Genomic DNA, 57,671 nt, shown 5'->3' on the forward strand with positions numbered 1-57,671 from the left:
GACAAACGTCTTGCCGCATCTACACCCGCTGATGTAGGAATTCTCACTGCCCGTAAGGTGTCCCAAGTAATCCATGCCGCTTGAGGGCTCAAGAGATGGCGGAACTGATGCGTTTGTTTCGCATCAGATAAGTGATGCACCCAATCGGACCGATCATCTTTTGTATTCCTGCTATTGTCTTTACCGGAGTCAGCCTCAGATAAACTAAATTTAAGCTCAGGGACTTTACCTTGATTAGCCAGGCTGGCGTATAAACGCACCAAATGCTCCAGCTGAATGCCTGCCCCCCCTAAAATCATAGCAGGGTTCCCTTCTCCACCAGGCACACTCAGATCAATACCACTACTCAATAGTCGATTCATAAAGTTTTGTGCACCATATGCCTCTATGAGCTGCACAAACGGCAGGTTTAGTGATAACTGCAACGCTTGGCTGGCACTGACAGGGCCTGAAAAGTGACGATTGAAGTTCTCAGGTTGATAATGCTGACTGACAAATGGCACATCAGCTAGCAGAGACTGGCTGTGAATCAAGGATTTATCCAAGGCCAAGCCATATAAAAATGGCTTCAGTGAAGAACCTGGCGACCGAACTGCCTGCACCATATCAACTTGTCCCTGCCGCTCTTTTGCCAGGAAGTCTGCAGATCCCGCATAAGCCAATACATTATGATTACGGTTATCGATCACCAAAGCTGCCGCCGAGACTTCCCTACCCATTACAGAAGCACCATACGCCAAACGGCTCTCTACCTGCAGCTGTAACTGCTGATCCAGTGTTGAGTAATGCACACTGGTTTCAGGCGTTGCTTTATAAAGGCGATAAGCCAAGTGAGGGGCAACCAAAGGATTATCCATTGGCCGAATATCTACAGGCTCCTGCTTTGCTCGCAGTACTTTCGGTTTATCCCACACACCCTGTTCTGATAATCGGTCCAGCACTTTATTCCTGGCTTCTTCCGCGCGTTGAGGATAACGATCAGGACGATAGCGTGATGGTGCTTGGGGTAAAACAGCCATTAAAGCTGCCTCTGCAGGACGTAAGCGGTGAGCTGGTTTACTTAGGTAATGGAAACTGGCTGCCTGAATCCCCTCCAACACGCCACCAAATGGGGCATAATTCAGGTACAGTTCAAGAATTTGCACTTTGCTTAACTGCTGTTCTAGCTGTAAAGCCCGGAACATCTGCCAGAGTTTGCCTGCAACACTGCGTGAGTGAGGGTCAAGAATACGCGCGACCTGCATAGTCAACGTAGAACCGCCGGAGATTACCCGACCATGACGCACAAACTGTCCCAATGCTCTCAGTAAGCTGAGTGGATTAATACCGGGATGCTGATAGAAAAATCGATCCTCATAGGCAAGTAATGCCTGTAAATAATCATCAGATACTTGATCAACGGATACCCGATGACGCCAGATACCCTCTTGGTCAGCAAAATAGCGTAATGGCTGCCCGTGACGATCAAGCACCACTGAAGCAGGTTGTCGGTCACTACCAGGCAGAGTCAATGGCCAAAGCTTGTCGGCAGCGGAAAATAATAACGCTGGCAGAAGCGTTATTACCACCATAACTGCCAGCGTTTTCTTCAGTGTGTTCAAGATGTTCCGTACTTAACCTAACCAGGCGTCAAAGTGCCTGGGTTCTGGATTAACCGTATCAAGGGATAATATTAATCATTGGCAATCCGACACCCTGGCCACGAATATCAGGCTGATACATGGATTCAGCAAGAACCGGGGGGACCCGATACTGCCCAGGCGTTACCACTCGGGACAGATAATACAGATCAGCCTCTTCTCCTTTATAAAGCTGTAACACAGCGGCATAACGATCATCCAGATAAGCCTCATAGTCCAGTTGCGCTCGAGTCTGTACTGTCTGACCTTCCAAGGTAATACCTTCCAGCTTAATCGCGTGCTTGAGCTGTTGGTTCTCCAGCTCAAGTCCCGCTGGCAACAACGCCGAGACAAGTAGATCGGTCAGGTCTTTATGGCTGCGCAGATTGACATGTGTCAGAACCAAATCACCAGATTGAAGTTGATCCTGCTCCGCCAAAGGTAAGGCTTGATTATTTTCCACTTTAAAGTAGTTGGCACGTACCGCAATCCCCTGATCGAAAGACTGCGGTTCTCCCTCAGGCAAAGCCGTCCAGTTATAGGACGCGTACAGCACATCGGTGTGTTGGTTATTCTCATGCTGACTGTCATTAGTTCTGTAGATGAAGCGGGTATCCTTTAGCTGTGCCCTGTCCAAAGCAACTATTCGTTCTTTCCTGGCTTGCAATAAAGTTAACTGATCCGATTGTGCCAAAGTACCTTGCCAGGCTTTAGCCGAGCGCTTTTCCAACTGAATCGCCAGGCGTAATAATGCACTATGCTCCTGAGTGCTCAAATAGCGGGCCTGCTGAACCTGAATCACCAAATTTCGTAGTTTTTTCTCCAGTAAAGCTCTGCTGTCCTTATCGAGATATTTAACGGCTCCCTCTTCAAAGATCAGGGCCGAGGTCAGCGCTTCATCTCTAATTTTGGAACCATAGTCACCGGAATAGTGCTCTCGCTCCTGTGACAGAGCCTGAACAATCAGATCACTCCCCTCCGCTTGTTGACCGGTATAAATCAGAGCATAACCTGCCAATACTCCGGCAAGAGCACCGTTACCGTAGCTCAAATGATCCTTAATCAAACCACGGACTTTACCCAAGGAGATACGCCCCTCTTTTGCCAAGACATAAGCAGCATACAGTCGATATGCTGAGTCGTAATAGGCATTGCGGCGAGATGAATGATAGCTATAAGCATAGTTTTCAACCCGTTTTAATGCCGTATCCAAGAGGCCATCAGGTAATAGATAGCCTTCTTTCTTGAGTCTTAACATCAAGTCAGTAGTGTGCACGGTCAACCAATGCTGCTCTGGAGATTGCTGATACCAGAGACCAAAGCCCCCATTTTCATGCTGTAGCTCCGCCAAACGGGTCATCGCGGCCTTAAAAGCGGAATAATCGTTTTGATATAACAGTGTACTGGCTTTACTGGTGGTCTGTTCCAGACAGGCATAAGAATAGTTCTGTAAAAAATCCAGATGGCGCTGCTTATCTAATCCCAGAACGTTACTGACTCGAAGCTGAGCCTGGACACTGTCAGGCTGGAAGCCTTTCAGCTGATCAGCTGGAAAGGCAAGGCCTTGACCATCGTCCAAAGCCTGCATAAAAGAGTGATAAACAGCAGGTACGGCACTACGTACCGACACGGACCAGTGACGTTGTAGCATGCGTTTGTTTAACTCAGAATCAGGGGAAACGGGATCGTTCAGCGTGATCTCAGCCTGAATATGGCCTTGTCCGATAGAATTAGCGGTAACAGATACAGGTACAATATGACGTTTACCCGGCATCAGGCGAACTTTCACAACCTGTTTTATCGCTTTTGTTTCTTGGGATACTTCACTTTCTTGGGGTTCCTTGGTTGCTTGTGAGGATATTGAAACGGCTTCTAAGGCAGTTGTTGAAATAGCTCCGGAAACACTCAATGCGACGTCAATCTCTAACGCCTGCTCACTGGTATTCGTCAGCTCAAACGTCAACTGACTCTGATCACCTTTAGCCAGAAAACGGGGACGGGCCAGATCGGCGACAACCGGTGAAACCACTTTCACTGATTGCTGTTCTAAACCAAATGAATGACCGGCAAAAGCTGTTGCCATCAAGGTGACTTCACCATCAAACACGGGGAGATTAAAACCCAGCTTTGCACTGCCATTTACTACTTTAACAGGCTCATTAAAAAGGCTCAGTAATTTGACATCTACGTCAGGCCGCTGCCCTCCACGAGCCAGCAAACCATCACCACCCCAGCGCACACCTGCTGCCTTATATAACGTTTGCTCGGCGACGTCAGCATACATGTCACGCCAGTTGGCTCCATAGCTTCTCGGCGAATAGAAGAACTCAAATGGATCCGGCATAGCATAACCGGTAACACTTAAAATCCCGGAATCAACGACTGCCAGACTGATCCAGGCCTCGCCGTTAAAAGCATTGCCATCATTATCTGTCACGGTAACCTGAAGCGTGTTTTCACTTTCCGGTATCAGACGTTCAGGCAGATCCATAACCATATTCAGTTGTCGCGCTGAGCGATCCAGAGGTAAATGGGCAAAACCTGCACTGCGTTTTCTGAACTTATCATTATCATCTGTTGGCGCTATAACAAAGGCACTGATATAGGCATCATGCCGATCCAGGTTCTCCGGAACTTTAAAGGTAAACGTCGCTTTCTTATCTTTTAGCGTGACCTCTTGAGAGAATAACACCCGGTCAGTTTCCAATAGAATTAATGCCCGTCCTTCTGTTGGGGCATTTAAACGCACTGTCACCTCATCACCAGGAAGATAAGCATCCTTATTCAACGCAAGATTAACTCTATCCGGGCGTGCTAACTGATCACTGGCCATCCACTCGTTAAACCAGGACTCACCGGCCTGAAACGGATAAACTGTCCGGGTACCTGATATCTGATCCACCAGTTCTAAACGATATTTACCCCACTCTACTGGAAGAGTCACTCGGGCAGGCTCATTTTCAGATAGAGCGACTTGTTGTTCTGCAATCTGATATTCATTGCGCTCTACTTCATGGAACCACCCCCGCTGCTGGGTATAACTCCAGAAATGGTTCTCCTCGATACGATGTAGCTCTAATTGGATTGAGCCACTGCCCAGAGATTCACCTTGAGCGTTCGCCCGAATAAGGTCAAAGAAGACTTCACTGTTTTTAGCAGAGATATGATTATCAAAACCCGGTTTCACACCTGCAAAGCTTTCGGCTGGCCAATAAAGAGCATAGGTAGCACGATTAATCGCCCTGCCCCCTTGTTCAAACAAACTTAGGCTATAACTGAGTTTTAGCGGTGTATTGGCTTTAGACCAGGCATAGTCCTTCTCTGTCAGCTTTAATCCTGTTTTACCGTCATCATTCAAACGTTGCGCTTGAGGGAAAACCGTATGTAAAACCTCTTTGTCTGGCAGACCAAAATAGTAATCAGCCAATGACTCCAGCGGCTGATGCCAAGCCGTAATAGTAACCGTACTGTCCAGTTTATTGCCTGCGGCAGGTGCTCCGTACAGATATTCACCAGTAATTTGAAGTTCAGGTAACTGATTAGCAGAAAACAACGCTATATGATCTAAGCCACCTTCAACATCTAAACGTAATTTCTCCGGCAAAAAATCTTCTACCAGAAAATCGAACCATTGGATCTCTTGCTCAGACTCAGGGCTGGAAACCTCAAGCTGCCAGGTTCCACTGGGGGCATTATCAGCTAATTGATAATTCAGAGAGTAGTAGCCAGGAATACCCTGTTCAGACAGCATTTGTTCCGCAACTACATCGCCGTTAGGCTGGTGGACTTTTAGCTTGATATCACCGCCTAATAAACCGCCATCATGGGCGCGTTTTAACACTGCGCCAGAAAATAGTTCACCTGGACGGTAGATATTTCGAGGAGCCAATATCAGGTGTTCAACGGACTGATAGGACGTTTTATTAAGCTCAAAAGCCGAGAGATCAACCCAGGCTCTGTGGTATTGCAGCGCCGTAACCTGACCATTCTTCAGCGCCAATACCAACTGAGGCTCTTTATTCTCCGCCCACTGGCTTTGCCTGCTCCACAACCCCGAAGCATCGGTTATACCGGAATCCAGCAATTCACCGTTATAACCCAGCAAACGGATTTCAGTGTTCGCCAATGTCTGACCGGTCGCAATATTCTGGGCAATAAAATAAAGCTGTTGACTGAACTCTCGTACCTGAAGGCCTATTGATGACAGGGTAAACCAGGTTGAATCCTGAAACCTCAAACGACCGGCCTGACGAATCATAGCCAGATAGATCCCCTGTTGTTGAACGGCGGGGATATCCCGTAAAGGAATGTTATTCTTATAGCGCTGGTTACGTTTCTCTCCCAATTGCAGCTTCATACTGTAAACGTGTTCCAGAAAGGGCTCCATATTGGCACTGGAGTACCACTCCTCTTTCAGATATTGGTACTCGCTGAAAAATCGAGACATGGAATCAGACCTGACCCGATATAGCTCAAGGTCTGCTTCTGGCACATTAACAGACATCACGGGCAAAGCATCAACTTTCCCGGGCACCATCACGGCACCATTAACTTCAAAGTTGACTGTTGCAGGCATGGCGCGTGTTTTTAGTGTTTTCTCACTGGCTTCTGGTAGCCACTGCCCTTGATTCGCTAAAATCTGCTGATCTACTACAATCTGATAGCTTTTTTCTGGCTCAATACCGGTAAAAAACAGTGTGCGTCCGTCCTTACTTAAAACAGGATCAGGCAAGTGAGGTTGAATTTTAATCAAACTGGTAAACAGTTGTTCCGACTTAAGCGGCTGGCTGAATTTCACAGCGATAGCATTTACATCACCATACATCTGTTCAGAGATATCCAGCAACTTAAAGGGTAAATGGCTTTCATACCCGATTGATTCAGCAACTGTACTGCTGGACGTAGACTTGAAATTATTCTGAACCGGCTCTTTTTGAACGTCTTTTGATTGAGGTTCGTCTGAACAGGCTGATAGCAGAGCAAACATCACTAAACTGATCAGATAGCACAAGAGACGTTTGCACATAGTTATTCCCTTCCAAAATTGATTTCAGCCACAAGACACCACTGCACTCGATTTACGACACTAATGCCCGAGGTATAGAAAAATATGTCACTTTTGAGGTTTTGATGAATAGTATAGGTCGTACGCTTGATTCATTCTTTGAATATCGCCGTTGATAATCATCCTATTGAGCTCGGAATCAAACTGCTCGATAAAGCTGCCCAGATCTCGCTTTCTGGAAAAACCAAAATAGCCTTTATTGACAATAATTGGTGGCAAGATCATTTTAACCTGTTCTCTGATATTAAGTTTATCAATTACCCGATTGGCGGCCCTGGGGTGACTGGCGAAGAGCTCAATTCTATCAAATAGCAACATTCTAAAGCTGGCATCGATATTTTCCACTTCAAAGATATTGAGCTTAGGTTTGTATTGATCAAACTCCGAGCCAAAACTCCATCCTCGGGTCAGGCCTATCTTCTTACCTTGTAATGATGACAAATGCCCATCCCATTCAAAATCGCTCTCCTCTCGAACATAAAATGCCATTGGATCCTGGTAGAAGTGTGATTGCGTAAAAATCATAAACTTCTCCCGTTCTTCCGATTTATACGGGCCTATAAAGCCATCTGCTCTACCCGTTTCAATCATTCGTAAGGCTCTGCTAAAAGGATAGATTTCGATTTCTATCTGATGGCCTAGTTTTTGACCGATTACTTTGGCGATATCAGCACCTAAGCCTCGAATTTCGCCTTGCTGACTCTTTTCCAGAATAAGCGGGAAACTGGTACCGACAAAATAGTAGGTTTTAGCCAGAGTATCATTAGCCAGAAAGAGCGAAAAAAGTAACAGCGATGCTTTTATGTTCACCCTTCTACCACTCCGGCTCGTATCCTAATTAACAGGACGTTACTTATTCTGATTTTTATCAAACATGGAATTTTGACAAATCGAGATATCCTGCGCGATTCACTCTCACTCATAGCAGTATCTAACATAAACAGTGTTATAGCAAAAAACAGTTGACAACCCATGAAATCATTATCCATTTAATTTATAAAGAAAATAAATAATATCCACCTAAGACAGTCATCCGTCAGCAGACCTGCCGAAAGATAGATTGAAGTGGAGGAAGCAAGGTACAGCTCCTCCCACTTCATCTCTCCTTGTTACTCCTCTCGCTACATGGGATCGTTTATCTCCTATGCGCCAGAGCTTTATCAGGGCAATTAAGTGCTACTCTTTCCGCCTCTTCATCCAGAATCTCCTGTGGGAACTGCCCCATAAAACAGCAGCAGATATTTTCACCAATCATAGTACGCGGACCTAACGGGTGGCCGATATGGCGGTAAACGCCATGGTGGTGATGGCCATGCTCGCCATGAGAGTGACCGCCATGGGAATGGCCGTGAGAATGCTCGTCATGCCCGTGACTGTGAGAATGACCATGACTATGGGAGTGCTCGTGGCTGTGAGAACGCTTATGTGAGTGGCTATGATCACCATGACTGTGAGAATGTTCATGACTGTGATAGTGATCATGGCTGTGCTCACCTTCAGCCTCTGGGTTAAATTCCGCATGGTGGTGATGCACATCCACCTCCCCTGCAGCCAGGCGGCGTTGGAAAGACTCCATCAGCGTTTCATCACCTGTTGGCTTTTCACCCGGAGTCAGATCCATAATCTCGCGTACTCGAATCTCAAAGGCATCAATCACTTTTTCGTGATCATTCAGGTACTGGGCCTTAATAAATTCTACATCAGGGTATTGCTCTGCTACGTGATCAACATAACCGTAGATACGCTTGATCAAACGACCGGTAAACAGGAAGTAAGGTGCAACTACGACACGCTTAAAGCCCAGTTTTAACAGTTTCTCCAGCCCTACACCCACAGACGGATAGGTGACGCCGGAGTACACAATATCGGCCCAACCAAAACCCATATTCTCATTGACGATACGGGTCAGTTTAGCCGCTTCGGCATTAGCATGGGTGTCAGAGGTGCCGCGGCCAACCACCACCAGCATGGTGTCATACAGGCTCTCTGGCGGATTCTCAGGATCAAGCCCCAGGGATTCATAGATACGTGCCTGGAAGGCTTCAATCATGGCATCGTGCAGGCCTAGTTCACTACCGTAAGATACTTTCAGGCCTTCGTTTTTTTCACCGAAAGTGGTTAGTACTGAAGGAATATCATTTTTAGCGTGGGTCGCCGCAAACAGCATACCGGGTACCGCATAGATCTCTTCAACGCCCTGATCCAATAGTGAATTCAGTCCCATATGAATATTGGGTGCTGAGAACTCCAGAAAACCGTATTCCACTGGAATATCAGGGAAACGCTTTTTCAGGCCTTCGGCAACACGACCAAATTCCCGTTCGGCATCTTTATCACGACTGCCATGTCCACACACCATAATGCCTTTTTTTGCCATGTCTTTATCTCTCATCTTCTTTGTCGTTGATCTTATTTCTGATCAATGTTTGCTTTGTTAACTCATCACAGCCCAAGCTCTACCGAACAGTAGAGCCTGGGCTGCCTTTAAAATTGCTTGTCAAACTTAAGCCGGGCTATCGGCTCTTTCGTTCTGTTCATCCAGCTTCAACAGTAGATGTTGTAACTGTCGGGCATAGTCACCGGGTTCCTGCCAAAGCCCTCGCTGTGTCGCTTCCAGCAGACGCTCTGCCATCTCTTCTAAGGCGTGAGGATTATGTTGTTGCAGGAAGTCCTGATTCTCACGATCAAATACCAGAGCATCAGCGACTTTTTCGTATTGATAGTCATCAATCAGATCTGTTGTGGCATCATAGGCAAACAGATAATCCACACTGGCCGCCATCTCAAACGCGCCTTTATAGCCGTGTTCACGCATGGCGTTGATCCACTTCGGGTTCAGTACGCGGCTGCGAATTACCCGGTTCAGTTCCTCTTTTAAGGTGCGAATTTTTGGCGCTGATGGGTTGGAATGATCACTGTGATATACCTCAGGTGCTTCGCCCCGGAAGACCCGAACCGCGTTATTCATACCGCCCTGGAACTGGTAATAATCATCGGAATCGAGCAGATCGTGTTCCCGGTTATCCTGGTTCTGCACCACCACTTCCAGTTGGGACAGTCGATGCTGAAATGCCTGATGAGCCGCAACACCATCACCGGCCTGATTACCGTAGGCGTAGCCGCCCCAGTTCAGGTAAGCTTCAGCCAGATCACTGCTCTCTTCCCAGCAACGTTCATCAATCAGTCCCTGTAACCCGGCGCCATATGCGCCCGGTTTACTGCCAAAGACCCGATAACTGGCCTGACGCATCGCCTGCTCTGGCGACAGCCCTTGCTCAATCAATGCTTGTTGGCGAGATAGGATATTGGCCTTGATGGTATTGCCGTTACCCGGCTCTTCCAGCGCAGCAATTTTCTGAACTGCCGCATCATAGAGCTTCATCACATTAGGAAAGGCATCCCGGAAGAAACCCGAAACACGTAAGGTGACATCGACTCGGGGACGCCCCAGGCGCATACAGCTGATCACTTCAAAGTCGGTAACGCGATTCGACCCTGGTGCCCAGATTGGTCTGACGCCCATCAGAGCAAATGCCTGAGCGATATCATCGCCACCGGTGCGCATGGTGGCCGTCCCCCATACCGATAAGCCAAGCTGTTTCGGGAAATCGCCATGTTCCTGCAGATGGCGCTCGATCAATGCCTGTGCTGAACGCTCACCAATGGCCCAGGCGGCGGGTGATGGAATTGAGCGATTATCGACAGAGAAGAAGTTACGTCCGGTGGGTAAAGTATCCAGGCGGCCACGGGTGGGCGCACCGCTGGGACCTGGTGGCACAAACTGACCGGCCAGGCCATTTGTCAGGGCAGATAATTCCTGCTCTGCACTTTGCTCTAGTGCGGGGAGCAAACGGGCTTTGGCGTATTCCAACTGACGGGCTGTGCGTGGTAGACATTCTGCTAACTCAGCACCGAATCCCTGTTCAACGTTCAGAGACGTAGGTTGGATAAGCGAAGCGCCATCCGACATTGAAGCCTGCTCTCGAAGGACGGAATCTTTCAGCAAGAACACCTTAACTAACTTCAACGCTAACAGCTCAAGGCGCTCACGAGTATCTGCAGCAGTTCGCCAGTGAGTGTTCTGATCAACCTTCAGCAGACATTCCGGTCGTTTGCCCTGCCACGGCTGAGTATCTGCGGCGAGAGGATCAAAAAGTTCATCAGATGCCGTACGCAGATCCAGATCCTGACTCAGGTTATGTAAAATTCCCTGGCTTTCAGCATCCGCGCCACGGGGTAAACGCAGCAAAGCCACTAAAGTGTCCGCCAGTTTATCTGTATTCGGCAACTGCCCCAGAATATGCAGGCCATGACGGATCTGGGATTCTTTAATCTCACACAGGTAAGCATCCAGTTCGGCCAGTACTTCATCATCAGATGATTCTGCCGTTGCTTTACCCAGCTCCTCCAGCAGATGCGTCTTGCGCACCTGCTGCATAATTTCGTCGCGCAGCCATTTTTCCCGGCGCTCATCCATGCCCATTGCCTGATAGTATTCATCTACCAGGCTTTCCAGTTCTGCCATTTCGCCGTAGCTTTCCGCACGGGTCATCGGTGGCATCAGATGATCAATAATTACCGCCTGAGTACGACGCTTAGCCTGAGTGCCCTCACCAGGGTCATTGACAATAAACGGATAAAAATGCGGCACCGGCCCTAAGGCAATATCCGGCCAGCACTGATCAGATAAAGCAGTCCCCTTACCGGGTAACCACTCCAGATTGCCGTGTTTGCCCACGTGCACCACAGCTTCTACCTGATAGCAGTGACGTAACCAGAAATAAAACGCCAGATAGTTATGGGGCGGAATCAGATCCGGGTCATGGTAGTTAGCCGCCAGATCAATATTAAAACCGCGGGCAGGCTGAATACCGACAAACACCTCTCCTAAGCGAAGGCCAGAAAGCATCAAGCGGCCATCACGACACTTAATATCCTGTTCTGGTGCTCCCCAACGCTCCAGCACGGCTTGCTGACATTCCAGGGGGATCTGGCTGAAGTGATGACGATACTCATCCAGCGCCATACTTTGCCAGCAGGGTAGCTGATGCAGTGTGTTCGGGTTATTGGTCACGGATTCCAGTAACCATTCGATCAGCTCAGTGCCGGTTTCTGGCAACTGATCCAGCGGATAACCCGATGCTTTTAAGGCTTGCAGAATATTAACCGATGATTGAGGTGTATCCAGTCCGACCCCGTTACCAATACGACCGTCTTTAGTCGGGTAATTGGCCAGAATAATCGCCAGTCGTTTATCCCCATTGGCTTTATCTGATAGCTGACAATAACGCCGGGCCAGCTCAGCAATAAAGTTCGCTCGTTCCTGGTGCAACTGGTAACGCACCACCGAGACCTGGCAGCGTAGATCAAACCAGGACTCCGCCTTAAAACTAACTGCACGGGTGATCACCCGACCGTCCATCTCTGGTAACACCACCTGCATGGCGATATCACGACTGCGCAGCCCCTGGCTATGTTGTTGCCAGTCTTGCTCCGTACTACCGGACAGTACCAGTTGCAGTACGGGGATCTGACGTTCAAACGGAGAGGCAAACTCAGTCGGCTCGGAACTCAGATCCGGGCTATCAACACGGTTACTGGCAAAACCTGTGGTATTGATGATTAAACGGGCATCATGTTGCTCTGCCAGATGATTGACCAGGGCTACAGATTCATCGTCTTTTAACGACGCTATTGCTACCGCAACCGGGTTTAAACCCTGAGCTTGTAAAGCACTCATCAGGCCATCAAAAACGTCAGTATTGGCACTCTGCAGATGACTGCGGTATAACAGCAACAGACATGTTTTTTGAGACAGCCCTGAGCCTTGGAATAGTCCTGAGTTTTTAAAAAGCTCTGAGTCTTGAGACTCACTTTTGCTGCCTTCCTTTCCTGCCGCTGGGAAATAACGCATCGCATTTGGCAGAACCCGAGGCTCCTGCCATTGCTGTAGATAGGTGATCTGCTTTTGATCAAAGCTTGTCTTTTCACTCTGCAGACAAAATCCAGGCGTCCAACCGTTGCCCAGTAACACTTCCTGAGTTAAAAATCGCAGCAGGTTTTCACTGTTTTCAATGCCACTCTGACGCAGGTAACGCCAGACTTTCTGGCAGGTATTCAGATCCTGAGTCGATGCAGTAAACAACTCAGGATCAGGGGTATCATCCCCCGGCACAATAATCAGCTGACGGGCACGTCCCGATGGTGTCTGGCCTTTGCTCCAGTCCAGCAGACGCTCAAAACCATATTCCCAGTAGTTCTGCCCTCCTAGTAAGGACAGTACCACCAGCTCAGCCTGTTCCAGCACTTTATGCTCGTACAGATCATAAGCAGCAGGTTTTAAAAGCTGCATCCAGTTAGCTAAACGGATCGCGGGTGTCGGTTTTTGCTTTTCACCTGCTTTAACCTCTTGCTCAACTTTTTCAACACTATCGCCTGTGTCTGATAGAGAAACATCGCGATAGAGCTGCTGATAAAAGCGTCTGGCCCCTTCAGATAAAGCCGCCAGAGAGGTATCCGCTGCAGAAAGAATGATGATATCACCGGGAGTCTGATCCAGGTCGATAATCCCCTCATCATCCACAAAACCACCGGGTTGTGCCGCCAGCAGGTGCATCTTACGCCTCGCTTACTGCAGGCTCAGTCACCTGAGCACCGGCCAGAGCAGCGGTAATCTCTGCTTCAGAGATCCCTTTACCGATAAATACCAACTGAGTTTTGCGCGCTTCTTCAGGTTGCCACAGACGATCAAAGTGAACATCCAGGCGCTTACCTACCGCCTGCAGCACCTGACGCATCGGTTTATCTGGTAGTGCGGCAAAACCTTTGGCACGGAAGATATTCTGAGTATTAATCAGTTCATTCAGTGTCGTCTGCAGACGATCACTGTCCACTTCACCCAGGGTGACGACAAAGGAATCAAAGTGATCGTGAGCATGGTCGTGTTCTTCACCGTGATCGTGGTGATGATCGTGGTGGTTATGAACATGGTCGATACGGGTTTCAGAAGCCGCATCCAGGCCCAATAACAGATCCAGCTGCGCTTCACCGTTATGGATATAAACGGTTTTCACAGAATCCGGGACACGAGCATTCACTTTGTCTGCCACGTTAGTGCGTTGCGCTTCATCCAGCAGATCATTTTTGCTGACCACAACCAGATCAGCTGCGCTCAACTGATCTTCCAGCAGCTCCTGCAACGATGGATCATGATCCAGGCTTTCATCTGCTAAGCGCTGTTCCTGCACTTTATCTTCATCATGGGCAAAACGACCTGCAGCAACTGCAGGGCCATCCACCACAGTAATGACTGCATCAACGGTGCAGTATTCTTTAATACCCGGCCAGTTAAATGCCTGCACCAGAGGCTTTGGCAGTGCCAGACCACTGGTTTCGATCAGGATATGGTCGATATCATCACGGCGCTCAACCAGTTGCTGCATCACAGGCAGAAACTCTTCTTCAACGGTGCAGCAGATACAGCCATTGGCCAGCTCGTAGAAACCTTCTGAAGATTGCTCCGCAGTTTGGCCTTCCTCTTCACACTCCAGAGGACAGGAGCGTAGCAGCTCAGAATCGATATCCAGTTCACCGAACTCGTTGACAATTACGGCGATGCGCTTACCGGCAGCTTGCTTCAGTACATTGGATAGCAGCGTCGTTTTACCGCTGCCCAGAAAACCGGTGACGACAGTGGTCGGGATTTTATTTAACTGCATGATGATTCCTTTATTAATCCGTTATCCGTTTCTTTATGTCTTTGATTTTTTAACTTTGGGACGGTAAATATGGGCCTGATCCTTGTGATACAGGTAAGAATCCGCAAAGTCATCGCTATCCAGTACATGCCCTACCAGAATCAGTGCAGTGCGGGTAAAGCCTTTTTCACGAACCTTAGCGACGATATCTTTCAGCGTACCTGTCACCTTGTCCTGATCTGGCCAGGAAGTGCGATAACACACTGCCACTGGGCAATCCTCGCCATAATGAGGTAACAGCTCTTCAACAATTTTGTGAATACGGGTAATACCCAGATGAATTGCCAGAGTAGCACCACTTCGCGCCAGTTCAGGCAGGCGTTCGCGTTCAGGGAATGGGGTTTTACCTTCGTAGCGAGTCATAATGATGGTTTGAGATACGCCAGATAGCGTCAGCTCTTTACCCAGATAAGCGGCAGAAGCGGCCACCGCACTCACACCAGGAATAATCTGGTAATCGATCTCTTCCTGCTCCAGACGACGAATCTGTTCGCCAATGGCTCCGTACAGAGAAGGGTCACCAGAGTGCAGACGAGCAACGTCTTTACCCTCTGCATGAGCTTTACGGATATAACCCATAATCTCATCCAGATTGGTCGTTGCGGTATCAACAATCAGCTCTGCTTGATCTTCGACTGACGCCAGAATCTCACGGGGCACTAATGATCCTGCATACAACACAATCGGGCACTGCTGCAGAATACGCTGACCTTTAATGGTCATCAGTTCAGGGTCACCGGGACCGGCACCGATAAAATAAACCGTCATGACTGAGCCTCTTCTTCTGACTTTTGCTTTGACTCGTCTTTTGACTGAGAAGAATCAGCAGAACTATCGGTAGCCTGGCCCAGTTTTTTGCGATAACCGCGAGGGGTATAAACCCATTCTTTACTACCATTAACGATATGACGGGATTCACTGTTACCCACACTCACCAGAGTGAACATATCCACGTCTTTGGCATCCAGTTCATCCAGTCGGATAATGCGAATACTCTCGTCCTCACGGGTCAGCTGACGACCCAACAGTACCGGCGTACTGGCCGGGCGATACTGCAGCAAAATATCTCGGGCTGTATTCAGCTGCCAGTCCCGCTTGCGGGAAACAGGGTTATAGAAGGACACGACAAAATCACCCTGCCCGGCACTATGAATACGCTGTTCGATGGTTTCCCATGGCGTTAACAGGTCTGATAATGAGATGGTACAGAAGTCATGGCCGAGCATAGCGCCAACACGACTGGCACCGGCTTGCATAGCAGAGATACCCGGAATGACTTCGATCTCAACATCCAACCACTCCGGGTGATATTCATTACTGCCAGAGCTGCCCTCCTGAAAAGACAGCTGTTGATCTAATAGTTCAAATACCAGCGTCGCCATGGCGTAAATACCAATATCACCACTGGAGATCAGAGCCGTAGTTTTACCGCTGGCAGCCAGATTCAGCGCCAGTCGGGCACGACCAATCTCTTCGCCTAATGGCAGATCATGGTGAGTTTTGCCCTGACAGACATCACCCAACAGATCCAGGTACAAACCATAAGCCACCAGATCGCTACTGGCCTGAATGGCAGTTAATGCTCTGGGTGCAACCAGAGACAGATCGCCGGGGCCAGTGCCCACAACAAAGAGTCGACTCATACGTTTTTATTCCTGGAATCTGAAGTATTCGATGTTTTAGCAGCGCTCTGTTGAGTAGATGCTGCTGAAAATGAAGACAAGGATGAAAGCAAAGCTTTATCTGTAGCCGGATAGATACGGGCAATAGCGCAGGTGGCTTTGCGTGTTTTCTGTTTAACCAGAGCCAATTCAGGTTGAGAGCCTGGCGATACCTGTTGCGAAGACGATGGATTGTCTGAAGTCTGATGCTCGCTTGTAGCCATTTCCGGAGCAGTATTAAGATCGGACTTGATTAGGGCTTGTTGAGCACCATATAAAGCGGCAGACTCCGCCACGCCATAGACTCCCACGGTATTAAATACATACTCAGATCGGGAGTTCAGCAGATGATCCATGGTATTCAGCTGGTCTTTATGCCAGGTCTGAAATGGCTTATTCAGACTCTGGGCCAGCTCAATCAAACCAACCTCATCCGACTTAATATCGATGCTATTAATCGAGCTGATCTGATCAATGCTCAGGCCCGCTTGTTGCAAACAATCCTGCAGTAACCTTTCCAGTTCATCCCTGGGGCAATGACGCTCGCAGCCCATGCCTACGGTATAAACAGGGTTAAGATAATGGCCTGCAGTCGTAATTACTGGCTGAGCATTTAACAATCCGGCAATCTGGTTCGCCAGTTGGTTTGCACCACCTTCGTGACCCGACAACAGAGGAATAACAAATCTGCCCTGCTCATCCATCACTAATACAGGAGCATCCTGGTATTTGTTTTCCAGTACAGGAGCCAGCGTACGCATCACAATGCCTGTAGCACAGATAAAAATTAGCACACCCTGCTTCTGCTCGGCCTGAGAAAAGACATGCTGCACTGTCTGCTTAAACTGTATGGGTCTATGCAGAATCTGGCATTCCAATGTTCTGTTTTCTGATGCTGCAGACGTAATCGTTTCTAATTGATCTCGTAGCCGGTAAGCCAGCATTTTGCCTGCGTCGGTCAGAGTAAAAATAGTGATCAAAGGGCTTTCCCCTTACTGCTATCAGCTAAACGCTCCGACGACTGACGGTTAATCACGAACAGTGAGAAATAAGGCCCGGCCTGATCTTCCAGCTGATCCATATCGGATAAAATGCGCTGATTTTCACGACCGATATATTCCAGGTAATGGGCATCATCACGTCGCCCTGTCTGACTCAGTAAAGCCAGAATGCGCTGACGGGCACGACCTGCCTTCATAATCACCACGCTGTCATGATCCAGCAATGCCCGGATAATCTGAGTATCGCTATGGCGACCACTGACGACGGCAAAAGATTCTTTCAATAGCGTCAACGGTTGTTGCAACGCTGAGGCTGCAGCATGGACTGAGGAAATACCCGGTACAACCTGACAGTTAAACTCACTGTCCAGACGTTGCAGCAGATAAGTAAAAGAGCCAAAAAATAGCGGATCACCTTCACACAGAAAGACCACGTCGTTGCCCTGTCGCAATTGCTCAGCAATCTGTAAAGCACCTTCGTCGTAAGCTTGATTTGCCAGAGTACGATCCGTACTCATAGGCATAGCAATCGGGATCTCCAGCTGGTTTTCTGATTGTTCAGCTGTTTGCAGAGCAAAGGCTTCCCGTGCAATAAAACGTGCCTGAGAGCGGTAGACAGGCTGCTCTGCTTTCTGAGCCTTGTTATCATCGGCGCGATCACTTTTTTCAGCGCTGGTCAGGTAGCTAATCACTGGCGCTGACTGAATCAGGCGCAATGCCTTAAGCGTCAATAGCTCAGGATCACCAGGGCCTACGCCTACACCGTATAAAGTGCCCATTGTTGTCGTTTCAGTCATTAGCTCTACCCTGATAGTTATCGTCTATGGTTTGTTTTTCTGGTTGAGCTTTCTTTTCAACTACTGTCTGCTTTTCAAAGCGAAACAGCGTGACTGGTAGTGTCGGGCGATACATCAACTGCCCAGCCAGTTCAGCCCCTTTGCTAATCGCCACTTGTAATGTGTCTAATTGAGCATCAGTTGCTTGCTGCCGTTGCTGATAGAAGTTCAGCAGGTGCTGTCGGGTGTTTTCTGTTACGGCGCTGGCCACCAGTACACCCTGATCAGGCAACTGCTGCCAGCAAAGATCGAGCAGTTTTGGCAGTTCACCATCACTACCACCGATAAAGGTTTTGTTGGCCGTTGGCAGATCGTATAAGGCTTCCGGCGCACGTCCGGTAACGACTTTTAAATTGCTGACGACACCAAAGCGTTCCCGGTTAGCTTCCAGACAGACCAGTCTCTCTGGATGATGTTCAATGGCCCAAACCTCTGCACCGGGTTGCCAGTAACTCAGTTCAACGGCAACACCGCCACAACCCGCACCGATATCCCATAGCACATCGCCTTTTGCCAGTTGCAGCAAAGAGAGAATATTCAGTCTGACTTCACGTTTGGTGATCATGCCCTTACCGGCAGGGCCATCAGTAATAAAATGCTGGTCAGGAATTCCCGGAAACTCGGGCAGGTAAACTCTGTCTGGCTGGGACTGTTCTGATTGAGTCTGGCTGGACTGAGCTAATTCAGTCCGAACCTGTTTTAACTGCAGTACAGACACATGCAGAGGTGAGACGTCGCTCAACGCTGATAAATCTATCTGTTGCTCAGATGATACTTCTACTGTGGTCACTCGTTCTTGCGGGTATCCCATGTCTTCACATACCGTCAGAGTGAAACCGGTAAAACCTGCTGTCAGGCATTCTTGTACAATCGATTCGGGGTATGAGTGCTTGTCAGTCAGCATCACCAGTGTTTGATTCTGTTTCAGGTGACGTCGAAGACTAATCAGAGGACGACCGTGTAAGCTAACAACCTGAACATCTTGCAGAGACAATCCCAATTTGTGACAAGCGGCCTGAATACTGGATACTGCGGGATAGAAGCTAATGCCCCATTGTTCAAAATGTTGTTTCAGCCAGCGGCCAATACCGAAAAACAGAGGATCGCCGGATGCCAGCACGCAAATCGTTTGATCATCAGATAAACGGTCCGTCAGTTGATCTTTTAACTCGGTGAGTCTAGGTAATGCGCATAAATCAGGGATACTAACAGCAGGATGAGATACGCTGTTATCATTCAAATACGCAGTCTTATCTGTTCCTACAGCATCTGTTCCTGCCCTGCTTTCTGGACATCTAGCGCTTTCTGTACATATAACGCCTCCTGAAAAAGAAGCGTCTTTAGAACCAGTAACCAGATAGCCTGATACTGTCGCCAGCTGACGGTCAGAGCCATAAACCGCATCACAACTTTGTAATGCTATAACGGCTTCATCACTTAAACGGGCTGTATCGCTGACACCCAGGCCGATAATATGCAGCATCAGTAAATCTCACCACGGTTACAGCGCAGCAAAGCATTGCAGGTTGCCGATGACACCGCACTGCCGCCCTGTCGGCCCAGCAAGGTAATACACTCAATCCCCAGGTTCTGATGTACTTGCCATAGCGCCTCTTTCGATTCAGCTGCACCGACAAAGCCTACCGGCATACCGATAATCACAGCAGGCTTATCTGCCCCTTGTTCGATCATCTCTAATAACCGAAATAGTGCCGTTGGTGCATTACCGATCACCACTACACTGCCAGCCAGATGCGGTCGCCATAATTCCAGAGCGGCCATTGATCGGGTTTCCCCTCTCTCTTTGGCAATCTGCTGAGTGTCTTTATGATTTAGAAAGCAAAGCGGTTCCTGCTGGATCATCCGCTTGGTAATCCCCTGCTTGACCATCTCCACATCACACAGAACCGGGGCATGATCAGCCAGTGCCTTTAAACCGCTTTCACAGGCGTTATCACTAAAACGCACCTGTGCTGCCACCTCTGGCATACCTGTGCTGTGAACCACTCGCATAACGACTTGTTGTTCAGGCTGAGTCAGCCCGTCCAGATTTGTTAATTGACGAATCTGACGGAAACTGTCTTGCTCAATAGCAACAGGATCGATGACATAATCAAACGGCATATGCTGGTTTTTTCCTTTCTTATCGGTGCAAATATCTGGCCTGGTCAGAGGCTGCAAATTTCAGCGCTTATAAGTATCAGCGGTTGTAATACCATTACTGATAAATTATTTGATATTTAGGTAGGCTGGATAAGCGAAGCGCCATCCGACACTGACCTGAATACCTAATTATTGTCGGAAGGCGCCTACGGCTTTTCCGACCTACAGCAACTTATCGGGATCGGTATAATTATCAAAAGTGTGTCTCAGGGTTAGTAAAAATCTGGCGCTATAAGTGAACACCCCTGGCAATCAGTTCAGCAAACACCTGATCCGGATCGCTGAAGCTGCGTGTTGCTTCGGGTAGTTCCGGGCGCTGCAACATAAAGACTTCAATACCTAATGCTCTTGCCGCATCTAATTTGCCTTGAGTGGCTTTGCCACCACTGTTTTTGCTGACTACCACCTGGATACCATGTTCTTCCAACAAGGCTTTTTCATTGTCAGCATCAAATGGACCGATTGCTTTAATCCAGTGAATCTCTTCCGGTAACTCGACACGACTGGGCGCGGCAGTGCGCATCACGATTCTTAATGGCTCAGGCTCTGATCTATCCAGTGAACCCTGAGAAACTTTTCCATGGGAAAGTTCTGTGGTTTTAACTGCGGATTGATTCACTGCATCCATCAATTGATCTAATTCTGACTGAGTCAGCTGCCCTGTTGTCAGCAATACACCACCTTGTCTGGATCTCAGCTGTTGCAGCATCTCGTGCCAATCAACAAAAGAAGACCAGCGGTCACCTTCTTGCATCTCCCAGGCTGGACGGTGGAAACGCCAGCATGGTATCTGTACGGCTTCCGCTGCTTGCACTGCGTGAGTGCTCATATTCACGGCATAGGGGTGGGTAACATCCAGAATCAGAGCAACCTGTTGTGTCTTCAGAAAACTCACCAGACCGCTAACTGATGGGTTCTGCTCTTCTTTATCTAAGACTCGTTCAGGAGCAAATTGACTAAAACCACCCGAGATTACTTCGCAATCCAGTTCCGGCATACGCACTAAACCGGCGACACTGTAGATCACCTGGAATCCAGCTTTATGCAGTCGGGCTGCCAGCTTGCGGCCATCGGAAGTGCCGCCCAGTAATAGGATTTTGCTCATATCAGCTCAACTCTTCTTCTTAGCTTTTCTTTTTAGCTTTTGCAGGATAACCACCAACAAAATTGCCCTGACGATCAATCGCCAGCACCTCCAGCTCTGTACCTTCAGGCAGATACTTACGTGCTTTTTGCCAGGCGGTTTTGCATATCTGATCGCCAAGGGCCACACCTGCACTCTGGCACAGTTTTAATGCCTGAATGCTGGTATTACAGTGCAGAATTTGCTCGCACAGAGCCTGATCTGCCCCGGCCAGTCTGGCCTGCTCTACAAGGTGCTCAAAACTGATCGCAGAAGCCCGGCTATTCAGATCCAGATGCCCTTCTGCCAGTTTGCTGAACTTGCCAAAGCCACCGCATAGCGTCAGTTTCTGCATAGGTACCTGTTTTAAATATTTCAGCACCGCGCCGACAAAATCACCCATCTCAACCAGAGCCATTTCAGGTAATCCATACAGATCCGCCACTGCTTTTTCACTGCTGCTGCCTGTTGTGGCTGCAATATGGTGATGGCCATTATGTTTCGCCACACTGATCGCCTGATGAATCGAAGCGATATAAGCCGAGCAGGAATAAGGCCGAACAATGCCTGTTGTGCCCAGGATTGATAATCCACCCAGAATCCCTAACCTCGGGTTCATTGTTTTCAGTGCGATCTGTTCACCTTTTTCCACACCAACGGAAACTTCAAAACCGCCCTCGTACTGCCAGGTATAAGCGGCCTGGGCGAGATGCTCAGTGATCATTTTTCTGGGTACCGGATTGATCGCCGGTTCACCCACGGCTAATGCCAGACCTTCGCGGGTTACTGTGCCAACACCATTAGCCGCTTTAAACTCGATACCCGGTTGTTCCGTCAGACGTAGTTCTACGTAGACGGTTGCGCCATGAGTCACATCCGGGTCATCACCTGCATCTTTAACTGTGGCGGTACGAATCCCTGATGCCCTTCTTCTGATTGGCTCTCTTGTTGCCGCTCTTTTTACCTCTACAGTCTCTTCAGTTGCCATTTCTGATACCGCTTCTGGTGACTGCAATTCATCCGTATCCAGCCAACGGTAATCACTGATCGGAAGATTCACTTGCTGCCCCTTGGGCAACGTGATTTCGACTGACTCGGGCTGACGCTGAGCAAACAGAGCCTGAGTTGCCGCCACACAACAAGCTGTTGCACAGCTGCCGGTGGTTAAGCCGGAGCGTAAAGGCTTCGGTGATTCAGAACTCTCTGGCCACATAATTTATGTCCTGGTGTTCAACCTTCTGACTAACAGCCCGCTACTAACAAACCGCTGATGGCGTAGCAGCAGAGGCAGATGAGGAAGCTGAAGGTACAGAAGCAGCAGACTGCTCAAAATCACCACCAAAGATCCGGGCGATAGCCTCCGGATTCGATGGGAAGAACAGATGCAGATAACTGGCCGTCAGGCCTTTGTTGCGCCAGATACCTTCACCCGGTGCGGGATGTCTTTGGCGACGTCCATGGGCAATGGGTTCATCGGTATCAAAACAACGGGATCTATGATGCGCATGGGCTCGTACTTCACCTTCAGGTAAAGGCGCTGTTTGCATACCCTGACACCCTCGCTTACCACGCATCGCACCATGTCCGGTCAGCAGTCCTAATAACGGATACTGGTTGTCTTCCAGATCAGTTAACGTTTCCAGGCTATATAAGAAGCCGCCGCACTCAGCCAGAATCGGCTTACCGGCCTGATGGAATGTCTGAATTGTTTGCAGCATGGCGGTATTTTCAGAAAGCTGTCTGGCGTACAGTTCCGGATAGCCACCCGGTAACCAGAGTGCATCGGCTTCTGGCAAAATATGATCTGTCAGCGGTGAAAAGAAACGGTATTCAGCACCCAGTTCATTTAATAAACGCAGGTTAGCGTCATAGATAAAACTAAACGCCCGATCACGGGCAATGGCTACGGTTTTACCTGCCAATGGTTGGAATGACTTGACGGAATCTGGAACGGATTGGTCTGTTTCAGTAGCACAATCTTCAGTAGCACAGCGTTGCTCAGTTTCAGCAGCATAAAAAGTGACTGCTGCAGGCAGCTCGGTGATCGGTTGATTATTCAGCCAGCTCACACCGGCATTAAAGCGCTGTTCCAGTTCTTCCTGCACTTCTTCTGCCTGAACCAGGCCCAGATGACGCTCAGGTAAAGTCACTTCAGGATCTCTTGGTAAGGTAGCCAGCAAAGGCAGGCTTTCTGGTAATGCATCGCGAATCAGCTGGGCATGACGTTCCGTACCGCAGGAGTTCGCAATCAAACCTGCTACCTGAATATCATCACGGAAATTAGCCAGTCCCATCGCAATAGCGGCAGCCGTTTGCGCCATGCCTTTGACATCCATCACAATAGCTAGCGGGATATTAAAGCGTGCCGCCAGATCTGCACTGGAAGGTTCGCCGTCAAACAGGCCCATCACGCCTTCCACCAGAATCAGGTCAGCATCCTGTGCCGCCTGATATAGCATCTGCTGACAGTAGGCTTCGCCCGCCATCCACATATCCAGCTGCTCAACCGGTTGACCGGATGCCTGCGCAAGAATTTGCGGATCAAGATAATCCGGCCCGGTTTTAAAAACCCGGACCACCTTGCCCTGTTGGGTAAAGGCCCGTGCCAGCGCCGCTGTTACTGTGGTTTTACCAGAACCTGAACCCGGTGCCGCCAGAAACAGAGCCGGACAACTTGCTGAAGCGGTTGTGATGTTTTTCATATTCATGCTTCCAACTGTGCAACGGGTAAATATTGAGCGCCTAACTGTTGTGCAAATTCCTGTCCCCGGCCACGTTTAACGACGCTTTGTTCCGTGTCGATCAGGACGGTTTCTCCAGGTAGCTTCAGATCCTGCAATGAACAGGTACTACGGCCATCCGTCAGCAGATAACATCGACTATTCAATCCTGGCTGACGCTGTATCGCCTGTTTTAAATAAACGATGGCATCTTCTACTGCCTGACGTAATGGCGTACCGCCACCCGCAGTTAATGCCTCAACCCATTGATAAAACTCTTTCGGTGCTCTTTTACGCGGTAATAACACTGCGGTTGTTTCATTACCAAAACCCAGAACTGCTAATTGCTGACGCTTCAGATATGCTTCCTGTGCAATGGCCAGCAAAATGGCTTTGGCTTTCGCCAAGCGGCCGGATTTTGCTGTACCTACCACAGGGTCTGCTTTATCAAAACCAGTTCCATTAAAACCCGGTCTATCGAAACCGGCTCCATCAAAGCCTGGTCCATCAAAACTCAGTACAGATGCAGAGGTATCCAGCAGCACCAGATGTAACACAGGTTTTGCCTGTCGCCTGGGCTGAAAGATCAATTTTTCGAACGTACTTTTGCCTCGGTTATGCACCAGGGTTTTAAACCAGTTTACCGATCCGGATTGAGTCTGAGACTTGCCTGTATCTGTTACCCGGTAGCGGCCTGAACCACCAGTACCTTTCTCTTTACCTGCAGGTTGAAGCAATTGATGGGGTGATTCTGATGTACGATAACGAGCCTGCGATTTGTCCGCCGAGTTATCGAAAATCTGATTTAAACCAGATAAAGATATTTGTGAGGTAATAGCCTGATACTGAGGTGCGGAGCCTGCTCCAGCTGTACCTGATGATTCTCCACCATTATGATCTGATGCATCTGAGCCGTTGCCGTCATTGTTCAGCGGGGCTGATCTACCTGAATCAGAATGTTGCTCGGAATTCCATTCATTGGATTGCGCTGGACGACGGCTGCTTTCTGGGCGCTTAAAGGGATGATTGTTTTTCGATGGGCGTTGATCCGTTGAATCACTTTCAGATTGCTGATTAGTATCTGAACCCAAGTCCCCCGAAGAACTACCAGAAGATCCATTAGATGAGTCATCAGAAGACTCATTAGAAGAGCCGCCAGAAGAGCTATTAGTATTCTGATTCGATTTACCGGAACGCACCTTTCGACGATGTACCAGTACCAGCTCTTCCGTCACCAGAATATCGACCAGTAACACCTGACTACGCTGATTCAGTGCTGCATGAGCAACCGCTGCCCGATACCAGACAATATCTGCCCTCATACCATCAACCTGAGCCTGACAACAGGCTTCAGCAATATGTAGACGTAAATCATCAGAGCACTGCACATCAGCCAGCAACTGTCTGGCCTGAATAATCTTTGCTGTCAGTGCTTGTTGCTCTGCTTGATAGTACTGATAAAAAGCCTCGGCATTCTGGTCAAAGGCCTCACGGCTTTGAACAATCCGGACTCGTTGTAGCGGGTCATAGAGATTATCCAGTTGTACGCAAAGACCAAATCGGTCCTGCAGTTGAGGCCTTAACTCACCCTCATCCGGGTTCATGGTGCCTATCAGCATAAACTCTGCAGGATGGCTGTGACTGATGCCATCGCGCTCAATGCGATTGATCCCACTGGCAGCCACATCCAATAGCTGATCCACCAAATGATCCGGCAATAAATTCACTTCATCGACGCATAGGACACCGCCATGAGCCTGATGCAGCAAACCGGGATGAAAGCAGATATCCTGCTGGTTCAGAGCTTTTTGCAGATCAATACTGCCTAACAGGCGCTCTTCACTGGCTCCCAGTGGCAGAGTGATAAAAGGTACGTTATCCGTTTGCTCCGCAGAATGAGCTATATCCTCATTCTGGTCTGGATCTTCATTCTGGTCATGTGTACCGGCTAACTGATCCTGAGCTGGCAACAGATCGGCTAAACCTCGTACCAGAGTGGATTTAGCACAACCTCTCGGCCCACTGACGACAACACCACCGATACCCGGATTAATCGCGGCTAACAGCAGGGCTAATTTAAAGTTGTCCTGACCGGCCACTGCGGCAAAAGGGAAATGGATGCTCATGCTTCTGCATCCTCTTTTACCAGGCTTTGTCTATCCGATTGCGCTTCAGTGCTGCCAGAAATTGTATTAACCGCTTTGCACTCCTCCATTAGTTTGGCCTCATCCAACGCTTTATCACCATCCAAAAACTGGCCTTCATTTAAGACTAGGGTTCGGGTTGCCAACTGAGCGAGAAAGTCATGATCGTGGGAGATAATAATCATCGCTTGCGGCAAAAATTTCAGAGTGTCGATCAGTCGCTGGCGCGCGGTTTTATCCAGTGCATTGGTTGGCTCATCCAGCAGTAAGACTTCCGGTTCCATTGCCAGTACACAGGCCAGTGTAATCATGCGCTTTTCGCCACCGGATAACTGATGAGTGATGCTCTCTTCAAACCCTCTCATACCCAGACAGGCCAGAGTATTCCGGGCGATTTCTAGTGATTCATCCCTGCTTCTGCCCAGATTCAGCGGCCCAAATGCTACATCTTCCAGCACCGTGGGACAGAACAATTGATCATCCGGGTCCTGAAACAGAAAGCCTGCTTTTGCTCTGACTTCAACAAACTCTTTTTCTGCACTTCGGGATTGGCCAAAAGCGATAATTTCACCCCCTTTGGCTTTTTTCAGACCCACTAGCAGATGCAAAAACGTGGTTTTACCTACACCGTTAGCTCCGGTCAGCGCAATACGCTCTTTCGGATACAGGGCAAAATCCACCTGATCCAGTACCACACCACGACGAGGGTAACGATAAAACAGCCCCTTTGTTTCGATTAAAGGCTCGTTTGAAGAATTGATTAATGGGTTAGCAGAAGCCGTGGCTTGTTCTTGATTGCCTGCTGTATTTATCTGAGTCATATACTTAATCCTGCTAACAGAGCAAACCAGAGTGCAGCGACTGCAGCTGCCTGATAGTCCAGTCGGGCCAGTGTCATCTGATCCAACAGATAAAGCCGTCCTTTAAAGCCACGGCATTTCATGGCGGCCATAATGCGCTCGGAACGTTCCAGAGAACGCACCAGTAGCATACCAATCAGATAGCCTACGGAACGCCTGGTATGCCAGTTCGTGCCCATCACAAAGGCACGGGCCTGCATCGCCCGGCGCATACGTTTAAATTCTTGTCCGATAACATCCAGATAACGCACGGTAAATAGCAACAGATGAACCAGTTTGTCAGGTACTTTCAGATGAGCCAGAGTATGGCCCAGCAAAGTGGCATTCATTGTTCCGATCAGGGATAACAGGCAGAGCACACTGGCATTAGCTTTCAGACCTATCATGATGGCGTGCAACAGACCTTCCTGACTGGCGGTCAGTCCCATAATGAAAAACAGCTCGGTGCCCGGTGTGGTAAACGGCAGCATGATCAGCAAGCCAACAATAAACAGATCCATCGCGATGACCCGGCGTAGGGTTCGCTTCAGATTCAGTCGGGCCAGTATTGCCAATGCAAATGCGGTGATCAGCCCGATAATCAGCACCAACAGCTGATCGGATAACACAATAAAAAACGCAAAAAGAGCGGCTATTACCACTCTGAGTCTGGGGTCAAGCTGATCAATCAGTGAAGGTTTGTGCTTCAGCTGCTGGCCTTTCCAGGAGGTTGCGCTGTGTTCCAGAGATTTAGGCATGATCCCTCACTCTGTCGCTGTCTTGATGCTTGGGGGAATTAGCCTGCTTTGCTTGTTTTCGCTGTTGCCACCAGATACCTAAACCGCATAAACCAAAGATATAGCCGATGCCTCCCAGGATATCCTGAAAACCGGCTTTTTCTTTATAGGCCGCCAGCTCCTGACGCAAGGGTTTCACCTGACGCGCCACCGCCTGTTCGATCATTTTCTGTAGTTCATCCGGGCTAATAGAGGCCGAATTGAGGTTATTTATTCCATTAGCTGGCGCGTACAAATTGACCGGCCCTGTTGATTCCGTGTTGGCTGTGGTCGCTGCAGATGCCTGCTGAGCAGCATCGCTATCCTGTTTGATAGTTTGTGCTGAAAGGTTTTCTGGTAATTCATCCGCTGGCAGCACCAGATTCAGGACATGACCGGCACTCATATCAATAATAAAGTGATGATCGATTTGCTCACGAGCTTCAAAGATAAAAAAGCCCTCTTCATCTGTTGTGGTTTCACCCAGTTTGCGACCATCTTTAGCCTGAATCAGCACAGGAGTCCCGACTTTGGCCATATCACCATTAGAAAACCCTGCCTCGCCTTCAATGGTACTGCCAATGGCATAGACGCCACCCAGCACGTTATGAGCCAGTGCCTGTACAGATAAAGAGGTTCCGATAACAAATGCCGCGATCCACTTTATAACAAACGTCAGTCTGATTAATGACTTAGCCATGCCGGGCCTCCTTGCTAACCGTATCGGGTGCAGAAACAGGGCTGGATGTAGAAACGGAGCAGGGTTTAGAAACAGAGCGAGATGCAGAATCTGAGATTAGAGCCTGCTCAAACCAATCTTCTGACAATTGCAGAAACTCAGGTTTCACTTTTCTTAATAGCAGGACTGCAGCGCCGGTGACAAAGCCTTCTACCAGCATCACCGGAATGTGGGCTATCAGTGTCAGTTTGGCGGCCAGCCAGAATGCTTCTCCTGACAAAGCCAGCGCCCCTGCAACAAACAGAGTGGTAAGAGCTACCGCCCCGGCACCACCAATAAAACCCCAGATCATGGCATTGCGGGGAACTGGAGAGGTGATACCTTTGCGACACAGATAAAACATGATCACGGCTGGCAGTGCGATATTCAGAGCATTTACCCCCAGTACCAGAAAGCCGCCAAAACCAAAAAATACCGTCTGCAGAATTAAGGCAACCAGCAAAGCAGGAAAGGCAGCCCAGCCCAGCGCCAGGCCAATCAGGCCGTTCAGAATCAGGTGCACACTGGAGAAACCCAGCGGTAAATGAATATAAGACGCGACAAAAAATGCAGCAGACAGTACTCCGACCTGAGGCAAGTGATCGTAGTCCATTTTCTTCAGGCCCAGACCAACACCGGCTGCAGCCAGGGCTGCGCCAATGGCCAGAACCTCTCCCGATAACGCACCATCAACAATATGCATAATTTGCTCTCTTACAGTGCCGGGGCGCTGATTTCAGCCTCCCGGCGATCGGTTTGTCTGCTGCTTCTTTTTTATCGCGTAATCGTCTTTGAACCGGATGGCCCAAACGACTTATTAATAAGTCACTGCTGAATCAGTTGCTCATCACCGGGTGTGCCTGCACCCAGATCACGGCATCCTGCGACAGTTCTTTGCCGTTATGCTCGGTATTCGGGCCTACGCCCAGAGCACAGAATCCCCACTGACCAGCTTTGGGCAGAGCAAAAGTAAAAGTACCGTTAGCATCGGCTTTAATAGTCATGGTGACAAAAGCATCCGCAGGAGGATTGATATTAGCTTTGTCAGCAAACTTATCCGCTGCCATATCCGGTTCGTAGTTGATGTATTCCACTTCAATCTCAGCAAATGGAACCGGTTTGCCCTGGCTTTTAACGATGCCAGTAAAGCTGCCACCTTCATACAGAGCGTAAGGTTTGGTTAGAGGTACAATTTCTGCTGGCAGATTCAGTTCTGCATCCCAGTCTGTTGGCAGGCTACCCACGTTAACGATAGTTTTAGCAAACTGCTGAATATAAATATCTTCAGACTCTTCCAGATAAGGGGCGCTTTGCAGGACAAAAATATTGTCACCCAGACCACGCAGGCGTACATCGGCCTGATAAGAAACACCGGTATTTTCGGAGCTGGTCCATTGGGTCGTCTTTACCTGATCCAGCAGATCTGTTTTTTTGCCTTTACGGATCTGATAAAACGCTTCTGGCTGGTCAATGGTCATCACATGACCGCTGGCTGCCGGGTGGGTAAAAGGCATTTTCAGAGATAGCTGACCACCCCGTTCCTGAAGCAACTCAGGGGTATAGATCATCTGAAAATGGGCTTGCGCTGTCGAGGCAGACAAGCAGCCTGCAGCAACAGTAGATAACAGCAGTTTACGCAGTGCTGAAGAACGATCAGAAAAACAGTTAAACACGAAGATTGCTCCGTCTGATGAAATAAACAGGCGGAGTTGGGGAGGAAAAGCATACAGGGAAACGACTGGAACTTATGGCACGTCCCTATTTCTGTGAGGGTGCGAGCAACCTAATCGTTTCCTTATCGCCGGTGAAGCCCTCCGCAACACCAATGAAACACTTTATCAGGCTGGTCTCCGGACTCATTGGTGAACCGTCAGAAATGATCGATTCGATTATTTCGCCTTCCCATCAAATGCATCTTCATTCGACAGTGGCCTATGAAATAACTACACCAATTTACCGTTGCGGGGGCAGTGTCGGGATTGTAAAAAGTAAAAACGCACCGACTTCCCATTTAACACTCTGCTGAAAACTGACAGAGTGACCAGATAACGGGCGCACAATACAGGGAGAAAACACAGAGGTCAAATTAGAGAATTTCAAGGCAAGTTGAAAAAAGTTATTGATCTCAACAGGTTAAGATCAATCTAAAGTAAAAAAATAGCCTCTTGAACAATTAAAGTTTTCAGAAAACACAAAAAAGCCCCGCTATCCAGCAATAAACGGGGCAAACAATTTGCTTAATCAAGGTATTAGTCAGCTTGATTAAGCAAAAGTTCAACTCAAGCCGAACCAGCACTTAACAAGCTAATGCAACAGCCAAGTTTCTGATCAGCCTAAACCCAGGCCAAACTTCAGTAGCATAAATACCAACATTCCACCGACAATGGTTTTCAGCAGATCCTTCAGTACCAAAGCAATAACCACTGATGCAAGAGCAGCTAGTAACCAAGGGTTTTGCCAGCTAAACCATACTTCTCCCTGGGGCATCAATACTGCAGGTACAATAATCGCCGTTAAAACCGCTGGTGGCACAAAGCTTAAAGCGTTACTGAGCCAGGTTGGAAAATGCACTCTGCCAGCGACAGCAAATAACAGGTAACGGGTACTGAAGGTGGCCAGGAACATACCAAAAATCAGCGCCACTTCGTTGATCGAACTATCAGCCATTACTTACCCTCCTCAGTTTTTGTTTGAGATGTAACACTTTGCTGTACAGCGCTTTGAGCTTCATTTGGCTGCTCTGCGTTTTGCTTAGAGATCTGTTCCGGCTTACCTTTGTCCAACATCAGTAGCGATAAACCCACGGCAATTCCACATACCGCAGAGACAATAAGGCCTAACTTATGGGGCATCGTAGCTGTTGCCACAGCCATAGCTCCCGCAACAATCACGGCTGCCCACATAGGCTTATTTTTCAGATAAGGGACAACCATACCGATAAAGGTCACCGACATGGCAAAGTCCAGGCCCCATTGGGTCATATCCGGGAAGAGTTCACCTAAGCCCACACCTAAAGCGGTACAGAGCACCCAGTTACCGTACATGGCACAAAAAGAACCAAGATAAAACCAGTGCGCATTACGTACATCATCCTGCAGTAAATAGCGGTTACTGACCGCTGCAAAGGTCTCATCGGTCAGACCAAAGGCCATTAACGCCCGCCAGTGTTGCGGTAGATGACGTACCTTAGGCACCAGATTCGCGGCATACAACATATGACGTAGATTAACGATAAAAGTGGTGGCAATAATCACCGGTAATGCAGCACCGCCAGCCAAAAGCCCCAAGGCAATAAACTGGGCGGAACCCGCAAAAACAAACAACGACATAGCCAGGGCACCTACAGCCGAAAGACCACTGGGCTCAGCCAGGGTGCCAAAAATAATACCAAATGGAATCGCACCCACGATTAACGGAATCGTCGCTTTAGCGCCTGCCAGAAACTCATGGTTCTTCGTTAATGGCTCTGTAACACTGCCTGCTGATGACATTGTATTTTCAACCGACATAGATCTTCTCCCACGCACGCTTTAACACGGATAACACGCTTTACAAATTCTTGCTCTGCCGAGTAGCTCCGGCATTTCTCATGGTCTGCATATCAAAAACTCAAATGAGCTAACGGACTACAGGCTTAAGGTCATATAGATATCCGAGCGGGGATAAATAGATTGGCCGTTGGGATGAGGTATCTCAACAAAGCCCATATTTCTATACAACTGAATCGCCCGCTCCAATTTAGTCGCACTCTCCAGATAGACCTCTTTTGCCCCCAGATCACGGGCTTTATCTAATGCGGCCAGCAATAACTTTCGACCAACCCCGAGACCCTGAATGGGCTCTTCCACCCCCATTTTGGAGATCTCGAAACGATCCCAGCTATGTCGTGCCAGAGCCACACAACCGACGATACGTCGGGTGTCTTCCGACAACTTCACCGCATCATCTCCTGAACCGCCATTAATCCGGGCAAACCAGATATAACCGCCTTTTGCCAGGTAATAACTTTCTGGCTGGTCCAGTGCCTGTCTATCCTGCTCAATCATTTCGCCATCAAAGAACGCATCCAGCCAGGCTTTATTAAGACGCTTAAAATGATCCCGTAATGCCGGTTGCCAACCGATCACCTCAACATCAATCACCTGTTTACGAGTGTTGAGTCGCTCCAAAACCGGCTGCACAAAGCCTTGCTTATTCAGCTTCTGTTCGAAGTCATTCAGTGACGGTAAAAACGGATATTCCTGCTCGTCCATCAGATCATCCAGATAACCTCTGATCTCACGCCATACCGGTTGAATCTGCTCTAATAGCTGACCACTTTGATCGGTCAAAAACAGTTGTTGGCGACGTTCATCCCTGGGGTCAGGCTGCTTGTTGAGCCAACCCTCCTCCATCATCTTCTTAGCGATTTTACTGACGGCAGGGTGACTGACCCCAAGATGCTCCGCTGCTTCCGTTACCGACATTGCCCCTTGCTGCAATAACAGATTAAACAGAGGAAAAAATGATGGATTCAGTGGAATACCATGAGCCTGATAGATGGCGGTTACATCCTGCATCATACGATCAGATAAACGCTTTAAGCGGCTACCCAAGGAAAGATTGCCAAAACCCTGCATTTTATCGTTGGACATCTTGTTCCCACTCGCTAAACAAAATCCTAGCCATTACGGCACTCCACATTCACTCGATATAGAAAAGGCATAGAAAAAAACTAGTTACGTAACCAGTTACGCAATAATATTTGATCAAACTCACAATGGCAAGACACTGGTATAAGCTGTCTCGTATTTTTACTCTAGTTGGATACTCTGGGGAAATAAGCCAGAAACGGGCTTACGGGCGTTACAGCACTACCCACTTCGACTGGCCAGATACAGCTCCCATAACTGTTGTTTCTCCAGCCATAGCATAGGGTCCGTATTAAAGAATTGCGCCAGTTTCAGGGCTGTGTCCGCGGAGATTGCTCTCTGACCATTGACGATCTCGTTTACCCGACGACGGGAAATAGCAAGCTGCCGCGCCAGGTCCGCTTGACTGATGTGCAGAGGGTTAAGATAGCAGCGTTCAAGAAAACGACCAGGGTGTTCTGGCTTTCTGACCTGAAAAGGTTTGTTTATGGATTGCCCACTATTGTTTATGGATTGCCTACTAAGATGTGTCCGTGTTGATTTATTTTTTACTTCCATTCTCAGGTCTCTTGCTTGGCTCTCTTTTCCAAAAGACAGTTGTTTTTAATAGCCCCTTTTATCAAAAGAGATTGGCTAAAATGGAAAAAAGCCGGGAAAAATCCCGGCCTGAAAGTAGTGCAGGCCCCGAAACCCATGACTTGCACCCGTTAAAGTATCATCCGATAACAGTAACCCCTTCCAATGAGGAGAAGGAAGTGGCTGATATTAATCGGGACGATCATCTTTAAACATGCGCCAGCCACCGACCATAGTCGAGATCAGACTCTGGCGGGACATAATGTCTTCACGAATCGCCACATAGACATGGATCATGACAAAAGTGATCAGATACCACATACCCAGATGGTGCCAGGTATGCACATCCTGACTCTGCCCCATCATAGGAATAATCCAGCCAAACCACTGATCAGCCCAACTACCGGCACCCAGCCCCTCTCCATACAAAGCAAACCCGGTAAAAATCATAAAGGTGTTGCCCAGAACAAAGAAAAAGAACATCGCCAGCTGACCCAGCGGGTTATGGCCAATATATTTACGTGGTGTCTTTTCCAGAAACAGATACCAGCGTAACTCGTGACCCACTTCCTTCCACCACTTGCCGCTAAACAGTGGTACCAGAAACAGTTCACGGGCGTGGCTATTACCGACAAAGGCCCAGTAGATACGACCAATAAAGGCAATTGCCAGAATATAACCTGCAGTAAAGTGGGCAAAACGGATATAACCCATCAGGTAATTATCAATCGCTTCGCCTGGCTGAGACGGCAGCGGCGAACCGATAAAATACCCCGTCACACACAATGTCACGATCGAAAAGACCGTGACCCAGTGCCAGAGCCGCAGCGGTGCTTCATACACATAAACCGCGGTTTGTTTGCGTTGTTTAAGCTCATCACTCATAACAAACTCCTTGAACCCTGGTCCCGGCTACTGAGCAAACAAATCACTCAGCAGCAGGTCTTCATGGGATCGTTAATGGACAGCGGTTAGCGAATTTTCACCTTAGTCAGCTCCTGACCATCCGGCGACATCACATGGGTGGAACAGGCCAGACAAGGATCAAAACTGTGCAGCGTACGCAGAATCTCTACCGGCTCATCCGGGCGCTCCATCGGCGTATTCAGCAGAGCCGCCTCGAAGGCACCGATATTGCCGTTGTGATCCCGTGGCGTACCGTTCCAGGTGGTTGGTACGATGGCCTGATAGTTTTCAATCTTGCCATCTTTGATCTTGATCCAGTGACCCAGAGCGCCGCGCGGTGCCTCGTTAATGCCGACACCTTTGGCTTCTTTTGGCCAGCTGGAGGGGTCCCACTTCTCGGTATTCGCCGTCGAGCTATCGCCGTTTTTGATGTTATTGATCAGCTGATGCCAGTCATCCAGCATGGAATCCGCACACAACTCACATTCCAGCGCACGGGCCAGAGTACGACCCAAAGTAGACGGCAGGAACTGCTTCAGGCCCAGATCATGGCCTGTGGCCTGATTAAAGGTGGACAGAGAACGATCTACCTGCTCCTGTATATATTCCTTACCGGAAGCATAAGCGATGATATAACGCGCCAGCGGCCCTACTTCCATAGCATGACCTTTCCAGCGAGGCGCTTTAATCCAACTGTACTTAGCCGATTCGTCCAGCTCTTTAATGTTGGTCTTGGTCCCCTTCGTTTTTGGCCCTAACTCGAACTTAGGTTCGGTAACACCATCCCAGGGGTGCAGCCCCTTAGTATCATCACCATAGCTGTACCAACTGTGGGAAACAAACTCCTGAATCTCATTCGGATCACGCACATCCACCGGCAGCACTTCATCCCAGTTACCATTAACAATGGCACCCGCAGGCAGCAGATCAGTGGATTTATCGTACGGCACCTGAGTATAGGTTCCGTAAGACAGCAGATTCTCGGACGCCAGACCACCGCCATAGAGCCAGTTCTTATAGATACTGGCCACCGCCATCACATCTGGCAGATAGACGTTTTTGGTAAAGGCACGGGCTTCGTTAATACGCTCCAGCACAAAGTTCAGGCTGGTCATATTCACCGGTGCACCGGCGGCTCCAACATCATCCAGGTTAATAGCACAGGCGACACCGCCGACCATATAGTTTGGATGCGGGTTTTTACCGCCAAAAATGGCGTGAATCTTGGCGATATCTTTCTGCAGATCCAGCGCTTCCAGATAGTGTGCTACCGCCATCAGATCCGCTTCCGGTGGCAATTTATAAGCCGGGTTATCCCAATAACCGTTGGCAAACAGACCGAGCTGACCGGTTTCAACAAACTTCTTCAGACGGGTCTGGATATCTTTAAAGTAACCCGGAGATGACTTGGGATGCGATGGGGAAACCATCTTCTGCAGTTCAGACGTGGCTTTCGGATCAGCCTTTAAGGCGTTAACAGGGTTTACCCAATCCAAGGCATGCAGGTGGTAGAAATGCACAATATGATCGTGCACCTGCAAAGTTTTATCCATCATATGACGGATGATATGGGCATTGAGTGGAATTTGAATATCCAGCGCATCTTCTACTGCGCGCACTGAGGTCAGTGCATGAGTCCCGGTACATACACCACAGATACGCTCTACAAAGGCCCAGGCATCACGGGGATCACGACCTTTTAGAATCACTTCCAGACCACGCCACATGGTACCGGTAGAAACCGCGTTACGAATAATATTGTTTTCGTCCACATTCACTTCGCAGCGCATGTGGCCTTCAATACGGGTGACCGGATCAACAACAATACGACGGCCACTGTTATCCAGATTACTGGCGTTAAAATCGTTCATTATTCCTGATCTCCCTTAGCTGTGGCACGTTTCACGGCGCTAACCGCCGCATGAGCGGCAATGGCGGTACCGACTGCACCAGCCACTGCTGTACCGATCTCATCGGCGTTTTTCTCAATACCAAACTGAGGGATATTGCTCAGGCGCTCATAGAAGCTGCCCTTGTCCCAGAAACCGTCTTCGGAACAACCGATACAACCGTGACCGGCCTGAATTGGGAAAGAGATACCTTCGTTCCAACGTACCGTGGAGCAGGCGTTATAGGTGGTTGGCCCTTTACAGCCGACTTTATAGAGACAGTAGCCTTTACGTGCGCCTTCATCGTCCCACTCTTCCACAAACTGCCCGGCATCAAAATGCGGGCGGCGATAGCATTTATCGTGAATACGCTGACCGTAGAACATCTTAGGACGACCCTGACGATCCAGCTCTGGCAGCTTGCCAAAAGTCAGCATATAGGTGATTACACCTGTCATAACTTCTGCAATAGGCGGACAACCCGGCACCTTGATAATCGGCTTATCGGTGATCACTTTATGAATCGGTACCGCCTGGGTTGGATTAGGACGCGCCGCCTGCACACAGCCCCAGGACGCACAGGAACCCCATGCAATCACAGCTTTAGCATCTTTCGCTGCATGTTTCAGCTGATCCAGGAATGGCTTACCGCCAACAATACAGAACATGCCGTCTTCATTCAGCGGCGGGTTACCTTCCACTGCCAGAATATATTCGCCTTTATACTTCTGTATCGTCTCTTCCAGAATCGCCTCAGCCTGATGACCTGCCGATGCCATCAGGGTGTCGTCATAATCCAGCGAGATCATAGAAAGCACCACATCTTTTACCAGCGGGTGCGCAGAACGAATAAAGGACTCGGAACAGCAGGTACACTCCAGACCGTGCAACCAGAGCACAGGAGTCCGCTGTTTTGTTTCCATCGCATGGGCAATCTGCGGGGCGTATGTCGGGCCTAAACCCAGAGCTGCAGCGGTCAGACTACAGTATTTAAGAAAGCTGCGACGGGTGATCCCCTGACGTCGCATCACCTCGTAAAAGGTTTCCAATTGGGGCATGCCAATCTCCTGTTCACCACGGTTCGGCTGGTATCCGGAATAGAATTCCGTTAACGCCTTATTTTTGTTGTCTTCATCTGAGCCTGGTTGAAAAGCTCACTGCACGAATCTCTATCCCGAGGTAACAATCAAAAGTTATGCCAAAGAAAAAAATCAATAAAAATCAATAAGTTAAAAAATAAAAAACATAAGCCCCACAAAGATCAATACCAACCTGCATCCAGACTGAAAACTAAGTTATCACAACCATAAACAAGCCCTATCCTTGTTGCTTAGCGCCAATCCTTACATATTTCTGACACTTCAGTCTGCCAGAGAAGATAGTCTCAGCGATCAGCCGAAGATCAAACTTCATCTATTTAAACAAAACAGATTAGAGGAGATGTTATGCAGGGAATGTATGCCCAATACGCTACAACATATTTATGGATATTAGGCTCAGTTACTACGCTGACTTTTGCGATTCCATTATTTGTAACGCCTATATCCTGGGCCAGGATACTGAGGTGGAAACTACCCGAGGAAAAGGACCTTACTGTCTATTTTGGTCGTTGTTTGGGCGCATTTATCCTACTTGTAGAATATTTTATCTTCAAAGCAGCTTTTACTGGTGAAAGTGTTGAATTTACCTTTGAGATGTTGACGCTAGTGTTCTCTTTTATGCTGGCAGTTCATATCTATGGTGCACTACGACGCATCCAGCCCATTACAGAAACATTAGAGATAGGCCTATGGATGGTGCTCTTAACTATCAACTATCTGTGCTACCCGGCTTAAAAGGAGTTTAGTCATGTTTATTCCGCAACCTCTATCATTGATCTACTTCTTATCGACTCTTCTGGTCGGCACATTAGCTATTAGTCAAATCACCCACGCAGAGCAGACTGATGGTGCCGAGTTAAATACCAGTGATCTGTCCTATACCGCCTGGATTGACAGTGATAAACGTATGAAATGTCTATATGGCTATGCCGCAGATAAAACCGGAGATCATCGGGCTGCTATCAGGATTTTTGAAGATTGTATCGAGCGTTGGAACGATGTTTATTCTATGTTATGGCTGGCACAGATTTATGAAGCAGGCGTTGGTGTTAAAAAAGACCTCCAAAAGTCTACGGCACTAATGAAGCGTGGAGCTCTGTCCAGGGATGAGGCAGGATATTCCAGTCTTGCTCGCTATCACTATGGCATCGCCTTGTATGAAGGTATTGGCACTCAGGCCGACAGGTCAGAAGCTGTTGTGTTTCTCCAGCTGGCGGCCAGCGAGAATATTTCTGATGCTTGTGACTATTTGAAAGTGAGAGGCTATGCCTGCGCTTCCGAACAAATCACCGATAAAGAAAGCGCTCACTAGAAACAAAATGGCCTCACTTGTCGGCTGACAACAACCAGGTTTAAACAACCAGGTTTAAACAACCAGGTTTAAACAACCAATAGGTAAGTACCGGAATATTTATGATCAAACTGGATTCTGCAGCTTGGAGCCTAATATCCCTGGTACTTATTCCCATTGTAGTTATCTCCGCTCTTGGCATAAAAGCACTCAACAATGAAAAGGCTTCGCGCCAACTGGAACAACAGGCCTTGCTTGAATACCAACTCAACCGTTTTACCCAGAGGATCGACCATAGGCTGCGTGATGCGCTAAAGCAGTGGCATCAACGAATTGAATTAATTGAATACAGCTCTGATCGTCTGAGAGAACTTATCCTATCTCGACAGGGTGTTGACCTGATTACAATCACGTCTCACGCTGGACAACGCATATTCCCTCCAGAAAAATCTGTAGGAGCCTTATTTGCCGAAAAGGTACTACTGCGTCAATATCAGACACAGTTTAATGCACTGACCCAACAAGCTCTAATAAGCCAACAGCAGCAGCTAGATACTACAACTTTTGCCTCCACGGATACAAAAGGCCAAATTTTGTTAAACTGCTGGTCTCCTTCAGGAAAAAAACAAAACAGCTATTGTGTCTTATTGAGCGCCCAGTGGCTGGAAGATGAATTAAGCCGGATAGTTTTTCAGGAGCAGGAGCAAGAACAACACACAAGTCTGTCACTGAGCTTAGTTCAAACTGCCTCTGTATCTAAAACAGCAGAAAAAAAGACTTCAGTTTCTAAGGCTATCTCTCAGCCATTAATGCCTCCTTTTGAAGCCTGGTCACTGAGATACTCAGAGCCTAAACACCCAGAACGTTCTTCAGCGTTACTCCCGGACAATCAATCACTCTATCCTGCCTATATCGCGGTGCTCTCACCTATTTATATCTTATTTATGGCACTGGCTATTCAGCTTTATCTCAAGCACAGGGAGCAACAGCAGCAGTTAAAGCTTCGAACCACCTATACTGCACAACTGGCCCATGAATTCCGCACACCACTGACAAATCTACGTCTATACTCAAGCCTACTCAGAGACGAAGCATCCAAAGATGAACGTGAGCACTTTTGTGACGTCTTGGAAATGGAGTGCCAGCGGCTCAGTAATCTGGTAGATAATGCCATCATGCTAGCCAGCCCGGCAGCAGACTCTGCTACTGCCCTTGTGTCTACGATTCCAAACCTCACTATTACAGAAGCGGTTAAGAGCTTCCAGCCAGCACTGTCATCGGAAAATATCAAAGTAACAACAGACCTAGCGACACCTGAGACCGTCGCATTTAACCAATTGGCTCTGCAATGTGTGTTAAATAACTTACTGGATAATGCGACCAAATATGCTGCTGGCAGCCTCGTGTTTATACGCTCAGAGTTTAAACAACAGATGCTGGTGATTCAGTTTACAGATACTGGCCCAGGTATTCCTACCGAAAGCATCAGTCATATTTTCCAGCCCTACCAGAACTCTAAAGCACGTGAAAAAGGCTTTGGCTTAGGTCTCTCAGTTTGCCACCGATTGGTTCACAGAGCAGGTGGAGAGGTGCGACTGCTAAAGCCTGTTACAAGTGACAACTCTCATAAACACACAAAGCAAGGTACACGCTTTGAGATCACCCTGCCCTACCAACCTTTGCAACAAGAGTAATACCATGAAAATTTTGTTAGCGGATGATGATAGGAATATCAGAAATGGTTTGACCGCATTATTTAAAAAGCAGGGTTATGAGTGCTGTGCAGCTGCAGATGGAAGAGAGGCTTTGAAACTGGCACAAAGCTTTCGGGCTGATCTTTATGTACTGGATATTATGATGCCTCATATAGACGGCACTCAACTGTGCATAAAACTCAGAGCCAAAGAGTATTATCAACCTATTCTCTTACTCACGGCCTTCGATAGCCCTGAGTTACAGATACAAGGGTTAAATATTGGCGCGGACGACTACCTGGCAAAACCTTTTCACCCTGAGACATTGCTGGCACGAGTTAATGCACTCTATCGCCGCTCTCAGTACGCCGAAAATCAGCTAAAACAATGTAATGCTGATTTTATGCTGGGCGAGGTTTCCATCAAACCCGGCTATATGCAGGCCCATTTCAGGAATCAGCAAATCTCTATCACAGCAAGGGAGCTGAATTTTTTGCAGCTGCTATTTTCCAGCAATGGCCAGATACTGACAAAAGACCAGATTCTGAATCACTGCTGGGGTCATGACTACATTCCCGAAAGCCGGGCATTGGATCAGTTTATCTCTACATTACGCAATAAACTGGAGAAAAAGCTAGGCTCGGCAAGGGTCATTCAAACTGCACATGGTCTCGGCTACCGCTTGGGCTAATGCCGCTATGCCTATTCCTTGATCGTAACAGCGCTACAATCAGGCAGCGTAAGGCTTGCGGGCCACAATAAATACGGCTTTATTCGGACCAGGGCACCATTGATATTCAACATTAAAACCAGCCCGCTCTATCATAGTCACCAGCTCCTGCTGAGAAAATCCCCATACAGAAGGTATGATAGGCAACAAACGAAACAAAGGTACAAGCAGCTTAAAACCCAGGCTACTGTCACCGATACAAGCTGTACTGGAAACAAATACACCGCCCGGCATCAGTAGCTGATACACTCGTAGCAGCGTCTGCTCCAAATCGGGTAGCAAGTGTAAAACACTCATTCCTATTATTACATTCCAGCTTTCATCATCACTATTTACGTGATGAAGGTCTGTTTGCATAAGACTAAGATTAGTAAGTTCAGTCTTTTCGACTTTCCCATGGGCAATTTCTAACATCTTGTCAGAAATATCGATGGCTAAATAACGCTCAACATAAGGCGCATGTATCAGTGCCGTTGATCCCGTTCCACAACCAAACTCAAGCACTCGGCTTTCCTTTGTAAAATATTCCTGAGTGGCAACCACTTTTTTTTCATAACTACTTTGATCTGCAATGGGCTGTTTCGAATAATGATTGGCAATCAGGTTCCAAAAAGTCGTGCTATAAGCCATCTTATTTCTCTTTTTCATCCAGGACAACATTGATACCTGCAATAGTAGGCATACACTAATGCATTGAGCATTCCCGATCAGGGTATTTCAGATATACAATTATGCATAGGTTGAAGCGTAAGCAGATATCGCGACAGCAACCTATTTCCCAATTAAAGCGATTGCTGAAATCGAAAATATTAGACAGAGACAAGAACAACAGAGAGGAAAGATGGACTGGCGCTCAATCAACTTTGACTGGAATCATGCCAAGGCATTTCTTGTGACAGCCGAAGAGGGCTCACTATCGGCTGCGGCGAGAGCTTTGGGGACTACACAACCCACGCTGAGCAGACAGGTCAACACCTTGGAAAAATCACTTGGTATAGCTCTGTTTGAACGTTATGGCAGAGGTCTGGAGCTTACACCAGCAGGTTTAAAGCTGGTGGATTATGTTAGAACAATGAGTAACGCTGCAAACCAGTTTTCACTGGTAGCCTCAGGACAAACTGAGTCTATAGAAGGCAATGTGGTAATTACCGCTTCAGAGGCCACTGCTGCTTTTGTGCTGCCAGAATTGATCCAACCCCTTAGAGATAAACACCCTGGCATTACCTTAGAAATTATAGCCACCAATGAAGCCAGTGATCTGAGACGCCATGAAGCTGATATCGCAATACGTACTTTTCGCCCGCTTCAGCCTGATCTGATCGCTAAACGTATTAAAGACGTGCAAGCTGCTTTCTATGCTGCCCCTGGTTATCTGCAACGCTTTCCTCACCTTACCCTTCCCGATCCTATTAAGGACTCTGATTTCTCTCAGGTAAGCTTTATCGGCTTTGATCGCAGTGATGAGTTTATCAATCTACTGAATCAGCATGGCATTTCAGTGAGTCACACAAACTTCCCTATTATCTGTGCCAATCACCTTGTGCAATGGCAGTTGGTAAAACAGGGCTTAGGTATTGGCATTATGCCGATTGAAACAGGGGATAATGAAGCTGAAGTGGTACGGGTTCTTCCTGATCTCGACCCATTACAGGTGAAATGTTGGCTGGTGGCCCATAAAGACCTTCGTAATAGTCGAAGAGTACGTGTGGTATTTGACTACCTGACACAGTGCCTTAACCAATAATACTGCCGCCACAACCAGCTGATATCGAGACAAAAAAGCATAAAAATAGAAATATAGACCACAAAAAAACCAAAATACAAAAAATATCACCATAAAAATATGACCGATAAGTCACCCGATTAACATTGATAAGCCAAGGCCATTCTGACTAATAAAGCACTCATTTGCTCTCAACACTCACTACATTAATAGAGAAGATGGCCTCCTATAGCTGCAAAAGCCCAAAATTGAAGTGGTAAAACTCTTTTATGATGATAGGCACACAATCATTCCAATTTTCCTACTGCGGGATTAGAATATAAGTCTTTAGTTTGTATAGATAATTAAGTTTTATTCCTGCCACCCGTTAGGCTCACAGTTTTATGGTGGCGCAGAAAATATAATTAAAAGGAAGGTATCATGGCTAATCCTGCTTTCGGCTCTGTTTTTATGCCTGAAATGTCGATCACCTGGTTTGACGGTTCGAGCTGGAGTGCGCCCGAAATGGTCCCGAGCGACAGTATCCAATTACACCCGGGTGCTCACGTTTTACACTATGCCAGTACCTGCTTTGAAGGCTTAAAAGCTTTCCGCCATGCTGATGGTTCTGTTAAAGTTTTCCGTATTGATCGCAATGTTGCACGTATGGCACAAAGTGGTCGCCTCTTGGCGCTTCCTGATCTGGATGAGGCCTTTGTTACTGGTATGATCATGGATATCGTTCGTCAGTACAAAGACGAAGTACCTACAGCACCAAGCTCCATGTATATCCGCCCTACCCTGATTGGTACTGAACCGATTATTGGTAAAGCCGCTGCACCTTCTGATTCCGCGTGTTTCTATGTATTACTGTCTCCGGTAGGCGACTACTTTGCTGGTGGTGACCGAGCTCTGCGTATTTTGGTTGAAGACGAAGGTATGCGTTGTGCACCTCATAACGGCATGATTAAGAGCGGCGGTAACTACGCCAGCTCTCTGCTGCCGACCATGCGAGCAAAAGAGAAGTATAATGTAGACCAGGTTCTGTTCTGTCCGGGTGGCGATGTTCAGGAGACAGGTGCAGCGAACTTCCTGCTGATTGACGGTGACGAAGTGATTACCCGTGATCTGGATGAAAGCTTCCTGCACGGTGTGACCCGTGACTCTATCCTACAGATTGCTCGTGATCAGGGCCTGAAAGTGACTGAGCGTAAGCTGAGCGTTGAAGAGCTGCTGGAGCGTATCGCTAAGCCCGGTTGTGAAGCAGCACTGTCCGGTACAGCGGCAGTTCTGGCTCCTGTAGGCACTATGATTTACAAAGGTGAAGAGCATAAAGTTGGTAATGGTGAAGTGGGTGAAACTACCGTTAAACTGCGCAAAGCGCTGAATGATATTCAATGGGGTAACGCAGAAGATATTCACGGTTGGTTAACTGAAGTTTAAGCCAATACTTATCTGCTTCTTCCATGCCTTAAAAGCCAGCTTAATGCTGGCTTTTTGTTACATCAACCTAGCTACCAGCTAATAAGGCGACTGTTCTGATCCGTTATGATTCAGCCTGACAGTTTGTCTCAAAAGCGACATTCCAGAAAAAGCCAAAGCGAATATTTGAATTTGCCTGACTGTTTTGGTTTATTTTCAACATTAAACAGGCACGAAGTGTGCTTCACACTCAAGTAAAGCAACTAGTTAAAAGAATAAACTAAGCATACGGCCCTTCCCCTGGTTCCAATCGATGCAAAGGCCGCCTGACCAGGCTGCACTCTCTGTGGGAAGGGCCGTTCTAACCCCAAAAGGCTAAAGTTATGTCACAAGTTGATAACAATGACATCCCTGCAGTAGAAGTCCCACTGAATATTGCAGTACTGACCGTTTCTGATACCCGCACGTTTGATAACGATAAAAGTGGTGGCACTTTAAAAGCCTGCATCGAAGAAGCGGGTCATAAAGTCGCAGATCACGCCATTGCACCGGACGACATCTACAAGCTGCGCGCCGTTTTGTCCCAATGGATCGCCGATGAGACCGTAAACTGCATCATTACGACCGGTGGCACCGGTTTCTCTGGCCGTGACAGCACCCCTGAAGCCGTTGCTCCTCTGCTGGATAAAACCATTGACGGTTTTGGTGAGCTGTTCCGTATGCTGTCTTACGAAGAGATCAAAACCTCTACCATCCAGTCCCGTGCACTGGGCGGTCTAGCCAACAATACGCTGGTATTCTGCCTGCCTGGTTCTACCGGTGCTTGTCGTACTGGCTGGTACAAAGTGATCCGTGACCAGCTGGATAGCCGTCACCGCCCTTGCAACTACGTTGCCCTGCTGACTCATGGTAAAGCGACACACGTTTAATCGCTTTTCCATCCAAACGGACTGTGTGCGATGATGGTTATAGCATCATCGCACACATCGAGTTTCAACCTGCACAACGCTTTTTCTGACAACACCTTTCAACTCGGTATTTTGACTATTGGTCTAGTTATCATACCAATCCAGATAAGTTGTTGTAGGTCGAAAAAGCCGCAAAGCGCCTTCCGATAATCATCGGATACCGGAGTCAATGTCGGATGGTGCTTCGCTTATCCAACCGACTCTGATATCAAGAAACTTATCGGGAGCGGCATCACTGGTTGGCCTCTATGCTTTTCCAAGAGGGCTCAACCCGAGTCAGCCTGCCCCAAAAGACCCGAACCCAAGAACGTTGTACCTAAGAGCACTCCCCGCTACCATTAGCCAACCAAAACGATCAGATTTTCAACAGGATAACTATGTCGCATAACGCCAAACACGATGCCTGTGCGCAACCAGGCTTAATGCCGGTCGATGAAGCCATCAAACAGATCTGTGAGTCCATTCAACCAGTGACCACTGAAATCCGCCCTTTATCCAACGCGATGGGTTATGTCCTGGCCGAGCCTGTCGTAGCCGGTGTTGATGTACCTCCTGCAGATAATAGCTCTATGGATGGCTATGCCATTCGTGTTGCAGACCTGGCAAATGGCCCATTAGGGGTTAGCCAACGTATCGCTGCAGGCGATAGGCCTCAGCCGCTTCAACCCGGCACCTGTGCCCGTATTTTTACCGGTGCAGAAACGCCTGAAGGTGCAGATGCTGTCGTTATGCAGGAAAAAGTAACTCTGGTCGATGATAAAGCAGAGTTTCCGAAAGATACTCGTCCTGGCGAAAATATCCGCAAAAAAGGCCAGGATATTAACCAAGGCAAGCTATTACTTGAAACAGGCACCCGCCTTGATCCCATCAGCCTGGGACTGATCGCCTCCATAGGCCTGCCTGAAGTTGTGGTGTATCGAAAACCGGTTGTCGCTCTCTTGAGCACCGGTAATGAGCTGGTAGAGCCTGGTCTCCCCCTGCAGCCGGGCCAGATCTATAACTCCAACCGCTATCTACTGATTAACCTGTTTAAAAATCTGGGTTGTGAAGTGATTGATGCGGGTATTATCCAGGACACCTTGGAAGAAACCAAAAGCACCCTGGCCCGAGTTGCTGAACAAGCGGATCTGGTAGTCACCAGCGGTGGCGTATCTGTTGGCGAAGAAGATCATGTGAAGCCCGCAGTAGAAGCTCTGGGAGCACTGAATTTGTGGCGTATGGCCATGAAACCCGGCAAACCACTGGCTTTCGGTTCCATTAGAAAGACTCAATCTGAGGGTGGTGCCTACTTTGTTGGTCTGCCAGGTAACCCGGTATCCGCTTTTTTGACCTCGTTAGTGGTTGTGCGCCCTGCACTGGCTAAGCTGCAAGGTTGCAAAACACTGCAAAATATTCCTTATCGGTATGCAGAGGCAGAGTTTAACGCTGAAGCGGGTATTCGTCGTGAATATTTGCGGGTACGTAGAATACCATCCCGCCCTGGCGACCAACCAAATCAAGCCACACGGGTTGAGCTGTTCCCAAATCAGAACTCAGGAGTCCTAACCTCCTGCCAATGGGCGGATGCCTTGGTGGTAATGGAACCGGGCCAGAAAATTCGCGAAGGGGACTGGGTGAAATATCTGGAACTCACTAGTTTGATGGCTGCGTATTAAACGAGTAAATAGGCAGCGAAGTGAATCTTGAGGTCGGAAACGGGATATTTTCCGGCCTGCAAGGCAGAATATCTCAAGTACTTCTGTTTTGCTGTGTATAATCCGCGCAGTATACTTACTGCGCGGTGGAAATTTGAGCAGCGATTTAAGCAATTCGTTGTAAACCGATCCTGTAATCCATTATTGAGCATTTAGTTACCCAATGCGTCTCGATAAATTTCTTTGCAAAAGCACTGATCTATCTCGACCAGAAGCCACTAGAAAGATTTTACAAGGGGCTGTCTGTGTCAATGGTGAGCCAGTGACAACGGAGTCGACGCAAGCCCACGAAGACAACCTGATAACACTCCATGGCATAGTATTGACACCGCGCGCCTCACGCTATGTGATGCTACATAAGCCTCCTGCTACGATTTGCTCAAATATCAATGAAGCCTATCCTTCTCTCTTTAACTATCTGGATCTTGATCGAGCAGAAGATATGCACGTAGTAGGACGCCTTGATGCCGATACAACGGGGCTCGTATTAATCACCGATGATGGCCGTTGGTCATTTGATATTATTCGTCCGCAAATGAAGTGCAAGAAGGTGTACCGAGTTGGCTTACGAGATCCGATTGCCCCCGATGCAGCCCTACGATTTGAGCAAGGCCTTCAACTCCAGGGAGAAAAAGCATTAACCAGACCCGCTCAGCTGGAAGCGATCAATGAGAAGGAAGTCTTACTGACTATTACTGAAGGCAAATATCATCAGGTTAAACGCATGTTCGCGGCTATCGGTAATCGTGTTCTGTCATTGCATCGAGAAAAGATTGGAGCCATCTCATTGGATATTGCAAAGGGGCAATGGCGTCATCTAACGCCTGAAGAAATCAACTCTTTTGCCACAGATAAGCCTGCCGAGGCTACCCCTTAGCCAGTAAAGTACTGCTGCCCCGCTATACCCTCTAAATTTTTACTGCTGGAAACATCTGTAACTTACAAACACTCAGTTACTGTACCGCCCAGCAGGTGAGCTTTCAATGCTGCAGGCGCTGCAAACGATGAGCCTTTTAAAATCGGCCAAGGGCGCGACGAAAAACTTCTGTGCTCAAAAGCATCAAAACTGCTCAACTGGTTCAAAGGAATATCAATGCAGTTATCGCCATTTATATCGTAACCCATTGCAATACCATCCCGGCTATCCATACGCCTGGGTTGATAAGCCGCTGGAGCTTTCAGGTCGACAAATGCGTTATTAGCCACAAAATGTCTCAACTCAGGCTCACTTGCCCCTACAGTAGTCACACCTTCGGCAAAAGAAAAAGTATTAACCATGCCCGAACCACCATTACCAGCAATTGTAAAGACAGCCACCCCCTGTTGAGACAACCACTCTAACTGCAGAATGATTTGCGATGTTGCATACCAGATAGAGTCCGCTTCTCCCCACTCCCTAACCAAAGACTTATATAGCTTTACGTTTTCCGGCTTTAAAGGTTTTTCAAAGGCACTTACCAGTGTTGAAGACTCCCATGACAATAACAAGGCATCAATCGGAAAACGAGCCAAACTGCCCCGGATCTGTACCAAACGGGACAAGATCTCCTTTAATGGCGGACGGTTATCAAAGATAGGGTATTGAATAAAAATTAAGCGAGGGTCACTGGCTATCATTTGCACCAGGTCGCCATGATAATAAGGCTCAGGAAGCTCATCATTGTCCAAATCTAATAAGCCATGCAAAACTCTATGGTGGCTACTGTTATCAGTTGTGTGGTTTACAGAGGGATAGAAACGGTCAATCAAAGCTACCCGCCATGTATTACGCATGACATCATGAGCACTGTCATCTGCTAAAACACAACGCACAGATACCATCCACAGTAGGATAAAGCACATCATCGAACGCCACATAAGCTGTCACTCCACCAGCGCATTCTATTCAGTATAGTTCACACTGGAAAGAAGCTGACGTCATTCCATCGATGATAAAACCACAGCAAAACCCATGAGCAAATCAAGAAGAGAAACATTAGGCGTATTGCCTTAATTGCACTAATCCTGCCGTTCACAAACAGGTACGAGTTATAACAACCGTTTTTCGATACTTATACTCTTATCCTCTCCGGTCTCTGGCCGGAGAGGTTAGAAATATTGCGTGCTGGCGTGCTGGCGTGCTGGCGTGCTGACGTGCTGACGTGCTTAGCACTTATTTCATCATACTGATCAGTGTGTAATGCTCTGCATGATTATTTTTACATTGTGAATAAGCTTGGAAGAAGCTTTTTTTGTTTGCTCTGCGGCTACCATCGCAACTTCTGTTGCAGCATTCACAGCGGACAAATTATTGTGGATATTTTCTGCAGCCTTGCTTTCCCCTATTACTGCATTCGCGATTGTCTGGCTCATACCACTGATCCTTTCCATCTGATGTGCAATATGCACCAGTGTTTCTCCCGCTAACTCTGCCTGCTCTACACTCTTGTCTGCCTTATATTTACTGGCGCTCATTACCGCCAGAACCTGATCAGTTTCTCTGGCTAAGCGCCCCAAGGTCTCCTGGATCTGGCCAGTAGAATCCTGCGTTCGTTCCGCCAAAGAGCGTACTTCATCTGCTACCACTGCAAACCCCCGTCCCTGCTCACCCGCTCGAGCGGCTTCAATCGCCGCGTTCAGAGCTAATAGATTGGTCTGTGCAGCAATATCATTAATTAAATCAACAGTGCGATTGATACTTTGACTGGCCTGGCGGAGCTGCTCAACTTGATTAGCGGCCTGATTAACCTGGCTTGAGAGCTTAAAAATAGCTTCCGAGCTATCGGCAACAACTGTCTTGCCCTGTTGTGCATGAATCAATGCATGCTGGGTTGCATCAGAGGTATTACGTGCTTGAGTCGCCACTTCATCAATCGCAGCAACCATCTGCTCAATAGCAGCCGAAATATGTTGTACTTCAATGCCTTGTTGATTAACGGCGGCGGCTGCCTGCTCAGCAATCTTCTGATTTTCATCCGCCAGTTCGTTCAGCTCCCTGGCAGCATATTCTATACGAGCCTGAATTGCTTTCTCATTAGCCTCGCGCATATGGGTCGTATGCATCAGATGCCCTACCTCATTTGCAGAACCAGTATACATTTCCGCTAACAGGTCATTTTGACTCTCACGAGTTAGCTTGTTCAATGCCATCCTCAAAGGACTCATCAACCATAAAGACAGAAGCGCTGCAGTTAAACCACTACCCAATGCCACAGCTAAAAATGCGCCATTATTCAGTTCAAAGAAATACGAAAGCACGGCGGGCAAAAGAGCAAAAGAAGGAATTAATACCGGTAAAATTCTACTCACCGGGAGATCATAGCGATTATATCGTTTTTTACCGCTGTTAATACGGTGATAAATAGACTCCGCCCGCTCGACCTGGCTCTCCTTAGGCTGAATCCTGACAGACTGGTAACCCACCACCTGACTGTTTTCAACAATAGGTGTTACAAAAGCATTAACCCAATAGTGGTCACCATTTTTGGATCGGTTTTTCACCACACCCATCCATGGTTTTCCTTGGCTAAGTGTACCCCACATATCCGCAAAAGCAGCTGGAGGGACATCGGGATGACGAACAATATTATGAGGTTGGCCCATTAGCTCTTCCCGGGTGAAACCGGATATCTCGACAAAAGCATCATTCACGTAGGTGATATGGCCTTTTAAATTTGTGGTTGATACAAGGGGCACACCCTCGGCAAAACGACGCTCGCACCCTGTCACTGGGAGATTAGTTTTCATGCTACCGTTCCTTGTGCGGTTTTTATTGTTTTCCTGTAAGCTTGAGCATTAAGGATAGTCCATCTTATGGACATATCGAAACAGGGGTATTGTTATCAACACTCGGCTTATGTCATTGCCAGACAACCAAGCATTTACGCTTACAGCAGGATTTGTAACAAACTGTTGCAGAGCGCATATTCTAGTCATCTAAACAGATAAATTAGTGACATAAGTCAATCAGGCATAAATCAGGGCATAAAATCAGTCTTATCCCTCATAGACCATATAAAGTATATGTGCATGTACTATTTTGATGCACCAAAGACAACCCCATTTTGGCAAGTGAATGACAAAATATAAATCAGCAACCTCACCAGAATTATTAGAAACCCTTCGACGCTGGCAAACTGAGCGCAACCTCGATGATGCCGAGTTTCTAGCGGATCAAATCCCCCATATACTGGAGGATGTAGCCATGGTTAAAGCAAGTTTTCTTAAACTGAGAGAAAAAGTTGCTTTACTGGAGGAAGATACACGCCACTACAAAGAAGGCTTCCATCAGCGTAGAATCCTGGAAGACTTTGATGATTCACAGAAACATTGATGCCGCTCTAATAGCGAAACAGAATGGCCATTATCATGATTGACTACAGCCAACTGCTTCTCTCACTCCATGCGCTCAAAAGCATTTTTATCACGACTGATACCGCTTCTGAGGCGTCTCCGTTACCCCAAAACGTCCTGACAAGCGAATATCCAATATCCGGGCAGGAAGGTGATCCCTTTGTATCAGGCCACAGTTGCCTATTGGCCTTGATAGATCAAAAGAATCTATTAACAATCACAGTACCTTCCGCATAACAGCCATGGTCTCTTTAAAATAAGGGTTCCAACTCAAACGGGCATGGGTTTTCCCTTCTTCCCGGTAGCCCCAACCGGAGAACCAAACCTCTGCCCCTTCACGACAGAGCAACTCTTGCACCTCATCCTGGCCATTAGAGCACATTCTAAACCACCCCATTTTGCCATAATGAGCATTATCAGGCTTATACAGCGGACTCATATGAGAACCTGTGCTAACTCTATGCTCTGGTAAACGCATTGTGAATTGATTTAGCCCCTGGACATTGGGTCGATATTCACCAAACCAAACCAGTTGATTGTTAGCGTGTTTAAAACTTTTTTGATACAGCTCCAGCGCCGCCTTCGTATCGATTACACTGTCTCCTTCACTGATGGCCATAAACACCGGTATATCGACAGACCGGTGCTTCAGTTTATCTCGCACCAGAGTGGACGTCTGATAGTACACCGCAGCCCCATTCATTGGCAGAGACTCATATTTAGCAATATTCTCTTCCGGATCTTCATCCGCCCAATCTATGAAATAACTGATTATTGGTGCCAAACGAACCAAACCGCTTTCAGGCTTGAATGCAGGAGAAAAGAGTAACAAGCCAGCAACCTGCGGATTTTCAATGGCTTCAATGGTCACCAAATTAGCACCAGTTGAGTAACCACCTAACCAGACTTCATCATAACTTCGATTCAGCAATTGAGTATGATGCTTAACAATCCCTGTCCAGTCATCGAGTACAGGCAACATTAAATCTGCAGCTTTGCTGCCATGACCAGGTAATAACAAGGTACGCACCAGATAGCCCTGTTCAACCAGCTCCTGCCCGATATCAATAAAGGAATAAGGTGAATCACTTAATCCGTGCACTAATAAGACAGCTTTACCATTAGGGTGCTCAGGTTTAAGTTCAAATGGGCTGTTAATTGCAATTTCCAATTCCAGATCATCGCTTAAATAATGGCGGTTCTCCCTTAACCACCGTTTATTATCTGCTATATAGCGTTGAAAATCGGTTTGTCGATAATCCGGTAAACCAGCTGAAGGTCGCTTCTCAGGTAAAACCTGCTGTTGAGAACAGGCCGATATCATTAGTGCAGCAGAAAAAATAACGACCAAGCTCGTTTTAAGGGGGTTCTTAGGTACTGGGGTACAACTCATAAATATCCATCACTCTTGGCTGAACAACGCGGTTTTTGTACAGCCCCTTCAAATAAAGCACGATCACCATCGTGGATGACATTTTAATTACGACAACAGTACACCGTATTATGTCGATAAAACATCAGACTTTATTAATCAACTTGAGCTGATGGCGTTAATTTCAGAGGTTTTATCAGACTAACAGTAACCATCACCGCAAAAGAAGCGATTAAACCCGCTGCGATGGGTGGTAACAAGTTTTCCAGAGCAGGAAAAAAGGAAAAGAGTAATACAGAGAAGACGCCCGCCAACATACCGCAGAGAGCACCTATACCAGTAGCACCAGACCAAATTCGGCCCAAAAACAAGGGGAACAGTAAACCTGCCGATGTTAGTGTGTACCCCATCACTAATACTTTAAACACTACAGGTACGTAAAGACCAATGACAACCCCTAATACCCCCAAAATGACAATACAGATTTTAGAAAATCGAAGTACATTTTCATCACTGGCGTTGGGTTTAAACAATACCTGATAGAAGTCACGGGTAATACTGGCAGCGGCACTATGCAGAGCTGAGTCAGCGGTTGATACAATTGCAGCAGCCACTGCCGCCAAAACCAATAATGCCATCCACTGGGGCAGGAACGCCATAATGGCCCACATCATAGCCTGCTCTTGATCCGGCAGATCAGGATTCAGAGTAAATACGGCCATTCCCAGTAGCGAAGCCCATATCCCAGCAAGAATGCAGGAAAATGCCAGGTTATACAGACCCTGCTTGGCAACTTTGACACTTTTAGCTGAGTAAATACGCTGATGGTAGATCTGCAAAACCATCTGCCCCGGTAAGACCGCCATCACCCAACCCCAAATCACATCTTCACCCGCGGCAAATAAAGTCAGATTCTCTTCTGGTACAGTGGCAAAGATTGTATCTAAACCACCTGCTGCAGTTACCACAATGGGTAACATAACAAACAGGGCAAAAATCATTAAACCCAGCTGTGCCACATCGGTATAGGCCACCGCAATAATACCACCGGTCATGGTATAGATGACCACAATGACGGCCGCAAGAATAATTCCCCACTCTAAAGGAACTCCTGTTAGAACATTTAAAACCTTACCTGTTGCAATAGGCTGAGAGACCCACCAACCAAAGGTAACCAGTGAAGCTACAATCGATGTGGTGGCCCGCAACAGTCTTGACTCACCGTATTGAGCGCACATCCAGTCACTGGTGGTATAAAAACTTTGCTGCCGTAACCAACCTGCGGCAAGCCAAGCCAGAAGTAGCACCCCGGCCGGCACAATCAATCCGATATAGACAAACTCAGAAAACCCCCACTGGTAGCCAATACCTACATGGGCAACCATCATACCGCCACCAAATGCCGATGCTATCTGAGTCGCCGTTACGGTTAATAAGCCAAACTTACGCCCACCGACAAAGAAATCAGCGGCTGTCTTCTGTTTGCGAGAGCTTAAAAAGCCAATCACCAGCATAGCAGCAAAGAATATGCACACTACACCCAGTTGAAGCCAATCAATCATGGTCAAACCTTATTATTGTTATCTCGGTTTTGACATTATAAAACGAAGCTTGCCTGTTTATCTGAATACGATGCCATTGAGTGTAAACCCTTCAGCATAAGCAATGGCCTCTCTTTAACTAAAGATCAGGATGTGGATCAGCTCTTACAATATGGGAGGTCTCTGGTGGCTGAAGCGATGCGATTGCGCTTATTAGGGTCACGAAATGGGCTCCAATATCTGGCAGCACCTTTCCACGAGCTCCCAAATACCCACCATCCACCACGACCTGAAACCACTTTATCTTCCTGTCCTACCCAACGATTCAGAATACGTACACCGCAGGAGATATTCGTCTTGGGATCATGCAACTGCTGCTGATCCGTTAAGCCGCAGCCATAGCCGTTACCACTCTCAATTGAGATCTGCAGCAAGCCCCGACTAATTACAGGGTTACCCTGAACATCATTAAAACGCTCCTGATACCAGACATGGTTTTGATGGGAGCTTTCAAAATGAGACAGGCTGGAGATAAAACCCGCCCAGAAGTCTAAACGCTGCTCATAGGTACTACGGTAGTAATTGGGGCAGTAGGTTTCGATATCATCAGGCACCGCTTTTAGCAGATCCTGACCATGCTGATTCAATGCAGCCTTGGCAAAGTACTCTAATTCTGCACCCTGAGTATTCCCCTCCCAAAATGCGATATATTCTTTCTTACCGCTTGGAGGGGCCACGCTACAACCTACAACTAATGCAGATACACCAACTGTAGCGATTAAAGATAACAGCTTGTTATTTTTCATAATTCAGAGTTAACCATAAGTCTTTCACCGCCCTACTTTTAACCTTTTGACAGACGGGGAACAAGTAATGAAGGTGTTGTTTTACAAAAAATGACCTTTCACAGCCATACCACTCTTGAACTGAAGTTATCTTTTGACGTGAGCATAGCCTGATAGATACAGAAAAAGCCGACATGATGTCGGCTTTTCGTAGTACTTACAGTGTTGAACTCAGGGTTAGAGATCAGAGCTTAGCAAAGCCATCCCTTGTGTAGTTTTCACTGCCATCCTTCTGCACACAGATATTATCTTCAATACGGATGCCACCGTATGGCAGCAGTTGCTCAACCATAGCCCAGTTGACGTGTTCGCTGGATGGGCTGTTTTTCAGCTCTTTTAACAGCTGCGGAATAAAGTAAACACCCGGTTCGATAGTGATCACATGACCCTCTTCCAGAGTACGGGTCAAACGCAGGAATGGGTGTTCTTCCGGTGGGTTTAGCAGCGTGCCTGCTTCATCCTGCTGCCAACCGCCAACATCATGCACTTGCAGGCCTAATAGGTGGCCCAGGCCATGGGGATAGAAAGTGCGGGTTATGCCCTGCTCCAGTTGAATCTCTGGGTTGGCAGTGATAATACCAAAGCGATTCAGCAGGTCAGCGATCATCAGGTGCATCTGTTCATGCAGGGCGATAAAGTTACTACCGGCACTGATCTGATTGCACAGTTGCTGTTGCAGGTCGTCCAGGCCACGAACTAAGTCGGCAAACAAGCTACCTTCTGGAGTAAAGGTCCGGGTGATATCAGCGGCGTAGCTGTTAAAACGGGCACCGGCATCAATCAGCAGGGTTCTGTGTTGATCCGGCACAGTGCGTTGCTGAAACTGATAATGCAATACAGCCGCATGCTCGTTCAGACCTATGATATTGTCGTATGGCATATCACGCTCGTTATGAGCGATGGCACTGAAGTAGATCTGATTGATCTCATATTCGCTCTTACCCGCCAGGAAGGCGGCTTCTGCCGCAGCATGGCCTTTCACCGCCAGATAATTCGCTTCACGCAGGCAGTGTTGCTCCCACTCGGTTTTAACGGCACGGTGGAAATTCAGTGCAGTAATCAGCGCCTGAGGGTTCTGGTTAATAGCCGTATTATCAGAGGCGGTTATGGTGACCAGCTGTTCATTAATGACAGCCGTGTTATGACCTTTCAACTGGCTTTCGACGGCGGCAAAGTCATCATAAGCCACCAGTTCAAACGCTTTTGTCCACTCGTCACTTGGCAGTTCGGGGGTCAGATGCCAGAAATCCGTCGGTGTGTAATAGAACAGTACTGGCTTTTGACCATTACGTACCAGTAACCAGCAATCCGGGTGTTCTGCCAGGAAAGGCACCCACAGTACAAAGTGTGGGTTCGGACGAAACGGATAACGGGTATCGTCTAAAAAGTGACCATGCAGGCTGCCAGAACCGATCAGCAGTTGATCGTAGCCTTGCTGAGTAATCAGCGACACTGTGCGCTGTTGAGTCTGTTCCAGGTGTTGGAAAAACGCTGAGATCATTTCAGTCCCTGCCCTCTTATCGTTCTACGGGGATGTTTTTTATATGGCGCTTACTTGTCAAGTGCGGTTTTAGTTTGTCAGGTAAGGTTAAAACACTGATGTCATAAAACAGCACTTACGCCCCAAAGGTGTTGTTATTAATCGCTTCTTCAAGCTGATTCCACAGCTGACGTAAATTCGGATGCGTATTCTGTCGGTTACGATACAGCCGTATCTGCAGCGGCACCTGCCAGTCATCACTACCGGCGATACTTAAGCTGCCATGCTCCAGACTGCTTTTCACCAAACGTTGGGGCACCCAGCCAAAACCAAAGCCCTCTTTAATCATGGCTTTTACACTGACTGAGTGCACATTTTCATTCATGGTGACCAGCTGAGGTGGTTCAGGTTGTTTCTGCAGAAAGTGATCCAACACAGCCCGCATAAACGAGTTTTCGTAGTAACCAATATACGGTAAAGGCTGAGTTTTAAGGCCGGGCAGCACGTATAGTGGGCGGCCATCTTCATCATTAGCGGTAACAGGAATCAGCTTTTCTTCAGCGATCACCAGGCTTTCAAAGCGCTCATCATCCAGTTCACGGGCAACGGTCATGGTCGGATGCCAGAAACATAGCACCAGGTCACACTCGCCCTGAGCCAAAGCCCCAACAAAATCAGCCCCAACCCATGAGGTCGACTTTAAATTCAGATCGATTGGTAACTGATGGCGCTCACAAAACGGTAACATCAGGGAGCGATAGAGTGTCAGATAGAGAGTTTGCGTAGTAGCAAACGTGAGCCGATTACTTTCCTGCTCCCGGATCTCGCCACAACGCACCTTGGTTTCACGGGCGATACGGGACATCTGCTCCGCACCTGCCAGGAAAACCTCGCCAGCGGGGGTCAACGATAGTGGCAGACTATTACGGTCAATCAGTGTCGTACCCATCTCCTCTTCCAACAGCTTGATGCGGCGGCTTAAAGTGGGTTGGGTAACATTACGTTCATCAGCTGCACGGGAAAAGTGCCGGGTTTTCGCCAGGGCGATAAAATCATCCAGCCATCTTACTTCCATA

The 57,671-nt window shown here is 47.9% G+C and carries 46 protein-coding genes and 1 riboswitch (1 of these 47 only partly in view); of the genes, 10 read left to right on the forward strand and 36 right to left on the reverse strand.

The genetic code is table 11. The annotated features are described in order from the left end of the window. From pbpC to H579_RS0119355, 28 genes are all read right to left on the reverse strand, one after another. Positions 1 to 1,601, reverse strand: the 5' portion of a protein-coding gene (gene pbpC, locus H579_RS26645) for a penicillin-binding protein 1C (RefSeq protein WP_051227946.1). It extends 805 nt beyond the left edge of the window; 1,601 of the gene's 2,406 nt are visible here — the first part of the coding sequence; it begins with the start codon at positions 1,599 to 1,601; the stop codon falls past the left edge of the window. A gap of 58 nt (positions 1,602 to 1,659) precedes the next feature. Continuing rightward, complete coding sequence (locus H579_RS0119220) at positions 1,660 to 6,645, reverse strand: alpha-2-macroglobulin family protein (RefSeq protein WP_028302005.1); 4,986 nt, start codon at positions 6,643 to 6,645, stop codon at positions 1,660 to 1,662. Between the two features lie 87 nt (positions 6,646 to 6,732). Further along, positions 6,733 to 7,494, reverse strand: a complete 762-nt coding sequence (locus H579_RS28165; RefSeq protein ID WP_051227949.1) for a substrate-binding periplasmic protein — start codon at positions 7,492 to 7,494, stop codon at positions 6,733 to 6,735. Between the two features lie 325 nt (positions 7,495 to 7,819). Then, complete coding sequence (locus H579_RS0119230) at positions 7,820 to 9,076, reverse strand: sirohydrochlorin chelatase (RefSeq protein WP_028302006.1); 1,257 nt, start codon at positions 9,074 to 9,076, stop codon at positions 7,820 to 7,822. Positions 9,077 to 9,187: 111 nt separating this feature from the next. Then, a complete protein-coding gene (cobN, locus tag H579_RS0119235) occupies positions 9,188 to 13,300 on the reverse strand; it encodes a cobaltochelatase subunit CobN (RefSeq protein ID WP_028302007.1) in 4,113 nt (1,370 codons plus the stop codon). A 1-nt stretch (position 13,301) separates the two neighbouring features. Further along, the gene (cobW, locus tag H579_RS0119240; protein ID WP_028302008.1) at positions 13,302 to 14,402 is read right to left on the reverse strand and encodes a cobalamin biosynthesis protein CobW; all 1,101 of its coding nucleotides are present in this window, start codon (positions 14,400 to 14,402) and stop codon (positions 13,302 to 13,304) included. A gap of 33 nt (positions 14,403 to 14,435) precedes the next feature. Further along, positions 14,436 to 15,209: a precorrin-4 C(11)-methyltransferase gene (gene cobM, locus H579_RS0119245; protein ID WP_028302009.1), complete on the reverse strand. Its 774-nt coding sequence runs from the start codon at positions 15,207 to 15,209 to the stop codon at positions 14,436 to 14,438. Then, positions 15,206 to 16,084: a precorrin-3B C(17)-methyltransferase gene (gene cobJ / locus H579_RS0119250; RefSeq protein WP_028302010.1), complete on the reverse strand. Its 879-nt coding sequence runs from the start codon at positions 16,082 to 16,084 to the stop codon at positions 15,206 to 15,208. The genes cobM and cobJ overlap by 4 nt, the downstream gene beginning before the upstream one ends. Then, the gene (locus tag H579_RS26655) at positions 16,081 to 17,082 is read right to left on the reverse strand and encodes a cobalamin biosynthesis protein (RefSeq protein WP_084624239.1); all 1,002 of its coding nucleotides are present in this window, start codon (positions 17,080 to 17,082) and stop codon (positions 16,081 to 16,083) included. The genes cobJ and H579_RS26655 overlap by 4 nt, the downstream gene beginning before the upstream one ends. Next, on the reverse strand, positions 17,079 to 17,900 hold the full coding sequence (cobI, locus tag H579_RS0119260; protein WP_245583312.1) for a precorrin-2 C(20)-methyltransferase: 822 nt from the start codon (positions 17,898 to 17,900) through the stop codon (positions 17,079 to 17,081). Before cobI ends, H579_RS26655 begins: the two co-directional genes overlap by 4 nt. Then, positions 17,893 to 19,422, reverse strand: a complete 1,530-nt coding sequence (gene cbiE, locus H579_RS26660; protein ID WP_051227952.1) for a precorrin-6y C5,15-methyltransferase (decarboxylating) subunit CbiE — start codon at positions 19,420 to 19,422, stop codon at positions 17,893 to 17,895. Before cbiE ends, cobI begins: the two co-directional genes overlap by 8 nt. After that, entirely contained in the window at positions 19,422 to 20,063 is a 642-nt protein-coding gene (locus H579_RS0119270; protein WP_028302012.1) for a precorrin-8X methylmutase, read from the reverse strand. The genes cbiE and H579_RS0119270 overlap by 1 nt, the downstream gene beginning before the upstream one ends. A gap of 268 nt (positions 20,064 to 20,331) precedes the next feature. After that, positions 20,332 to 21,207, reverse strand: a complete 876-nt coding sequence (locus H579_RS26665; RefSeq protein ID WP_051227955.1) for a precorrin-6A/cobalt-precorrin-6A reductase — start codon at positions 21,205 to 21,207, stop codon at positions 20,332 to 20,334. Between the two features lie 19 nt (positions 21,208 to 21,226). After that, complete coding sequence (locus H579_RS0119285; protein ID WP_028302013.1) at positions 21,227 to 22,438, reverse strand: cobalt-precorrin-5B (C(1))-methyltransferase; 1,212 nt, start codon at positions 22,436 to 22,438, stop codon at positions 21,227 to 21,229. Between the two features lie 43 nt (positions 22,439 to 22,481). Further along, a complete protein-coding gene (locus H579_RS0119290) occupies positions 22,482 to 23,933 on the reverse strand; it encodes a cobyrinic acid a,c-diamide synthase CobB (protein WP_028302014.1) in 1,452 nt (483 codons plus the stop codon). Next, on the reverse strand, positions 23,930 to 26,071 hold the full coding sequence (locus tag H579_RS0119295; protein WP_028302015.1) for an ATP-binding protein: 2,142 nt from the start codon (positions 26,069 to 26,071) through the stop codon (positions 23,930 to 23,932). The genes H579_RS0119290 and H579_RS0119295 overlap by 4 nt, the downstream gene beginning before the upstream one ends. After that, positions 26,068 to 26,910 (reverse strand): energy-coupling factor ABC transporter ATP-binding protein, encoded by an 843-nt coding sequence (locus tag H579_RS26670; RefSeq protein WP_084624240.1) that lies wholly within the window; start codon positions 26,908 to 26,910, stop codon positions 26,068 to 26,070. The genes H579_RS0119295 and H579_RS26670 overlap by 4 nt, the downstream gene beginning before the upstream one ends. Then, positions 26,907 to 27,686 carry a cobalt ECF transporter T component CbiQ gene (cbiQ, locus tag H579_RS0119305; RefSeq protein ID WP_028302016.1) on the reverse strand — a complete coding sequence of 260 codons (780 nt, stop codon included), beginning with the start codon at positions 27,684 to 27,686 and terminating at the stop codon, positions 26,907 to 26,909. Before cbiQ ends, H579_RS26670 begins: the two co-directional genes overlap by 4 nt. Beyond that, complete coding sequence (locus H579_RS26675) at positions 27,679 to 28,404, reverse strand: hypothetical protein (protein ID WP_051227958.1); 726 nt, start codon at positions 28,402 to 28,404, stop codon at positions 27,679 to 27,681. The genes cbiQ and H579_RS26675 overlap by 8 nt, the downstream gene beginning before the upstream one ends. Then, positions 28,397 to 29,125: a cobalt transporter CbiM gene (cbiM, locus tag H579_RS26680; protein WP_084624241.1), complete on the reverse strand. Its 729-nt coding sequence runs from the start codon at positions 29,123 to 29,125 to the stop codon at positions 28,397 to 28,399. Before cbiM ends, H579_RS26675 begins: the two co-directional genes overlap by 8 nt. Positions 29,126 to 29,258: 133 nt before the next feature. Continuing rightward, positions 29,259 to 30,095 (reverse strand): DUF4198 domain-containing protein, encoded by an 837-nt coding sequence (locus H579_RS0119320; protein ID WP_245583313.1) that lies wholly within the window; start codon positions 30,093 to 30,095, stop codon positions 29,259 to 29,261. 151 nt (positions 30,096 to 30,246) lie between these two features. Further along, positions 30,247 to 30,483: riboswitch (cobalamin riboswitch) on the reverse strand. A gap of 267 nt (positions 30,484 to 30,750) precedes the next feature. After that, entirely contained in the window at positions 30,751 to 31,089 is a 339-nt protein-coding gene (locus H579_RS0119325) for an AzlD domain-containing protein (RefSeq protein ID WP_036566838.1), read from the reverse strand. After that, entirely contained in the window at positions 31,089 to 31,931 is an 843-nt protein-coding gene (locus tag H579_RS26685) for an AzlC family ABC transporter permease (protein WP_245583314.1), read from the reverse strand. Before H579_RS26685 ends, H579_RS0119325 begins: the two co-directional genes overlap by 1 nt. Positions 31,932 to 32,048: 117 nt before the next feature. Beyond that, positions 32,049 to 33,056 (reverse strand): bifunctional helix-turn-helix transcriptional regulator/GNAT family N-acetyltransferase, encoded by a 1,008-nt coding sequence (locus tag H579_RS0119335; RefSeq protein ID WP_245583315.1) that lies wholly within the window; start codon positions 33,054 to 33,056, stop codon positions 32,049 to 32,051. Between the two features lie 219 nt (positions 33,057 to 33,275). After that, entirely contained in the window at positions 33,276 to 33,611 is a 336-nt protein-coding gene (locus H579_RS26690; RefSeq protein ID WP_051227961.1) for a HigA family addiction module antitoxin, read from the reverse strand. A 207-nt stretch (positions 33,612 to 33,818) separates the two neighbouring features. Further along, entirely contained in the window at positions 33,819 to 34,514 is a 696-nt protein-coding gene (cybH, locus tag H579_RS0119345) for a Ni/Fe-hydrogenase, b-type cytochrome subunit (protein WP_028302020.1), read from the reverse strand. Between the two features lie 86 nt (positions 34,515 to 34,600). Beyond that, positions 34,601 to 36,406 carry a nickel-dependent hydrogenase large subunit gene (locus H579_RS0119350; RefSeq protein WP_028302021.1) on the reverse strand — a complete coding sequence of 602 codons (1,806 nt, stop codon included), beginning with the start codon at positions 36,404 to 36,406 and terminating at the stop codon, positions 34,601 to 34,603. Continuing rightward, a complete protein-coding gene (locus H579_RS0119355; protein ID WP_036566841.1) occupies positions 36,406 to 37,482 on the reverse strand; it encodes a hydrogenase small subunit in 1,077 nt (358 codons plus the stop codon). The genes H579_RS0119350 and H579_RS0119355 overlap by 1 nt, the downstream gene beginning before the upstream one ends. A gap of 387 nt (positions 37,483 to 37,869) precedes the next feature. On the opposite strand from H579_RS0119355, the gene H579_RS0119360 reads away from it, so the two are divergent. The 4 genes from H579_RS0119360 (at position 37,870) to H579_RS0119375 (ending at position 41,200) form a co-directional block, all read left to right on the forward strand. Further along, positions 37,870 to 38,259, forward strand: coding sequence for a hypothetical protein (locus tag H579_RS0119360; RefSeq protein ID WP_028302023.1), 390 nt, complete (start codon positions 37,870 to 37,872; stop codon positions 38,257 to 38,259). A gap of 13 nt (positions 38,260 to 38,272) precedes the next feature. Further along, complete coding sequence (locus H579_RS26695; RefSeq protein ID WP_157834667.1) at positions 38,273 to 38,836, forward strand: tetratricopeptide repeat protein; 564 nt, start codon at positions 38,273 to 38,275, stop codon at positions 38,834 to 38,836. Positions 38,837 to 38,937: 101 nt separating this feature from the next. Next, positions 38,938 to 40,509: a sensor histidine kinase gene (locus H579_RS0119370; protein WP_028302024.1), complete on the forward strand. Its 1,572-nt coding sequence runs from the start codon at positions 38,938 to 38,940 to the stop codon at positions 40,507 to 40,509. Positions 40,510 to 40,513: 4 nt separating this feature from the next. Then, positions 40,514 to 41,200, forward strand: a complete 687-nt coding sequence (locus H579_RS0119375; protein WP_028302025.1) for a response regulator transcription factor — start codon at positions 40,514 to 40,516, stop codon at positions 41,198 to 41,200. A 39-nt stretch (positions 41,201 to 41,239) separates the two neighbouring features. Here H579_RS0119375 and H579_RS0119380 read toward each other — a convergent pair whose 3' ends face one another. Then, on the reverse strand, positions 41,240 to 41,869 hold the full coding sequence (locus H579_RS0119380) for a class I SAM-dependent DNA methyltransferase (protein WP_028302026.1): 630 nt from the start codon (positions 41,867 to 41,869) through the stop codon (positions 41,240 to 41,242). Positions 41,870 to 42,080: 211 nt separating this feature from the next. Between H579_RS0119380 and H579_RS0119385 the strand changes: the two genes are divergently transcribed. The 5 genes from H579_RS0119385 to H579_RS0119405 all read left to right on the forward strand — a co-directional run bounded on the left by H579_RS0119385 (position 42,081) and on the right by H579_RS0119405 (position 47,902). Further along, positions 42,081 to 42,983, forward strand: coding sequence for a LysR family transcriptional regulator (locus H579_RS0119385; RefSeq protein WP_028302027.1), 903 nt, complete (start codon positions 42,081 to 42,083; stop codon positions 42,981 to 42,983). 399 nt (positions 42,984 to 43,382) lie between these two features. Then, positions 43,383 to 44,384, forward strand: coding sequence for a branched-chain amino acid aminotransferase (locus H579_RS0119390; protein ID WP_028302028.1), 1,002 nt, complete (start codon positions 43,383 to 43,385; stop codon positions 44,382 to 44,384). A gap of 362 nt (positions 44,385 to 44,746) precedes the next feature. Continuing rightward, positions 44,747 to 45,292, forward strand: coding sequence for a molybdenum cofactor biosynthesis protein B (gene moaB / locus H579_RS0119395; RefSeq protein ID WP_036566842.1), 546 nt, complete (start codon positions 44,747 to 44,749; stop codon positions 45,290 to 45,292). Between the two features lie 416 nt (positions 45,293 to 45,708). After that, complete coding sequence (locus H579_RS0119400; protein WP_036566843.1) at positions 45,709 to 46,986, forward strand: molybdopterin molybdotransferase MoeA; 1,278 nt, start codon at positions 45,709 to 45,711, stop codon at positions 46,984 to 46,986. A 202-nt stretch (positions 46,987 to 47,188) separates the two neighbouring features. After that, positions 47,189 to 47,902 (forward strand): pseudouridine synthase, encoded by a 714-nt coding sequence (locus H579_RS0119405; RefSeq protein ID WP_028302031.1) that lies wholly within the window; start codon positions 47,189 to 47,191, stop codon positions 47,900 to 47,902. Positions 47,903 to 47,964: 62 nt separating this feature from the next. Here the strand turns inward: H579_RS0119405 and H579_RS0119410 are convergent, their stop codons facing one another. Both H579_RS0119410 and H579_RS0119415 read right to left on the reverse strand, forming a co-directional pair. Continuing rightward, the gene (locus H579_RS0119410) at positions 47,965 to 48,882 is read right to left on the reverse strand and encodes a S8/S53 family peptidase (RefSeq protein WP_051227964.1); all 918 of its coding nucleotides are present in this window, start codon (positions 48,880 to 48,882) and stop codon (positions 47,965 to 47,967) included. Positions 48,883 to 49,194: 312 nt separating this feature from the next. Continuing rightward, positions 49,195 to 50,751, reverse strand: coding sequence for a methyl-accepting chemotaxis protein (locus H579_RS0119415; protein ID WP_028302033.1), 1,557 nt, complete (start codon positions 50,749 to 50,751; stop codon positions 49,195 to 49,197). 328 nt (positions 50,752 to 51,079) lie between these two features. On the opposite strand from H579_RS0119415, the gene H579_RS0119420 reads away from it, so the two are divergent. Then, entirely contained in the window at positions 51,080 to 51,337 is a 258-nt protein-coding gene (locus tag H579_RS0119420; protein WP_028302034.1) for a hypothetical protein, read from the forward strand. Between the two features lie 237 nt (positions 51,338 to 51,574). On the opposite strand, the gene H579_RS0119430 is transcribed toward H579_RS0119420, so the two are convergent. From H579_RS0119430 to H579_RS0119450, 5 genes are all read right to left on the reverse strand, one after another. Next, entirely contained in the window at positions 51,575 to 52,750 is a 1,176-nt protein-coding gene (locus H579_RS0119430; protein ID WP_028302036.1) for an alpha/beta hydrolase, read from the reverse strand. Positions 52,751 to 52,884: 134 nt separating this feature from the next. Continuing rightward, positions 52,885 to 54,291, reverse strand: coding sequence for a sodium:solute symporter family protein (locus H579_RS0119435; RefSeq protein ID WP_028302037.1), 1,407 nt, complete (start codon positions 54,289 to 54,291; stop codon positions 52,885 to 52,887). 137 nt (positions 54,292 to 54,428) lie between these two features. Next, positions 54,429 to 55,076 (reverse strand): hypothetical protein, encoded by a 648-nt coding sequence (locus H579_RS26700; protein ID WP_051227967.1) that lies wholly within the window; start codon positions 55,074 to 55,076, stop codon positions 54,429 to 54,431. Between the two features lie 223 nt (positions 55,077 to 55,299). Beyond that, positions 55,300 to 56,616, reverse strand: a complete 1,317-nt coding sequence (gene pepQ / locus H579_RS0119445) for a Xaa-Pro dipeptidase (RefSeq protein ID WP_028302038.1) — start codon at positions 56,614 to 56,616, stop codon at positions 55,300 to 55,302. A 115-nt stretch (positions 56,617 to 56,731) separates the two neighbouring features. Then, positions 56,732 to 57,670: a LysR family transcriptional regulator gene (locus H579_RS0119450; protein WP_028302039.1), complete on the reverse strand. Its 939-nt coding sequence runs from the start codon at positions 57,668 to 57,670 to the stop codon at positions 56,732 to 56,734. Position 57,671: the final 1 nt, after the last annotated feature.

The organism is Oceanospirillum beijerinckii DSM 7166 (assembly GCF_000422425.1).
Taxonomy (GTDB): Bacteria; Pseudomonadota; Gammaproteobacteria; order Pseudomonadales; family Halomonadaceae; genus Oceanospirillum; species Oceanospirillum beijerinckii.

What these genes read in the sequence shown, in the direction of transcription:
- H579_RS0119220 (WP_028302005.1), bottom strand. Translation starts at nt 6,645, where the DNA reads ATGTGCAAACGTCTCTTGTGCTATCTGATCAGTTTAGTGATGTTTGCT.
- H579_RS0119230 (WP_028302006.1), bottom strand. Translation starts at nt 9,076, where the DNA reads ATGAGAGATAAAGACATGGCAAAAAAAGGCATTATGGTGTGTGGACAT.
- cobN (WP_028302007.1), bottom strand. Translation starts at nt 13,300, where the DNA reads ATGCACCTGCTGGCGGCACAACCCGGTGGTTTTGTGGATGATGAGGGG.
- cobW (WP_028302008.1), bottom strand. Translation starts at nt 14,402, where the DNA reads ATGCAGTTAAATAAAATCCCGACCACTGTCGTCACCGGTTTTCTGGGC.
- cobM (WP_028302009.1), bottom strand. Translation starts at nt 15,209, where the DNA reads ATGACGGTTTATTTTATCGGTGCCGGTCCCGGTGACCCTGAACTGATG.
- cobJ (WP_028302010.1), bottom strand. Translation starts at nt 16,084, where the DNA reads ATGAGTCGACTCTTTGTTGTGGGCACTGGCCCCGGCGATCTGTCTCTG.
- cobI (WP_245583312.1), bottom strand. Translation starts at nt 17,900, where the DNA reads ATGACTGAAACGACAACAATGGGCACTTTATACGGTGTAGGCGTAGGC.
- cbiE (WP_051227952.1), bottom strand. Translation starts at nt 19,422, where the DNA reads ATGCTGCATATTATCGGCCTGGGTGTCAGCGATACAGCCCGTTTAAGT.
- H579_RS0119270 (WP_028302012.1), bottom strand. Translation starts at nt 20,063, where the DNA reads ATGCCGTTTGATTATGTCATCGATCCTGTTGCTATTGAGCAAGACAGT.
- H579_RS26665 (WP_051227955.1), bottom strand. Translation starts at nt 21,207, where the DNA reads ATGAGCAAAATCCTATTACTGGGCGGCACTTCCGATGGCCGCAAGCTG.
- H579_RS0119285 (WP_028302013.1), bottom strand. Translation starts at nt 22,438, where the DNA reads ATGTGGCCAGAGAGTTCTGAATCACCGAAGCCTTTACGCTCCGGCTTA.
- H579_RS0119290 (WP_028302014.1), bottom strand. Translation starts at nt 23,933, where the DNA reads ATGAATATGAAAAACATCACAACCGCTTCAGCAAGTTGTCCGGCTCTG.
- H579_RS0119295 (WP_028302015.1), bottom strand. Translation starts at nt 26,071, where the DNA reads ATGAGCATCCATTTCCCTTTTGCCGCAGTGGCCGGTCAGGACAACTTT.
- H579_RS26670 (WP_084624240.1), bottom strand. Translation starts at nt 26,910, where the DNA reads ATGACTCAGATAAATACAGCAGGCAATCAAGAACAAGCCACGGCTTCT.
- cbiQ (WP_028302016.1), bottom strand. Translation starts at nt 27,686, where the DNA reads ATGCCTAAATCTCTGGAACACAGCGCAACCTCCTGGAAAGGCCAGCAG.
- H579_RS26675 (WP_051227958.1), bottom strand. Translation starts at nt 28,404, where the DNA reads ATGGCTAAGTCATTAATCAGACTGACGTTTGTTATAAAGTGGATCGCG.
- cbiM (WP_084624241.1), bottom strand. Translation starts at nt 29,125, where the DNA reads ATGCATATTGTTGATGGTGCGTTATCGGGAGAGGTTCTGGCCATTGGC.
- H579_RS0119325 (WP_036566838.1), bottom strand. Translation starts at nt 31,089, where the DNA reads ATGGCTGATAGTTCGATCAACGAAGTGGCGCTGATTTTTGGTATGTTC.
- H579_RS26685 (WP_245583314.1), bottom strand. Translation starts at nt 31,931, where the DNA reads ATGTCGGTTGAAAATACAATGTCATCAGCAGGCAGTGTTACAGAGCCA.
- H579_RS0119335 (WP_245583315.1), bottom strand. Translation starts at nt 33,056, where the DNA reads ATGTCCAACGATAAAATGCAGGGTTTTGGCAATCTTTCCTTGGGTAGC.
- H579_RS26690 (WP_051227961.1), bottom strand. Translation starts at nt 33,611, where the DNA reads ATGGAAGTAAAAAATAAATCAACACGGACACATCTTAGTAGGCAATCC.
- cybH (WP_028302020.1), bottom strand. Translation starts at nt 34,514, where the DNA reads ATGAGTGATGAGCTTAAACAACGCAAACAAACCGCGGTTTATGTGTAT.
- H579_RS0119350 (WP_028302021.1), bottom strand. Translation starts at nt 36,406, where the DNA reads ATGAACGATTTTAACGCCAGTAATCTGGATAACAGTGGCCGTCGTATT.
- H579_RS0119355 (WP_036566841.1), bottom strand. Translation starts at nt 37,482, where the DNA reads ATGCCCCAATTGGAAACCTTTTACGAGGTGATGCGACGTCAGGGGATC.
- H579_RS0119360 (WP_028302023.1), top strand. Translation starts at nt 37,870, where the DNA reads ATGCAGGGAATGTATGCCCAATACGCTACAACATATTTATGGATATTA.
- H579_RS26695 (WP_157834667.1), top strand. Translation starts at nt 38,273, where the DNA reads ATGTTTATTCCGCAACCTCTATCATTGATCTACTTCTTATCGACTCTT.
- H579_RS0119370 (WP_028302024.1), top strand. Translation starts at nt 38,938, where the DNA reads ATGATCAAACTGGATTCTGCAGCTTGGAGCCTAATATCCCTGGTACTT.
- H579_RS0119375 (WP_028302025.1), top strand. Translation starts at nt 40,514, where the DNA reads ATGAAAATTTTGTTAGCGGATGATGATAGGAATATCAGAAATGGTTTG.
- H579_RS0119380 (WP_028302026.1), bottom strand. Translation starts at nt 41,869, where the DNA reads ATGGCTTATAGCACGACTTTTTGGAACCTGATTGCCAATCATTATTCG.
- H579_RS0119385 (WP_028302027.1), top strand. Translation starts at nt 42,081, where the DNA reads ATGGACTGGCGCTCAATCAACTTTGACTGGAATCATGCCAAGGCATTT.
- H579_RS0119390 (WP_028302028.1), top strand. Translation starts at nt 43,383, where the DNA reads ATGGCTAATCCTGCTTTCGGCTCTGTTTTTATGCCTGAAATGTCGATC.
- moaB (WP_036566842.1), top strand. Translation starts at nt 44,747, where the DNA reads ATGTCACAAGTTGATAACAATGACATCCCTGCAGTAGAAGTCCCACTG.
- H579_RS0119400 (WP_036566843.1), top strand. Translation starts at nt 45,709, where the DNA reads ATGTCGCATAACGCCAAACACGATGCCTGTGCGCAACCAGGCTTAATG.
- H579_RS0119405 (WP_028302031.1), top strand. Translation starts at nt 47,189, where the DNA reads ATGCGTCTCGATAAATTTCTTTGCAAAAGCACTGATCTATCTCGACCA.
- H579_RS0119410 (WP_051227964.1), bottom strand. Translation starts at nt 48,882, where the DNA reads ATGTGGCGTTCGATGATGTGCTTTATCCTACTGTGGATGGTATCTGTG.
- H579_RS0119415 (WP_028302033.1), bottom strand. Translation starts at nt 50,751, where the DNA reads ATGAAAACTAATCTCCCAGTGACAGGGTGCGAGCGTCGTTTTGCCGAG.
- H579_RS0119420 (WP_028302034.1), top strand. Translation starts at nt 51,080, where the DNA reads ATGACAAAATATAAATCAGCAACCTCACCAGAATTATTAGAAACCCTT.
- H579_RS0119430 (WP_028302036.1), bottom strand. Translation starts at nt 52,750, where the DNA reads ATGAGTTGTACCCCAGTACCTAAGAACCCCCTTAAAACGAGCTTGGTC.
- H579_RS0119435 (WP_028302037.1), bottom strand. Translation starts at nt 54,291, where the DNA reads ATGATTGATTGGCTTCAACTGGGTGTAGTGTGCATATTCTTTGCTGCT.
- H579_RS26700 (WP_051227967.1), bottom strand. Translation starts at nt 55,076, where the DNA reads ATGAAAAATAACAAGCTGTTATCTTTAATCGCTACAGTTGGTGTATCT.
- pepQ (WP_028302038.1), bottom strand. Translation starts at nt 56,616, where the DNA reads ATGATCTCAGCGTTTTTCCAACACCTGGAACAGACTCAACAGCGCACA.
- H579_RS0119450 (WP_028302039.1), bottom strand. Translation starts at nt 57,670, where the DNA reads ATGGAAGTAAGATGGCTGGATGATTTTATCGCCCTGGCGAAAACCCGG.